The sequence below is a fragment of the Roseibaca calidilacus genome, assembly GCF_001517585.1.
GTDB lineage: Bacteria > Pseudomonadota > Alphaproteobacteria > Rhodobacterales > Rhodobacteraceae > Roseinatronobacter > Roseinatronobacter calidilacus.
This window is the reverse complement of record NZ_FBYC01000003.1, coordinates 1-53,594: the sequence shown is the minus strand read 5'-3', so window position 1 is coordinate 53,594 and position 53,594 is coordinate 1. Positions and strand designations below refer to the sequence as shown.

The window sequence follows — 53,594 nt, the reverse complement described above, 5'->3', positions numbered from 1 at the left end:
CCGGCACTGCACTGGTGGTTGATACCGATCATCTCAAACCGCCCCCCTGCCCCAGCCGTCAGGGAGTTGCAGGGCAATGCCGATACAGGCTACCTTGCGGGATCATTCAGGACACGGAAAGCATAACATGGCTGATTTTGATCTCGAGGCGCTGTCGCTCACGGAACTGCGCAAATTGCATAAGGACATCGCCAAGGCGATCACCACCTACGAGGACCGGCAAAAGACAGAAGTCCGCGCCAAGGTGGAAGCCTTCGCCAAAGACCTGGGCTATTCGCTGGCCGAACTCATGGGCGAGGAAGCAACACCCAAGCGCGCGCCCGCCCCGGCGAAATACCGCCACCCTGAGAACCCGGCGCTCACCTGGTCCGGCCGGGGGCGCAAACCGCTGTGGTTTGTGGAGGCGTTGTCATCGGGCAAAACCGCAGAGGACATGGCCATCGGTTGATGACCGAAGCTGTTGCGGTCAGTCCTTTGCGACAGATCGGATTGCCGGCCGCGCCCGCCTTGCAAGAGGGATGCAGACCCGACAGGGCTGAAAGCGGATCGTGATGGCGACCATGTGACAAATGGGTTGGCCTGGCTCAGGATGAGACAGACCAAGCCGTATTGGCACAGGAAGGCAGCAGGGTCAGAGTTCAGGGCGAAGCCTCAGCAGCCCGGCCCCGCTTGCGGGGCTTGCCAATGTCGAAACAAGCCCAACGTGGCCGATGCTACATCTCGGTCAAACGTTAGCTTTACGCATGGAACTCCGTTTGCAATGTTCGCCCAATAAGCTTACGACCGAAGCGGCTGGCAACTGTCAAACATCACCTGACACATGATAATTCACTACGATAAGTTTGAAACTTGGGAGAGGTCTTTCGGCGACCTTGTAGTTCGTCTATTGGGCGAGGAAGCCGTGAATAATCTCGCGTCATCGTATTTCGAATATATAGAAGATGCGGGCGATTTTGTGGTCAACCATTCGGACATCGAAACCGTTTCAACCGAAATTCAGGGCTGGCTTCGGGCACGTGAATTTTGCGTGTTCCATGGGACTAGATTGCTACACGAAGAAATTCTCTCTGTGCAACAGAAAGGGCTGCGCCCTTTGGTGGCCACTGACCGGGAACAACGCCTCAGAGAAATTCTCGCGCGCCATCCAATATGGTATTCTGTAAAGAATAGACTTCGTGAAGTGATTGATGACGTTGGTCCAAAGGAAAAGCAAGGCAGAAGGCAAGGACAGGTCCATTTTAGCCTTTCTAGATCAGGACTTGTGAATGGTTTCGACCATTATTTGACCCACGGGTCTGAGTTTGATCAGCACGTTGTGCAGCGGTTATTTGGTGACCAATCAGGCCTTGAACTGCTCAACTCGGAGACCGTTCCTGTTCTTGTTCATGTCTCCTTCAGCGGCGAACAGCTCATTCAAGGAGCTCATCCGCACTTCAGTTATTCCGACGTCATGGGCATGGGTGAAATCCCTGGGCTTGCGCGAACTTTCCTTAACGCTTGGGCATACAAGGCAGCGAACCCAAGCTTTGACATCGAAAAACTGCAGACTGACTGCTGTATGATGGAACGGGTCGCAACACCACCCGAACGAATCCTCAATATCGAAAAGCTTGGCGATTTGGCCGCACATTAAGTGTCGAGCGGAAAACCATATTGGTTGTCATTGGTTGTCTGCTCCCTGGGACCTTTAGCAGTCTTCGCTGGCGGGGCAACGACCGTCCCCTCCGTCCCGCACAGCCGCCAGTCACAAGCTCTGCTCTGTCGCGGCGGGATATCCCGAAACACATTGCTTGAATATGCGCTTTGGGATATACATATGACCATTGCGGGCGCGTCATCGGATATGCGCCGATCATCAGTGAGAGACAGATAATGCCGCTCTACATCCGGGATGACAAGGTCGATGATCTCGCGACGCGCTTCATGAAACTGAGCGGCGCGAAGACCAAGACGGAGGCTGTGCGCATTGCGCTGACGGCGCAGCTTGCCGTCGAACAGGCACGCATGCCGCTGCTCGACCGGCTGGCCCCGCTGCTGCATCGCGCCGATGAGCTGGGTCCTGCCGATCCTGATTTCGACATGAAGCGCTTCACCGATGAGATGTGGGACGCGCGCTGATGTTCATCGACGCCTCCGCGATCGTGGCGGTCCTGAACCGCGAAGCGGGGTATGAGGACCTGGTGCGCCGCATGGGCGATCATGAAGGCCAGCTTTTCACATCGCCGATGGCGCGGTTTGAGGCGAGTGTCAGCCTTGCGCGCTCACGCTCCGGCGCGCAGGCAAGGCCATCGCGCGCGTTGATGGAGGCCTGTGCCGGGCTGGTTAAGGATTTCGTGGAAGAATTATCCGCACGGGATATCCATATCACGGGCAGCATCGGGGATGGCGCGATTCAAGCCGCGGCGGAATATGGCAAGATCGTCGGACATCCTGCCGATCTGAATTTCGGCGATTGCTTTGCCTATGCCTGCGCCCGGGCCTATCGGCTCAAGCTGATCTACAAGGGCAATGATTTCTCGCAGACAGATCTTGCGTGAACGCTGGCGGTCGCAAACCAGTTTTCACTCGGCCTTGCTGAACTCCCGCGTGAGAACGGCCCGCGCATGTGCAATACCCTCAGGCGTCAGGCTCAGCGATTTCGCCTTGTTTTTGGGATCATGGATCAGGCCTTTCTCAAAAAGCCTGTTCGTGATGTCCCAATCGATCCCCTTCCAGACCCGATCACCGTCATGCAGCGTCAGGCTGAGGATCGCGAGGGCCGCATCATCGATCTTGTCGGAGTCGAGCGTCATCGTCCCCCCGATGTCCGGTCAGGCTTTGCACCATGTCGCCGCGCCCGCGTCACGCATATCCCCGCCGCTGTTTCACGCGCGCGAGTTTCATCAGCGCGGTCACGGCCTGCCCTTCATCGGCATGCGGCTCGCTCATCATCTGACCGCGATATCCGATGCGGCCCCATTCGCGCACAAGGCTGGCACCGCCGAACAGGTCGGGCTGGATGCTCATGCGGTAAAACCGGCGCATGTTGCGCGCAGGATCGACCCGGCGCATCTGCAGGTCGGTCGGGAAGATTTCCAGTTGGCTGACAGTATCAAACATGTCGCAATCCGGGAGCGGGGTTTGTGCCATGATATCAGGGGAAAGCGCGTGCTTCCACCGTGATGTCCCCCGCAGCGATGTCCCCCGTGAGGGGAAAGGGGGCTTACGCCCCCTTCTCAAACTTCATGACCGGGATGCCCAGCTTGCGGGCCTTGTCGGCGAGGTTCTCCTGGATGCCATTGCCCGGGAAGACCAGAACACCCACCGGCAGCACGTCCAGCATTGCGTCGTTGCGCTTGAAGGGCGCGGCCTTGGCGTGCTTGGTCCAGTCAGGCTTGAAGGCAACCTGCGTGACACCCCGGGACTCGGCCCATTTGGCGGCGATGAGTTCCGCGCCCTTCGGGCTTCCCCCATGCAAGAGCACCATATCGGGATGTTTGGTCCGGACCTGATCGAGCTTGCCCCAGATCAGGCGGTGATCGTTGAAATCGCTGCCACCGGTCAGGGCAACCTTGGGGCCTGCGGGCAGCATCACCTCGGTCTCGGCGCGGCGCTTGGCGGCCAGGAAGTCGCGGCTGTCGATCAGCGCGGCGGTCATGTGCTGGCGGTTCACCATCGATCCAGTGCGGGGGCGCCAGGCGGATCCCGTGTGATGGACAAACTCGGTGGCGGCGTGATCGCGCATCATGTCCATGCAGTTGCGCCGCTCAACAAGGGTCAGGCCTTCGGCCATCAGGCGCTCAAGCTCGGTGGATTTCACCTCGGAGCCGTCCTGCTCGCGCTGGAGGCGGCGCTGAGCCTGCTCGTTCTCATCGAGCGACCGCTCGATCCGTGCTGTCGCGCGGTGAAACAGATTGACCTGGCCCCAGAGCACCTCTTCGAGGTTGGGTTCCATGCGGGTGTCTTCCAGGGTCGCGACGAGGGCATCGAAGATATCGGCAGCGGCGCGGCGCAGGTGATCGGCATCCGGCATCGGGCGCGGATCGGGCTCGTCTTCAAAGGGGCGGTAGCCATAGAGCTGCAGCTCTTCGAGCGCATGGGCGGTTTGGGATGCGGTGTGGGCGGGTTCATACGCGTCGTCGTGGGTGTGGATCGTCATTTTGGTTTTGCCTCCGGGCTTGTCTCGTCCACGCGACATCCCGCGCGGCCTTCATGGGCAGCTCTGAGCCGTCATGGCGGACGTCCCTTCACCCCCACTTTGGGGCCGAAACGCAGTGGAGGAGGGCGGCAGGCAGGCTATTTGTTTCGCGATGCAAAGCGGGATTTATCCCGCGGCGGAAATAGCCTGCCTGCCGCCCTTGAGGGGGCGGACCCTTTGACGGCAGCACGCCCATCTCTTGAAGGCCGTGCGGGTGTCGGGTGGATGAGATTCACCCGGGACGCGGCAAAACCGGTGATCCACACCCATGACAGGGATGAAAGACACCCTGCCCCGCTGTCCCAGACCGCCCCCTGCGCGATGCGGCTCAGCCGAACAGGCGCTGGCGATCCTCGAGCCCGATTTGTGCCTCCAGATGCTGACGCAGCCCTGCGACGCCATAGGCCCGGAGATCATCGTTGAAGTCCCCGAGCCGCGGTTCCAGCACCCGAACGGCAACCCCGACATCGGTCGCTCTGGCGCTCAACCGCTCTGCCGCGCGTTGCCCGGCCGGATCGCGGTCGATGGCGATGTAGAGGCGCTGCAGCCCCTCCGGCAGCAGGACCGCCCCGAGGTGACCCGATGAGAGCGCCGCCCAGACAGGAAGGCCGGGTACCGCTTGCGTGAGCGACAACATGGTCTCAATGCCCTCGCCGACGACGAGGATGTCATCATGCGGGGTCAGCCTGACGGCGTTGCCCAGAAGGTGACCCATGGCCCGCCGCTGCGTCTTGACCGCCGCCTTCCCCTTGCCGTCAAGCGCGAGCCAGGTGCGATGCACACCCTGCAAGGCCCCTGCCCCATCGGTGACCGCCGCAATCAGTGCTGGTCGGGGGGTGCTTTTTGTCTGGCCCTCATCCCGATGCCAGCACTTGGGGTGGAAGCGAAGGGCGCTCATCCTGCCGCCTTGGGTGAGGCCCCGGGCGCGGAGGTAGCTGTCGGCAAGCGTACCTGCGACCGGCATCGAGGCTGCGAACAGACGCGCCGCCGCCGCTGGTGTGCCACCGGGGGCCTTGGACTTCCTTGGCACTGGCGCATTCGGGACGACCGGCTGCGGACGGCCGAGATGCGCGCGGGCCTCGTCCAGGAGTTCGGGAAACCGCGTGATCCCCGTGCGCGCACGGATGATGTCCAGCAGATCCCCATATTCCGACGTGGCTGAATCCTGCCATTTCCCGCGCGCGCCCGGCCCGGACGTTGGCCCGGTCAACCGCACAAAAAGCGACCGGCCCGGGCTGTTCTGCAGATCGCCCACCATCCAGTAAGACCCTTCCCGCCGTCCGGCGGGAAGGTAATGACGACACACGCTTTCCGCGTTTTGCGCAAGTTCGCGCAGAAGATCTTCTGTTTCAACCGACATGGACCGCATCATTTTCAACTATTGCGTGCATGTAGGCCAGCGACGGGCAGGCGCGCAAGCAACTGCTCCAGCACCGCAATCCCGCGCGGATCCGTCGGGCAGAAGAGCCGCAGCTTCCAGGCGATGATTTCCGAGAAGAAGCCATCTGCCTTGAGACGGTCCTTGGCCGCTTCCGTGAAACCCGACAGCTCGATCCGGTTCACCCCCATGACGCGCGAGCGATGCAGCTCCATCCCCTCGGCCAAGCGCACGACCGTCTTGCCCTCGAGAACGAGGGCATGGACCTGCGCCGCTGTCAGTTTTGGTGCGTCCTCTGCCAGCGTTGTCGCGACCCAGGCGGGCGAGACCCGGCGGCCAATGATGCGCTGGCCGTCATCGGTCTGCAGCCGGTAGACGCGGGTTTCATCCTGCGGCAGTTGCTTCCAGATCGGCAGCAGCAAACCTGCCACGACATGCAGGGTGGACTCGCTGAACTCTGGCACCTCGGCCAGTTCCGCCGTCCAGGCGGCAGTGAACGCCGCGCGGTCGGCTTCCAGCCAGTGGGTGTCCTCCATGATCTTGGCCGGGACCGTGCTGGCCTCGGTGGGGCGGATCAGCCTCAGCCGCGGCTCTATCGTGCCGTCATCCAACATCAGGCTGGTGGCGGGCACCTGCACTGCCGCACGCCCTGAACGGCTGTTGACGAGAAGGCGTGCTTTGGGATCATCGAGCCAGTCGAGCGCATCTGCGAGCGCGGTCGGCGTGTTGCGGCGCTTTTCTGTGATGGTCAGGAGCTGAGTCTCCGCGCCGGAGCCGGGATGGGTGTAGATCACCCGCGCGTCCGTGACGCGGAAGCTTTCGGCGCGCAGCGTCTCGAGCCCGAGGTCATAGACCCCGGCGGCAATGGCACCCTCGATGCGCGCGTCGAGCAAGTCCTCGAAGGCCGCAAACAGCACGCCCTGCATATCAATCGTCAGCGCCAGAAGGCGATTGAGGAAGGTGGTGATGGGGGGCAGATTGTCCTTGAGGCCATTGTCATCGGTCAGGCTCAGACCTGTGGCATCCTCGAACGCTTCCAGCGAGCATCCCGCCACATCACCGCGATGCAGTTTGCGGTAGAGCTGGCGGAGCGCGTCGCGGGCATAGGGCGACTCGAGATTGTCCTCGGGCCGGAACAGCCCCTGCCCGCCGGTCTGACGCTGGCCGCGCGTGATAGCCCCCAGCGTGTCGAGACGGCGCGCGATGGTCGACAGGAACCGCTTCTCCGCCTTCACATCGGTGGCGACGGGCCGGAACAGAGGCGGCTGCGCCTGATTGGTGCGATTGGTGCGGCCCAAACCTTGGATGGCCGCATCGGCTTTCCAGCCGGGCTCCAGCAGGTAGTGAACGCGCAGGCGTTGGTTCTTCGCTCCGAGATCGGCGTGATAGCTGCGCCCCGTGCCGCCCGCATCCGAGAAGATCAGGATGCGCTTCTGGTCATCCATGAAGGCAGCGGTTTCCGCGAGGTTGGCAGATCCTGCCCGGCTTTCCACGACCAGCCGCGCCGCAGGACCCTCGCCCTTGCGCACGATCCGGCGCGACCGGCCCGTCACTTCCGCCACCAGATCGGTGCCGAAACGCTGCACGATCTGATCCAGCGCGCCGGGCACAGGCGGAAGCGAGGCCAGATGCTCGATCAGCGCATCGCGCCGTCGCACCGCCTCGCGGCATTCCACCGGCTGGCCATCGCGCGTGACAGGGCGCGAGGAGAGGTTGCCCTCGCTATCGGTGAAAGGCTCAAACAGCTGCACCGGGAAGGAATGGGCGAGGTAGTCCAGGCAAGCCTCTCTTGGCGAGATATCAATGCGGACGTCATTCCATTCATCCGTGGGGATGTCTGACAGGCGGCGTTCCATCAGCGCCTCGCCGGTTGAAACGATCTGGATGACCGCCGCATGGCCTGCTGCCAGATCGGCCTCGATGGCGGCGATCAGGGTGGGGGTTTTCATGGAGGTCAGCAGATGGCCGAAAAACCGCTGCTTGGCAGATTCAAAGGCCGAGCGAGCCGCGGATTTGGCCTGGCGGTTCAGCGTGCCGCCGGATTCGCGAGTAATGTTCGCCGCTTCCAGCGCCGCGGACAGGTTCCGATGTATGACTCCGAAGGCGAGCGCATATGCATCATAGATGCCGCGCTGCTCCGGCGTCAGCGCATGTTCCAGCATCTCGTATTCGACGCCGTCATAGGACAGCGAGCGCGCCGTGTAGAGGCCAAGCGACCGCAGATCGCGGGCGAGGACCTCCATTGCCGCGACACCGCCCGCCTCAATGGCCTCGACGAATTCCGCGCGGGTCGCGAACGGGAAATCCTCGCCGCCCCAAAGACCGAGGCGCTGCGCATAGGCGAGGTTATGAACCGAAGTGGCCCCCGTGGCCGAGACATAGACCACGCGGGCATTGGGCAACCTGTGCTGCAGCCGCAGACCCGCCCTGCCCTGCTGCGACGCCGTGACATCGCCGCGCTCGCCCTTGCTTCCTACGGCGTTGGCCATGGCATGGCTTTCATCGAACAGGATCACTCCGTCGAAATCAGCCCCGAGCCAGTCGACGATCTGGTCGACGCGGGACTTTTTTGCCCCCCGCTCCTCGGAGCGCAGCGTGGCATAGGTGGTGAAGAGGATGCCTTCGGTCAGCGGGATATCTTTGCCTTGCGCAAAGCGCGACAGCGGCGACACCAGCAAGCGTTCCTGCCCGAGTGCGGACCAGTCGCGCTGCGCATCCTCCAGCAGCTTGTCGCTCTTCGAGATCCAGAGCGCCTTGCGCCGTCCTTGCCCCCAGTTGTCGAGCACGATCCCGGCCGACTGGCGGCCCTTGCCCGCGCCAGTGCCATCGCCAAGGAAGAAGCCACGGCGGAAGCTGACGGCGTCCGCGGCATCCTCGGGCGCGGCCGAGACCATGTCGCCGGTTTCATCGACAGTCCAAGACCCCGCGAGATACGCGCCGTGCGCCTCGCCCGCGTAGATCACGGTCTCCAGCTGCGCGTCGGACAGCAGACCGTCGTGCAGAACGGCGGCGGGCAGCTTGGGGCGATAGGTCGGTTTGGGCGGTGTGACCGAGGCCATGGCCGCCGATTGCACCAGCTTGGTCGGGTGCGGTGTGGCGCCGGGGATGTCGATCGCCTGCAGCCGGAAGGTCTCATAAATGGCATCCGACAGGCGCGTGCTGGCCCCGTCCTCGGTTGCATCGCGCAGGGTATAGGCGAGGTCTGCGGCCTCGATCTGTGGAGCGGTGTTGGTGGCGGGTGTTGGTGACGTGGTGCGCGATGTGCTGATCGCCGCGCGCGCGGTGCGGGCGGGATATCCCGGGAAGGGGGAAGTGTGGCCCTGCCCGGCTCGTGCAACCTCCGCCAGTTCGAGGCGCGGGGGGACGTGGGCAGTGATCAGCGACAGCAGGCTGGCGACATCAGGCGATATCGGGCGCGCCAGATCGGCTGTGATGCCGCCCGCCTCGCCACCGCGGCATTTGTCGAAGACCGAAATCCGCGTCTCGAAGCTGGTGCCGTGCTTGGCGAAGGCGGTACCGGAAACCGCACCCGTAAAGACCAGATGCGCGGTCTCGGTCAGGCGACCGAAGGTCTCAGCCCAGGCGCGCGCATCGGGCGCGAAACTGGCACCTGTGATGGCGACCAACCGTCCGCCGGGGGCCAGACGTGCAAGCGCCGAGCGCAGATGCCGGGCTGTCGCCTCGGTGGTGCGGGCGTCGACATTGGCCACCGCCGAGAATGGCGGGTTCATCAGGATGACGCTCGGGCGCAGCCCCGCGTCGAGATGATCGTCGATCTGGGCGGCGTCGAAGGTGGTGACCGGACGGCCCGGGAACAGGCGACGCAGAAGATCGGCGCGGGTTTCGGCGAGTTCGTTCAGCGCGAGGCTGCCGCCCGCGATCTCGGCGAGGATCGCCAGAAGGCCTGTTCCGGCCGATGGCTCCAGCACGAGATCTTGGGGCGTGATCTGCGCGGCCGCCAGTGCCGCAAGGCCCATAGGCAGCGGTGTGCTGAACTGCTGGAACCGCTCCATCTCGTCCGAGCGGCGGGTATGCGTGGGCAAGAGGCCAGCCACCTTGGCGAGGATCGTCAAGAGTGCTGCGGGCGAGCCAGCCCGAACGAGCAGCGCACGGCCGAATTTCCGCAGGAAGAGGACAAGCGCCACCTCGCCCGCCTCATAGGCGAGCTTCCAATCCCAGGCGCCGTCAGCATCGGAGCCGCCAAAGGCGCGCTCCATCTCAACGCGCAGGCGCAGCGCGTCGATTTGGAATCCTTGCGCCAGATCGGCCTGCAGTGCCTCGGCCACGCTCAAGATCGCGGCGGCCGTATCGGGGGACGGGATGGGGGCAACAGACGCAAGTGCGCGCTCGGTCGCAAAATGGGCGAGATGGGTCATCAGGAAACTCCGGAATGAGGAACAGGATCAGCCCCGGACACCCTCTTTCGGGCACCCTCAGGCCTGACCTTCACCGGCCCTCCTCTCCCTCTCAAACCCCATGATTTCCGCAGGCGGCTTGCTTTTGTTCCTGTTATGTTCTATATTGAATGTCGAGCTAAGAAGGGAGATCCCCGATGGAAAATACCACTTACGCCCTGCCCGCGACGCCAAAGCAGATCGCCTATGCGCACGCGCTGGCCCTGCGCAACCAGACGCTTCTGCCTTGGGAGGTTCAGCAGGACCGCCGGTCCCTGAGCGCCTGGATCGACGCGCAGGCCAAGCTGAAGTCGGGCGCGCAGGACAGCCGTCCGACATCAAAGCAGGTGGCCTTCGCCGAACGCCTCGCCCGGATCAAACGCCGTGCCGTGCCGGACGAGTGTTTCCGCGACAAGGGGCTGATGTCGAAATGGATCGACGGGAACAAGTGACTCTGGGCAGACCCAGCGGTGATCGAGACTACTTCAGCCGATCGACAACGGATGCCCCACCCGACCTGGCAAGCGCGATCAGGCTGGACTGGATCTTGGATGTGAAGACGGAACTGAACGAGCCGATGGGCGTGCGATCCTCCCAGACATAGGACCGCTCCATAATATCGGTGTTGATTTCGTCCAGCATGACCCATTTGCGGAAATGGGTTTCTAACCCCACGCGCTGCGACTCGATCTGGGGCACCTCGATGAACTTGCGCGAGGCCAAGGGAGGCTGTGTCGTGATCGGCAGGATGAACACCACGGTCTCGCTATCGGACTTGGCGACAGTGACGGCGATACAGACAGGCCGCGTCTTGCGGCCCTCAGTCTCGCCCGCCATCTGTTCGCGTTTCCAAAGGAACGGATAGCGGAAAACCTCTCCAGCGGCAGGCTTAGTCATCCGCCCGCGTCAAGTCTCGCTCGAGCCCTTCTATCATCAGCGTCTTGAGATCCTCGGGCATCTCGTCGATCATGTGAGCCTGTTGCGTGGCCCCCCGCGTGAGGCTCTGATACTGATCCATGCTCATCAGCACGAATTTCGGCTTGCGATGCTTGGTGATCGCGATCGGTGACCGAATGGCCGCGTCAAACAGGTCACTTGTGTGCCGCGTCAGGTCGGCCGCCTTGAACTCGGGAAGATCATGCATGATCGGGGTCTCCATTTGTGCAGAATGTACATACATTCTGGATATTCTGCAAGAGATGGGTTGAGCCCTCCCATGTGTCATCCGAACCGCCGCCCCCCTGCGGTGAAGGTGTAATCATTGGCGATGATGCCGTCCTCAACGGACTCGTCCGAGGTCAGGTGGTCGTATTCACTCTGAAGCTGGCGGTAGAGCCAGCGGGCAAGGTCGCGCAGCGCCTCGGTCACGATCTCCTCTGCGTCCTCGGTGGGCGGCTGCCAGGTCGGGCTATCGCGGGTGACGTCAACGGACATGGTATACTCGTGATAGTAGCGTCCCCGGTGGCTGACCTCGGCCGCGAGTTGGTAGAAGTTGCGCCGCTGGATGGCCTGCAGGCGGTCGGCGATGCCATGCAGCGTCGCGTCCTGGGGCGCATAGTCCCGGATGCGCGCGGCCGCGCCCTTGCTGTGGGACCAGTAGCTTTCGAAGCAAGCCCCGTCCCCCTGGCTCCAGAAGCCGGAGAACCAGATGCAGGGCTTGGCCCGCGTCCCTCCGCCCATCAGCCGCACAGGCGTGGTTTTGAGCCGGACGCCGAGGATCTCGCAGATCCGCTCGAAATCCTCGTAGACCGCGTCCCACCAATCGTCGTGGGGCCCAAGCTCGCGATACCAGCTGCGCGCCTTGTCCTTGGCCGCGTCCGAGAGTTCGGGGAACTGGTAGACGGTGGTGCAGATGACCTCAGGCATCGACGTCCTCCCCGTTCAGCGCGGCAGCCAGCCATTCTTGCGTGCTGGTCCAGCCGATGGATTTGCGAGCGCCGAGATCGATGACATGCGCGCCGCCGCCGAAGGCGTCGAGGCGCGGCCGGGAGCAGGTCAGGCCATACTGGAACCCCCAGAGGCCAGTGAGGTCGAGGTCTTCTGCCAGGCGCAGCACGAAGCGGATGACGGCTTCGACATCGCCGTGGTCGTCGTCATGGATCCAGAGGGCGCTGCCCTCGGGCGCGTCCTGACGCATGAGATCGAAGCCCGCGACCTCCGGGTCATCAGCGTCCTGATCCGCAGCGCGCAAGCTCTGGAACAGGCCGAGCGCGCCAGCGGCCTTGTCGGGGCTGCCGACGTCGATCAGGCATGAGAAATGGGTGAAGTAATCCGCCATGGGGACCTCCTGAATGGGGAAGACCCGGCCGAGAGGCCGGGCGCTGGATTGGGATGAAAGGGTAGTTGGGGGGCGATCAGCGTGTGGGACTGTCGCCCGCCGCCTGTCGCGCGGCATGCGCGCAGAGCATCTGTCGGTAGAAGCGCTTGCGCGCTGCCCGGAAGCCGCTCACGGCGCGCGTGTCAGGGTGAAGCGCCCTGACCGCAGCGCGCAGGACAGCAAATGGCGAAGCCGTCGCCGGCAGGCCGAGGCGCTGATAGGCTGGATCGGTCATCTCAACTGACCTCGACCACGGGCGAGGCGATATGTGGATCGACCAGAGCCTCGATCCGCGCGGTCCGACCCATCCAGGGTGCGGGCCGGATGGCCTTCACCCAGTCGGCGAAGCTCGGGATGAAGCCGAGGTCCTCCTTCACGTGCTGTTCGCCGACCCAGCGGGTCGGGATGATGCGCCCGGTCGAGAGCGTGAGGGTCTGGCCGAAGATCGTCTCGGCCATGAATATGCCCTCGGCATGGTGCCGCAGGGCCCGGTGCCGAAAATCGGCAGTGATCTCCTTGCTTTGGTCGAACCATTTATGCACCGCGATGAAATCATCGACCGTGCCGCCCCATTTCCTCACCGAGGAGAGCGCGTGGTGATAGGGATGTGCCATCGCCGCCCCCTCAGAAATCGTGCGTGTAAAGTTCGGACGAGGTGAAGCGCTCGTTGAACTCGAGATGGATGCAGCGTGCGGACGCATCGAAGCAGAACTCGCCCCACGCGCCGTCATTGTTTTCCCAACCGCCATGGGTGTCGGAGAGGAAGTCATAGGCCAGCTGCTCGACGACATCTTCCAGCGAGAGCTGCCGCATCTCGACCGCGGGGTCGTCCCAGGTCAGTGCCGCATAGGCGATCTTGGTCGCAGGGAACTCGACGGCGGTCTCGCCGGACCATGCGCCGACGCTTTCGATCTGGCCGCTGTCTCCAGCACCATCGAAGGTGACAGTGACATGGGTGATGCCGGCGGCCATGAGACCATCGAAGAGGCGATCCTTGTTGCCGGGGCGCAGGGCGAGGGTCCGGGCGGTGCGTTCGGCATGTGCGGCAAGGATCGCCCCGAAATCGACGGTGGATGGTCGCAGCGGGGCGGCCAGAGTGGGTTCAGTCTGGGTCATGGATATCTCCGTTCGGTGAGGACAGGTCAGACCCCCCGGGTGGCGCACTCTTCTGGCCCCCGAAGGCTCAAACCCTTCCCAGCCCTCCTCTGTCTCTCGGGCATCACGCCGCGATCTGCAGCGCCCGGGCGGCAAAAGCGCGCCACAGCGGATCGACCAGACGCGCATCCAGCAGATCAGCACGGTGACGAAGCCGCTGCGCCAATTCAGGCTCGTGCCAATCAATGGCACGGCCAGCCTGGGCGCGAAGTTGAACCGCCTCGGTCACGACGGCCCGCGCCTCAAGAGCATTGGCGACAGGGTGGCACCAAGCCACAGCGCCATGACTGGCGGCCCCGGCAAGAACCAGGCGCTGGTCGCAATCAAGGATGGCCAGAAGCTGCGGCGCTGCATCGGAGCCGTTGTCCTCGGCAAGCTCAAACGCCCCCTGCATGGCATCGGCCAGCGTCGCGAAACGCTCAACGACCACGGGGGCAGCGGTGCCTGACAACAGGGCCGCGGGCGTCCGGTGCGTCCGCGTCAGCGCAAAAGGCAGGCTCGAATCAGAAGCGACAGTCGCGCCACTTGGGACGGGCCGCATCGAGCGTGGGCTCGGCTGGATCGGCAGGGGAAGGTCAAACATGGCAATATCTCCGACGGCGCGGGGAGCCACTCTCCCCGCCTCATCCGTCAAAGACCAAACCGCCGCCCTCTTCCTCGAAGGGGCGACGGTGATGGATCGGGCCACAGCGTCAGAGCTTGCCGAGGGCCCGCAGGCTCAGCTCCGTCCCGGCTCCCACGATGATGTGGTCGTGCAGCGTGAGGCCGAGATACTTGCAGCCCTTCTGGATCTCCTTGGTCATGCTGAGATCGGCCTCGGACGGCGTCGGATCGCCCGACGGGTGGTTGTGGATCAGGATCAGGGCGCTGGCGTTCAGCATCAGGGCTCTCTTAATCACCTCGCGCGGATAGACAGGGACATGATCGACTGTGCCGGTCGACAATAGCTTATCGGCGATGATGCGGTTCTTGCGGTCGAGATAGAGGACATGGAATCGCTCGATGGGACCTCGGACGGTCAGCGCGTTATGCAGACTTCGGCATAACGCTCTTTATGCCGATGCTAGGATTATGCCGACATAGCCGTGTAAGCATCTGAATAAGAAGCAATCGACATCATTCCTGTTGGCATAATCCTCGGGCCTGAAGCTTGGTATCGTCTCCTTTTTCGCATCGAAACGAGGAGACCTCACGATGAACAAACTCAAGAAGAAACGGGTCAAGAACCCTGTCACGGCCCTTTCCGTGGGCCTCGAGGAGAATTTGCATAAGCTAGGCTACGCCGCTGACACGATCTGGAAGCAGCGCAGGCTGTTGAATGATTTGCTCTCTTGGCTAGCGGGCCAGCAGATGGAGCTGAGCAATTTATCGGAGGTTCAGGTTAATCGGTTCATGGGCGATCGTCGCGCCGCAGGGGTGCGCAAGCTAAAGACGCCCAAGGCACTGGGTCACATTCTCCACCATTTGCGCGGGCTGGGCTTGGTGCCCAACCCCGAAGCACTCAAGGAACTCGGCCCCGCTGGTCCAATCTTGGACCAGTACCGGCGATTCCTGAGATCAGAGCGTGGTCTTAGTGGGACGACAGTGGATCGTTATGTCGATTGTCTGCGGCCATTCCTTGACGCGCGTATTCAAGATAGCGGTCTCAATCTTGCGAGCCTGACCTCCGCCGATGTCACATCCTTCGTGGTGGCTTGGTGCCCTTCGCGGAACACAGGCGTGGCGAAGCTGACCCTCACGGCGCTGCGGTCTTTCCTCAGGTTCCTACACCTCGACGGCGTCACGGAGCGCCCGCTGGCCCCGGCTGTACCTTCAGTCTTACACCGCCGACTTGCAGGACTGCCGAAGGGACTCGAACGCGATCAGGTACGACGGCTTCTCGCTGCCTGCGACATCAGCTCGACCGACGGCGTGCGCGACTTGGCGATTTTAACCCTGCTTGTTCGATTAGGCCTGCGGCGCAGCGAGGTCGCCAAGCTTGGGCTTGATGATATCGACTGGCGCGCTGGCACGGTCTGCGTACATGGCAAGGGGAACCGTCATGAGCGGCTACCCCTTCCGGCAGATGTCGGTCAGTCCGTTGCCCAATACCTGCGCCACGCACGACCCACGAAGGCTGAGGGTCGTATGGTCTTCGTCCGGCATATCGCACCTCATCGCGCACTCAGCCCGAGCCGGGTCAGCACCATCGTGGCGGAAACCGCCCAGCGTGCTGGCCTTGGGCGCGTTCATGCGCACCTGCTTCGCCACACTGCAGCGACAGAGCTATTGCGCGCCGGCGCCTCTTTGTCTGAGATCGGACAGCTTTTGCGTCACCGCCGAGCCCAAACTACCGCGATCTACGCCAAGGTCGACCGCACCAATCTGCGCCTGATCGCGCGTTCTTGGCCGGAGGACGCGCAATGAGCCACCTCCGAAGTGCCCTTGCCGATTATCTGACGATGCGGCGTGCCTTGGGCTACAAAATGGATCAGGTCGAGCGACGTCTTCGCCAGTTTGTTGCGTTCGCAGAGGAACGTGGCGAGACCCATGTTCGGACCGTGACAGCGCTCGCCTGGGCAACGCTTCCTTCAGGCGCAGATCCTGTTTGGACCAATAGGCGACTGGCTGACGTGCGTATCTTCGCCCGGCACCTGCATACGCTCGACGGGGTCAGCGAAGTGCCGCCAGACGATCTCATTCCAGCACGAAGACGGCGCACAACGCCCTACCTCTTCACCCCACAGGAGGTGGCCGACTTGATGCGCGCCACGGAAATCTTGCCCGGATCACACGTACAGGCCACCTACCGGGTGCTGATCGGCCTGCTGGCGGTGACCGGCATGCGGATTGGCGAGGCGATCGGCCTCGATAGTGACGACCTCAATATCGGCGACGGCATAGTGACGATCCGAAAGGGAAAGTTTGACAAGGCACGGGCATTGCCCCTGCATCCGACGACAGTCGCTGTCTTGCAGAACTACCTTCTTCGATCCGATCGTCCGCGTCCTTCCAGCGCGCCGGTTCTCTTGATCAGTGCAACTGGAAAGCGGCTGCGCTACAACATCGTGCAGCCTACTTTCCAGAAGCTGCTGCATTATTGCGGCATCGTTCCGCGTTCGCCGACCTGCCGACCCCGGATTCACGATCTACGGCACAGCTTCGCCGTCAGCACCATCGCCGACGGATATCGAACGGGTGCACCCGGCTCCCGCTTGGCCACTCTGGCCACCTACCTTGGTCATGCCGACCCCAAGCACACGTACTGGTACTTGTCGGCAGCACCAGAGTTGCTGGGCTTGGCCGGCGATAGGCTTGAGCGTCACCTTACAGGTGAAGCATGACTGAGCTCGCAACGACCCTGCAGGCGTTCTTCACTGACCGCCTCGTCCGCCAGCGTCAGGCCAGTGCCAACACGATTCAAGCCTATCGTGACACCCTGCGGTTGCTTCTGGTCTTTGCTGCGGATCGACAAGGCAAGTCACCGGTCAGACTCGACATTGACGACCTCGATGCGCCGCTTATCGGTGCTTTCCTGGACCATCTAGAGCACGGACGACAGAATGGCGTGCGCACCCGCAACGCCCGGCTGGCCGCGATCCGCTCCCTGTTCCGCTATGCAGCCCTGCGCCATCCCGAACATGCCGCCACCATCGAACGCGTTCTCGCAATACCGCCGAAGCGCTTTGAGCGACGGCTGGTGACCTGGTTAGCCGAGGCCGAGATCGATGCACTGCTGGCCGCTCCGGATCGGGCGACTTGGACCGGGCGGCGCGACACGGCGCTGTTTAGTCTCGCAGCCCAGACAGGACTGCGGGCGTCTGAGCTGATCGGGCTGACCCGTGCCGATGTCCAACTCGGAGCAGGTGCGCATGTCAGTTGCACCGGCAAAGGGCGAAAGCAGCGCATCACGCCGCTCACATCCGGCACCATCGGGATCTTAAGGGCTTGGCTTGCCGAGCGGGCGGGACAGCCTGGGGACCCGCTGTTCCCGACACAGACCGGACGCGCCCTCAGCCGCGATGCGCTTGAGCGCAGGCTGGCCAAATACGTTGCGGAAACGCAGAGCAAATGTCCAACAATGGCAAAGAAGCGCGTCTCCATGCATGTGCTGCGCCATTCTGCCGCCATGCGCCTCTTGCGCGCCGGGATCGACACCTCGGTGATCGCACTCTGGCTCGGCCACGAACAGATCGAAACGACCCAGATCTACCTGCACGCGGATCTGCAGATCAAGGAAAGAGCCCTCGAAAGGACAGCCCCGATCACCATGAAGCCCGGCCGCTTCCGGCCAACTGACAATCTCCTCGCCTTCCTCGAGGCTCTCTGATTATGCCAACCCCTTCCCAGCGATCTCCGCCAGAAACAACGATCTAGAAACCAACATCGGCATAATCTCGGCCTCGGCATAAAAAGCGCAATAGTCCATCAGCGCCTGCCAGCTGCCGATAACCGGGTTCTGGCTGAGGTAGCGGCCGAGGATGTCACGGGCCTCGAGGATGACGGTTTCTTCCTGGGGGTTCATGGTGGTCTCGCTGAATTGTGCATACCACGGCGCCCTGCCCTCTCGGGGCGGGGCCAGTGGCATGCATTTGAAAGGGGAAAGCGCGACCGCCGCCGATGCAGGCGGTCGCGTTGTCGGGCCCGGCGTCAGCCGACCCGGTCGAGGAGCTTCTTGGCGCGCCCTTCCATGTCGAGCCGGGCATCCTGCTGGGTCTTGTCGCGCGCAAGCCGCGTGATGCCCTGCACGAAGTCGAAGATGCTCTCCGGCGGGCGGCCCTCTTCCATCAGCACCTTCTCGATGATCTTGCCGGATTCAGCTTTTGAGAATCCGCGCTTGCGCAGGAAATCCGCGCGATCCTCGTCGCTGCGCGCCACGATCTGCTGCCGCGCGGCCTTGATGCCGTTCACGAAACCCTGCGGTGAGGAATTGGCGAACCGCGTCAGTGCCGGGGCCGCCTCATGGGCAAAGCGCGAGGCGGCGTATTTCGAATGCCGGATCCGGATTTCCTGAAAATCCTCGACGCCCCAGAGGTTGCGGTTCTGGCACACCGCCCGCAGGTAGAAACTGGCCATGCCGAGCGTCTTGGCCCCAACCTCGGAGTTCCAGCAATAGAAGCCCCTAAAGTAGAGATCGGGGGAGCCGTCGGGCAGCTTGCCTGCCTCGATCGGGTTGCGATCATCGACCAGGAACAGGAAGACATCGCGGTCCGAGGCATAAAGCGTGGTCGTGTCACGGCTGATCTCGACATCGGGGTTGTAGACCCCGGTCGACCAATCCAGCACACCCGGCACCTTCCAGCGCGTGTCGCCCGTGCCATTGCCCGCGATGCGCTGCACCGCCTCGACCAGTTCGAAATCGTGGATGCGGCCATAGTCGGGGCCGGTCACGGCGCGCAGTTCCGTGCGGCCATCCTCGGTCTCGAAGGTTTTGACCTGCTCGGCGCGGTGGTTGGTCAGGCCGTATTGCAGGTTGATGCCCGCCAGCGGCGCGGGCAGCTGGCGCAGATATGACGCCGGAGCGCCGACGATGCTGGCAAGCTGGCCGAAGGCCCAGTGCGTGGGCGCGACCGGTTCATGTGCCTTCGGCAGCATCAGATGCAACCGCTCGGGGTTATCGCGCGCGGCCTCCACGCGGATGTCCGCCGTCTGCACGACCCGGCTGCGGCTGCGCTCCGACCGACCCTTCACTGATGCCCAGAGATCGTCGAGCGACAGATACCGCTCGTCATCGGGCCGGTTGAACCATTCGGACGACACCCGCCCGTTCCGCTCACCCCGGCTCACATCCACTTTCCAGCCACCAGCCCGCGTCGGCTGACCTGGATCCAGAACTTCTACAACGCCCATCGGCTATCTCCCGTGACAGGCGCTGGGAGCCACTCTCCCAGCCCTAAACCCGTCGTGAAAGCGACCAGCCCTTCTCTTACTCTCAAACGCGGATGTGAGGGGCGGCTATGCGGGACAATGTGAACTCTCGCTGCGGCTGCGCCAATGTCTGTTGTCAGTGCGCGACGTCCTTCGGGAACAACTGGTGGAACGCCGTAGCTCCGGGACTTGAGAAGGAAACCACGCGGGTTTTCTGGTCCCGCTTGGCCCATCCTAGTTCTTCGAACCGGGTCAAGAATGCGCGACCGAGACTTCCGGCAAGATGCGAGCGGCGCTCGCTCCAGTCCAGACATTCTCGGCAAAGCGGGGCGCGCGCCTTTCGAAGCTCACCCAGGTCGATCTCGAAGTCGGTTGCGAAGGCAGCTCCAGAATCTGTTAAAACCAAGTCTTCCCCCTGCAACACAAAATGCCCCTGCGCCATCAGGCTGTCGAACATCTGCGTGCCCATGTCACCGGCCAGATGATTGTAGCAGACCCGCGCCTCGCGCAGCTCTGCATCTTTCGGTCCGGTGCGTTTGCGCAAGTGACCGGCCCCTGCCGCAAGCCCCATCAGCCCTTCGAGAACATGGGCCACTTCGTCATTCGCGAGGGAGAAATATTTGTGCCGCCCTTGTTTGCGCGGTCGGAGCAGACCGCCAACATACAGCTTGGAAAGATGTGAGCTGGCTGTCTGGATCGTGACACCGGCCTCTTCCGCCAGTTCGCTCACAGTCAGTGCCTTCCCGCTCATCAGAGCGGTCAGCATGTTCGCGCGGGCAGGATCGCCGATCAACGTGGCGACATAGGCGATATCAGGTCCTTCTTTCATAGTTCGATCCTAGTCGAAGCATTCCGCGCTCGCAATTGTCTAGTTTGGCCGAGAAGCAACCGCGAAAGGGACACCCATGCTGACATGCGTCATCCGCTACCACATCGACCCCACCAAGAAGAACAAGTTCGAGGAATACGCTCGCAACTGGGGGCAGGCAATTCCGCGTTGCGGGGCCGATCTGATCGGCTACTACGCCCCGCACGAAGGGTCATCCACCCTCGCCTACGGTATCTACAATGTGGCCAGCCTTGCGGACTATGAGGCCTATCGCGCCAGACTGGCCGACGACCCGCTCGGGCGGGAAAACTATGAGTTTGCCCAGAAGGAGAAGTTTCTGCTGCGCGAGGACAGGACGTTCCTGAAGCTCGCATCCGCGCCGCACGGTAACGCGACATGATTGCCGTGATCTTCGAAGTCGAACCGGCGGACGAACGAAAGCAGGATTACCTCGATATCGCGGCCGAGATGCGTCCAATGCTGGACGACATCGAGGGCTTCATTTCCGTCGAACGGTTTCAGAGCCTGACCGATCCACGCAAGATGAACCGCCCCGGGTTTACCGGAGGGTGATTTGTTCATTTTTCAGGCGACCATATCGAGTGTGTTCAGGTTTTGATAGAACGCCTCCTCTGCTTCTGCTGGCGGGACGTAGCCGATTGGGCCGAGCAGCCGGCGGTTGTTATACCAGTCGACCCATTTCAGGGTCTCCCATTCGACTTCGCGCATTGATTTCCATGGGCCGATCTGGTTGATGACCTCGGTTTTGAAAAGCCCGATGACACATTCGGCCAAAGCATTGTCATAAGAGTCGCCGACCGTTCCGACGGACGGATCGATGCCGACTTCGATGAGCCGCTCAGTGTATTTGATCGACAGATATTGCGATCCACGATCCGAGTGGTGGATTAGCTCCTTGTTATCAGGCGTTTTTCTTTGCCAGATGGCTTGCTCCAGGGCGTCGAGAACAAACTGCGTGGCCATTGAGGTCGAGACGCGCCAGCCGACGATGCGGCGCGCGAAGACATCAATTACGAAGGCCACATAGACGGTTCCCGACCAGGTCTGCACATAGGTGAAGTCGGACACCCAAAGCTGGTTCGGCCGATCCGCTTTGAACACGCGGTTCACTTTGTCGTCGGGGCACGGCTGGGACGTGTCGGGGTTTGTGGTGATCACCTTTTTGCCCCGAAGGACGCCTTTCAGGCCCAAACGGCGCATCAACCGTTCCACCGTGCATCGAGCAACCTCCTCATTGTCTCTGAGCAAGACATGCCAGACCTTCCGCGCGCCGTAGAGCTTGCGGTTGTTCTTCCAGGCGGCATCGATCTTGACGCAGAGGTCAGCGTCAGACTTCGCCCGCACTGACGCGCGATCAGGATCACGCGCAATGGCGCGCCGATCATAATAGGTGGATGGGGCGATCTGTAACATCTTACACATCGGCTCGACCCCGAACTGGCCCCTGTGATCTTCAATGAAAGCAATCACTTGCGAAACGGGCGGTCGAGCTCCGCCATCGCAAAATACGCCGAGGCCTTCTTCAGTATCTCGTTCGCTTGCCGAAGCTCACGCACTTCACGCTCAAGCTCTTTGATCCGAGCCTTCTCAGCGCTGGTCGGTCCCGGCCGCTCGCCACCATCACGCTGGGCCTGCCGAACCCAATCGCGAAGACTGTCTGGCGAACAGCCCAATTTGCTGGCGATCGCAGCATGCGCTGCTGCGTCGCTTCGATATTCGTCGCGGTGCTCCGCAACAAGCCGCACCGCACGCTCGCGGAACTCGGGTGAATACGGCTTCGGGGTCTTCTTTCGATTCTGTTCCATAACGGGCAATTCTCCGAGAGTTTTGCCCTCCGGTAAACCCGGGGCGGTTCAAAGAGGTCCTCGATGGCTGCGACCTGACCGGCGTCCAGACCCAACTCGGCTTGCAGCTCGAGCAGATGCGCCGGGCCGGGCACGCCGTTCAGTTCGGCGGCAAGCGCCAGTCCCCACCCGCGCCCGAGGCGCAGATCTTCCAGATCAGCCTCGGACAAGCTCTTGATCTCGCGGCCTTCCAGCCCGGCATAGGGGGAATGGCCGTGGGTCTGGGCGAGAAGGTCCATGGGAAAGGCCATGGCGCAAAGGGCGAGAGCAAGGCGGAACATCAAGAGACTCCTGAGGTATTTCTTCTTCTCTCGCATCTGGCAGCCGCGCCTCATATGATCATGATCATGTCAGAGATATTCGAAGACCTTTTCGCCAATGCAGCGGCGCGGGATTTCGTCGCCGGGGAGACCCTGTTCCGCGCGGGTGACAAGGTGGTGTCGATGATGCTGCTCCGGGACGGGCGCGCCGATCTCGTCCGTCATACAGGCCACGGGCTTCGGCTGATCCTGCATCGCGCGGGAGCCGGTCAGATCCTTGCCGAAGCCTCTGCCTGGTCCGACGTCTATCACTGCGACGCGGTGGCATCGGCTGCCTCCGTTGGGGCGGTCTTGCCGCGTCAGATCTTCCGGGCGCGGTTGACGGAGGACCCCGACCTTGCGGAGCGCTGGATGCAGACGCTTGCGCGGTCGGTCCAAGCGGCCCGGGTGCGCTCGGAAATCCGGTCACTGCCCAAGGTGGCGGATCGGCTGGACGCCTGGCTCTGCGAAGGGCATGCACTGCCTGACAAAGGTCGGTGGCAGGATGTGGCCAGCGAACTAGGCGTGTCGCGCGAAGCGCTTTACCGCGAGCTTGCCCGTCGTCGGATCAAGACGCGCTGTTGAACCCGTCAGACCTGTGGCGGACGGGCCGGCGCCATTTCATGTGATGCAAACCAGGGTAACGCTCGGCCAGAGCGGCACGGCGCTGTGAGCCGTCTTGCAAAAGCCGCGGCTCAGCACAGCCGCGCGATGATGCACGAGACGACGGCGAGGGCATCGGCTGTCCCGTTCGCCTCTCCCTTTTCGAAGTCACCCTCGATGGTCCCCATCTGGTTGGTGACATGCGCGAGGCAGATCACGGCGCGCCCGCGCGACTGTGCGAAGGCATAGAGCCCGGCTGCCTCCATCTCTACGGCGAGGATACCGCGGGCCCGAGCGGCTGCGATGGCCAGATCCGTTTCGCGGAAGGGCGCGTCGGTGGTCCATGTCGCACCGCTCATCACGTTTGGGCCATCGTCGAAAGCACCGTCCAGCCGTGACAGCAGATGCCCCGGTGCGTCGCTCCAGTCAGAGGGCGCGAGGTAGTGATAGCTCGTACCCTCGTCACGCCACGCTCGGTCGATCAAAATGAAATACGGCGGCGCACCCTGCGGCGTGATCTGCCCCGACGAGGTGACGCTGACCAGAAGTTCGCAACCGGAGGCGAACATCTCCTCTGCGACAAGCACGGCGAAGGAAGCCCCGACAGCGCAGCCGACCACGCCGATCTCAAAGCCGTCCAATTCGAACACCCACATGTCGGTGTGGTAGCAGACCCATCCTTCGTGCCGCTGCGCCCGGCCATCGGCCCGAAGCTGGCGGACAATGTCGCCATCAGGGTCGAGCAGGCAGACCGTCGGCACCGCGACGGCCTCCGCGCCCTTCTGCCGGCGCGCCTCGCGCAGCAGGCTTTCGGGCGTAAAAGCGGACGGGGTGTCGTGATGCTTGTCCGACAAGATTGGCGGGACGGGCAGTGTGGCGTCGGACATGAGGCTTCCTGTGTGGCCGGCCGGACGGCGCACCGCCCGGCCATGGGTCTGTCGGATCAGGGCCTGTATGCCGCGTCCTGTTGCCAGCCGGTATATCCGCTCTGCATGACGAGCACGTTCGACCGCCCCGCCACGCGCAGCGCGAAGGCGGCCTGCGCCGAGAGGCTGCCGGTGTTGCAGAACAGGATGGTCATGCGATCCTCGGGGATCTCGTCGATCCGGTCGAGCACTTCGCGCCACTCGATATTGACGGAACCGGGTATCGTGCCTTCCTCGAACTGGCCCGCGTCGCGGGTGTCAACGAAGAGCGCGGTCTCGAAGACGGTCTGGTCGAGTTGCTGGGGCAGGATGATGCCGGATTCGTAGTCCGAGAACATCAGGTATTCCTGCATAGCCTCAACGGCGGCGTCCTGCGCCATCGCAGGCGCTGCGTGCAGCCCGAGCGCGACGGTCGTCGCCAAAAGTAGGTGTTTCAGGGTCATCCGGGGGTCTCCTCCATTCCGGTTTCTTGGTGTACAGGTGTTTCGTGCAAGCCAGCCGGTCGTGCCGCTTTCTAGCCAGACGGCGTCCGGCTGGCCGAGCCTGTTCAGGATGTCCGCCCCTTCGGCGGATCGCCCGCCGCCCTTGCCGCAGATGGCCACGGCTGTTCTGCCGGCCGGGATTTCTTCTGCCCGGTCTTCGAGTTCGGCCAGCGGGATATGCACGGCGCCTGCGACATGCGCCGCGGCGTAGTCCTCGGCATCGCGGACGTCGATCAGGTGGAACCGATCCGGATCGGCTGCGAGGGCGGCGAGCGTCAGCATCTGAGCCATCAGAACACCAGCACCTTGTCGGCGGCGAGCGTCGCTTGCGCCAGTTCGTCCATGGTGGACCGCGTCGGCCCTTCCATCATGTCGCCCTCGGCGAGGCCGCGCGCATCCATGCAGGTGCCGCACATCAGCACGCGCCCCTTCGACGACAGAACCCTGCGGATCATCCGCTCGAGATTGTAGAACCCGTCGGGCGTCTTCTGCCCCGCCTTGGCGCAGAGCACCGCGTCGGCCATCAGGAAGACGGTGATCTCCGCGTCCGGATCGTTCTTGGCCAGCGCGTGGGCCATGCGCAGGCCGTTGAAGCTGCGCTCGGTGCCATAGGGCGGGTCGTTCAGCAGGATCAGGTGTTTCATGGCTGTGCTCCTTCGGGGGCGGGGTTCAGTCGCGGGTGGGTTTCCTCGCCGAGCCAGAAGAGCAAGGCGCCGGAGACGAACATCGAGATCGCGACGAACCAGAAGGCGGCTTCGGCAGCACCAGTCAGGCTCGCCGCCAGCCCAAGACCGAGTGCGCCGATGGCATAGCCGAGATCGCGCCAGAAGCGGTAGATGCCGATGGCCGAGCCGCGCCAGGCGGGCGGCGTGATGTCGGCCACGGCCGCCGAGAGGTTCGGATAAAGCAGCGCCATACCGAAGCCTGCCACCCCCGCCGAGACCGACCACCAGAGCGCGCCTGTGCCCATGACCACCATCGCCACGCCCGCGCCGCAGATCCACATGCCCAGCACGTTGGGCCAGAACCGCCCCACATGGTCCGACAGCCGCCCGGTGAAGAGCTGCGATCCGCCCCAGACGAAGCCGTAGGTGCCGACGATCCAGCCGACCTGCGCCAGGGTCGCGCCCTGCGTCACGAGAAAGACCGGGAACAGCGCCCAGACCAGCGCATCGACGAACTTCTCGACCAGCCCCGCCTGGGAGATCGCGAAGAGGCGGCGGTCGCGCCAGCTCATCAGCGCGAAGACCTCGCCCGTCGTGGGATGCTCGGACACGCCCTGCGGATAGCGCGGCAGGGATTTCGGCGGTGCGGCCTTGTGCGCGGCGGTCTCCGCCTTCGCCCATGGCAGCGTGTCCTTCACCCAGACGACAGTGAGCAGCAGCGCCAGCAGGACCACGGCCATGCCGAAGACGAGCAAGCCGACCCGTGCCCCCAGCCATTCGGCGGCATAGGCGGTCAGGATGCCTGCGATAGCCACACCGACATAGCCCGAGAACTCGTTGAGCCCCATGGTGAGCCCGCGCTCCTCGGCCTTGGTGATGTCGAGCTTCGCGGTCTGCGTCATCGACCAGCAGAGGCCCTGGTTGACGCCCAGAAGCACGGTCGCCGCGACTATCCAGTTCCAGTCCGGCGCATACCAGATCATCACCGGGATCGGCAGCGCCACGATCCAGCCCCAGAACAGCACCCGCTTGCGCCCGATCCGCTCCGACCAGCGCCCGGCGACAAAGTTCATCACCGCCTTAACCGCGCCAAACGCCACCACGAAGGAGGCAAGCAGCAGGAACGACCCGCGCTCCAGCCCGAATTCGCTTTCGGCCAGCGCCGGGACCACCGTGCGGGTCATCCCGATGGCGAAGCCCACCAGCATGACCTGGATCAGTTGGTGCAAGACCTGCACCCGGTTCTCGCGGATGCCGCGCGTAAATTCGCTTGCGGTCATTCGGCGGGCTCCTTTGTCGTGTTCCGCGGATCGAGTGCGTGGCCGCTCGCAGGCCCGCGCAGAGGCTGGATCAGCATCCGGTCGAGCCACAGGTCGCGGCGTGTGCGGAACTGCTCGATGCCGATCTCCATCCCCTCGTGCCCTTTGGCGGGCTGAGCAATGTAGGTGCCGAGCAGCCGGTCCCACCACGGCAGGTTGAAGCCGTAGTTCGAGTTTGTCTCGCGCGGATCGACGGAATGGTGGACCCGGTGCATGTCTGGGGTGACGACGAACAGGCGCAACACGCGGTCCACCGGGCGCGGCAGGTCGATATTGGCGTGGTTGAACATCGCCGTGGCGTTCAGGAGCACCTCAAACAGCAGCACGGCAATGGCGGGTGGGCCGAGGGCGGCGACCACCGCCAGCTTGATCCCCATGGAGATCAGGATTTCCACCGGATGGAAGCGCAGCCCCGTGGTGGCATCGAAGTCCAAATCGGCGTGGTGCATCCGGTGCAACCGCCAGAGCCCGGGCACGGCGTGGAACATCACGTGCTGGAGGTAGATCGCAAGATCGAGCAGCAGCATCGAGACCACGACCGCGACCCAGAACGGGGCGTCGATATTGTTGAACAGGCCCCAGCCACGATCTTCAGCCATGACGGCCAGCCCGACGGCGATGATGGGAAAGGACAGCCGCAAAATGATCGTGTCAACCACGACGAGCGCAAGATTATTGGTCCAGCGGATCACGCGCGGGATTTCCCGCCGACGCCGGGGCGCGGCCACCTCCCACAGCGCCATGGCCACCAGCACGCCAAGGAAAATCGCAAGGCGGATCGTCGGTTCGGCGGCAAGGATGGTCTCTGACATGGATGCGGGCCTTTTGACTTGTGGGACGCGATGGATTCGTTATAATTCAAGTTATCGCTTGAATGATATAATCTCGGGAGACATCCGGTGTCAATCAGTCCCAAAACCGCCCTACTCGAGGAATACGCCCTCGTCGCGCGCGCCCTGTCCGCGCCGGCGCGATTGATGTTGCTCGAACAACTGGCACAGGGCGAGCGTGGGGTGGAGGCGCTTGCGGAAAAGACCGGCCTCACTATCGCCAACTGCTCGCAGCATCTGCAGCAGTTGCGTCGCGCGGCACTCGTTACCAGCCGCCGCGACGGCAAATCAGTGATCTACCGGCTGACCGATGCGAAGACGCTTCAGCTGATGGACCTGCTGCGCATCATCGCTGAGCGAAACCTAGCACAGGTCGAGCGTATCCTGCGGGGCCTCTCGGACGGGGAGGACGCACCTGAGCCGGTCAGCCGCGCCGATCTGGCCGCGCGGCTTGCGGACGGCTCGGTGACCGTGCTGGATGTCCGCCCTGCAGATGAATACGCGGCCGGGCACATTCCCGGCGCGCTGAATGCGACGCTGTCGGAAATCGACGGGGTCGTTTCAATGTTCGATTCAACCGCTGAAATCGTGGCGTATTGCAGGGGCCCTTACTGCGTCTACGCCCACCAAGCGGTAGCCGCTCTGCGAAGACACGGCTTAAATGCGCGACGCCTCGACGGTGGTCTGCCGGAATGGCGCGAGGACGGACGGAAAATCGCGAGCGTCAGCTGAAATCAAATCATTGCATCCGCGGTCTTTGCCACACCCTCCACCCACGCCATCAGCGCAGCCCGTTCAGGCGGCAGCTGGATTGCCAACCCTTCCGCAAAACTCTCGAAGGCCGACCGGTTGAGCGCATTTATGCCAACAAGAACGGGGATATCCATCGCGACCGCCTCGGCGATCACATCACGAAACCCGCGCCCTTCGGCCTCGTGTTTGCCAAACTTGTTGACGATCAAAAGGTCCGCGCCGGATGAGAGGCCAGTCGCGACCAGTCCGACCGCTGTTTCCAGAGCGGCTGGATCGAGGCGACACCCCCGCGCCTGCGGGCCCAGATCCTGACTGATGCGCAATATGGCACCATCGGGCAACACCCGTACGTCCATGTCGCAAGGGCCTGAGTCGATGCGCTCGCTGTTGATCTGAACGGTCCCGCAACATCTGAGGCCCCGGGCCGCGAGGTCTGTTGCAAGCCGTTCAAGCACCAAATCCGTATCGCCGCGCCCCGGCGCCATTGTGTAGGCAAGTTTCATCTCTGGTCTCCTCAAGATTGGCAGAAGGGTTGGAACTCGACCAGCGCACCGGCAGACAGGTTGTCGGCATCGGCGGGCAGAAACATCAGCCCGTCCGCCAGGGGCAGCAGCCCAACACGTGCTGAATGGGTGGCATCCTCGAAATGGGCGATCTCGCGGCCGTGCGGGTCGAAGCCTGCCAAGGTCGCGGGCCTGAGCTCGCAGCGCCCGGGCTTGCGGCGGATTTCAGTCGCGGTCACGACGTGCCGTCGGGTCGGGGTACCAGTCGCCTCGCCGGTCAGTGAACGGATCAGCGCTGTGCCAAAGACCTGAAACGTAACAAAAGCTGAAACCGGATTGCCAGGCAATCCAAGCCAGTGCGCCTTTCCGATGCGCCCGAGCGTCACTGGCTTGCCCGGTTTGATCGTCACGCCACTGAACAGGGTCTCGCCGCCGAGTGCCATGACGGCGGGTTTCACATGATCCTCTTCGCCCACCGAGATGCCGCCCGTGGTAATGACGAGGTCGGCTTGCGCCGCCATTACACCCAGTTGATGAACCAGGCCCGAAAGATTGTCGGCGCCTTGGGCGGAGGCGACGATTTCAATGCCTGCACGTGCAAGGCTTGCCGTGAGCATCGGTGTGTTCACGTCCCAGATCTGTGCGGCCTCGCGCGCGCCACCCGCACGCCGCACCTCGTCGCCGGTGACCAGCAGGGCCACGCGCAGTCTGCGCCGAACGCGCAGGATGCCTGCTCCAGCCGCGGCGCAGGCAGCGATCTCCCTCGGGCCGAGCTTGCGGCCCATATCCAGAACGGTCGCGCCCTTGGCCATATCGCTGCCCGCTACACGGATGTTCTGACCCGCCACGGGACGGCGGGAGAGGTGAATAACGTCCCCGTCCCGCACGACGTCTTCCTGCATCACCACAGAATCCGCGCCCTTGGGAATGGGCGCTCCCGTGAAGATGCGGGCTGCCGAAGTCCCCTCGAGCACTGTGGCGGAGTCCTGCCCGGCAGGCACGCGTGCCACGACCCGAAGCGCCCAAGGACCGAGCCCCGTCAGGGCTGAGGTCCCGATGGCATAGCCATCCATTGCCGCGTTGTCGAAGGACGGTGCCATCGAACGGCTCCGGACCGGCTGTGTGAGGATTCGGCCAAAAGCGCTGTCGAGCGACATGGCCTCGGTTCGACCGACAGGTGTTGCATCCGCCGCAATCAGGGTAAGGGCCTCGTCAATGCTGATTAACGGATGGAGCATATCCCAGCGGTCGCAGCCGCAGCCCGGTGACGCGATGGCCTGATGGATCGTCATTGTACTGCCTCCTGGCTATGATGGCCTGTCTGAAAGTGTCCGGGTCCAATGCTGCAATCGAGGTCGCGCAGGCACCCGTACTTGAGCCCGTAGATCAGGCCATGCACGCGCACGACGGCACCGCGCTCCCACGCCCGCTGCAAGATCGGCGTTTCACAGACGCGCCGGACACCTTCGACCACATTCCATTCGGCCAGCCGGTAGCGTCGCGCCTCAAGGTGGGGCTCACGCCCCAGATCGACCGCGTAGGCACGGGCGAGGCGCCGGACCGGTTCCAGCAAATGATCGGCCAGACCGTGGGGTAAATCCTCCGTCGCTGCCTTGACCCCGCCGCAGCCGTAGTGGCCGCAAACGATGATCTCGCGCACCTGCAACGCCTCGACGGCGAACTCCAGCGCCGACAGTAGGTTCATATCCGAGGAATGAACAATATTGGCGACATTGCGATGGACGAAGACCTCACCCGGATCGAGGCCCGCGACCACGTTGGCCGGAACGCCGCTGTCCGAACAGCCGATCCAGAAGAATTCGGGCGCCTGAAGTGTGGCAAGGCGAGTGAAGTAATCCGGTTCCTCGACGTGTCGTTGTTTCGACCACGCCTCGTTGCGCGCCAGGAGATCATTCAGCATGTATCGCCTCCAGAAGATCAGGCAGGCCGCGCCGTGACCGCATGTGTTTCGACAGGGTCCGCAGATCAACCTGAGTCAGCCTGACACGGGCAATCGGCAAAAGGATCGCGTTTTCGGCGATGACATGGCGGCGCACATGCCCCGCGAATTTGGTCAATACGGCTCGCTCCTCCACGGTCAGGTCGACCCCGTCATCAAGGCAACCGGCCAGCATCGCACGCACTTGAGGCAACAGACGCATCGCCTCGTCTTGATCGGCCCTGATGCGGGTAATCGCGCCCTCGATCGCATCTTCCTGCGTGCAGCGCCGGGACAGAAGCGGGAACAGATCTTCAGCCTCGTCGCGCAGGTGGACGTTCAGCTCTTCGTTCAGGAATCGCAGGACACTTGTTATCGCTTGAGGATCAAGGGAGGTTGCCGTTGCCAGCCGCTCGATCACGGCGCAAATCTGACGTTCGCGCAGGTGATCTTCGCTAATGAAATCCAGCGGATTTGCAAGCAGGCCCGGGCTTGTCGGTTTGTCACCACACCCACGCAGCACTGTCTCTGTCGGTTGCATGACACGTCCTTTCGCGGGTTTCAGATCGGTGCAAGGCTGGCGCCAGTGATCTTTGCGCCTTGGGCCAGAGTTTCGACGAAGTCCCGTGAGGCCCGCGCCCAGGCAGCCTTTTCCAACGCCTGTGCAATCTTGGGCCGGACAGTCTCAAAGGGCAGCACCTGCCCCGGCGCGATGGCGTTCAGGCGGATGATATGCCAGCCGTGACGCGACAAGACGGGTGCAGGGGTGATGTTGCCCTCATCAAGTTCGCGCAGCGCCGCTTCGAATTCTGGCACCGTATCGCCGGGGCCAAGCTGGCCAAGGTGACCGCCCGATGCTTTGGAATCGCAATCACTTTCACGGGCGACTGCGGCGAAGCCCTTGGCGTCACCGTCGAGTTTCGACAGCAGATGTGTTGCCCGCGCTTGCGTGGCTGCGCGCTCTTCTTCGTCGCGCAGATCGCAGGCGCAAAGGATGTGTGACACGTCCCACAGCGGGGGCGAGCGGTAACGGTCGGGGGCTTTAGCCCATTCGGCGCGCACCGCGTCCTCGGTCACCGGGGCGATGGTTAGTGCCGCGTCCAGAAGCGCGCGGATCAGCGCCTCTTCCTCGGTCTCGAAGCGCCCCGGTGCCAACTCAAGAGGATCAGACACCAGCCCGCGCGCGCGGGCCTCTTGCAGCAGCAAGGCGCGGATCGTCAGGGCTTGCGCCGCCTTGCGCCAGGCGATGCCGGGCTTGTCCTTGGGGGCCGTGTGGTTCTGGGCCTCGGCGGCAATGGCCGCCGAGGGGATGGTCTCATTATTCACGACAACATCTGGAAACAGAGCAATATTCATCATGGTCACTCCGCAGGTGTGGTGATTTTGGGGCCGGTTTTGCCCTGTCGCTTGTCAAAGGCGCGGCGGCGGTCTTCAAGCGAACGGGTCCGGCGCGAACGCACGATCTGGTAGCCCGGCCGCGTCAGCAGGTAGCGGAAAGGCGCTGCAAAACCGGACCAGATGTGCACAAGTCGAGTGAAGGGGAAGAGCGCCGTGATGATCAGGCCAAGGAAGATATGCAGCTTGTAAAGCCAATGCACGTCAACCACCGTCACCCAGGCATTGATGTTCCATGTCACAACGCTTTGCGACCAAGTCATGAAGCGGACCATTTCCGACCCATCCATGTGCTGAAGCGTCTGGGTAATTGTCAGCAGACCGATAGCCAGCTGGAGCCAGATCAGGACCATGATCAGGATGTCAGGCACCGTCGAGGTAACGCGGATACGTGGATCAACGAGGCGGCGGTGAAGAAGCATCGTCGAGCCGATCAGCGCAGCGATGCCCGCAGGCCCGCCGATCAAGACCGCCATCCACTGCTTCAACCCATAGGGAATGCCGATGGCATCCAGCACCCAGATGGGCGTGAACAGACCAACGAGGTGACCGAAGAATACCGTCAGGATACCGACATGAAAAAGGATCGAGCCCCAGATCAATTGTTTGCGACGCAGAAGCTGGCTCGAAGAGCTTTTCCAAGTGAATGGATCACGTTCATACCGCGCGATCGAGCCCACGAGAAAGATCGTCAGCGCGACATAGGGCATGACCCCAAAAAGCATGAAGTTGATATCGAAATTGGCGAACATGTCATGCGCTCCTGTTCAGGTTGGTAGGTGCGGAGGCCGCTTTGAGAGCCGGTTTGTCCATCAGGGCCAGCATGTCGCGGACCTGCGGGCAGCCGGCGTTGGGATCGGGGCCGAAGGTGACCTCGGTTTCCTCCCAGACCGCATCGAGGGCGGTCAGGTCGGTGGGATCGTCATCGGGCTGGGCCAGCATCTCAGCCACGGCTTCCGTATCGGCTTGCGCACCGGCAAGTTGGGAAAGAGCGGCGAACGCGGCGGCATATCCACTCTCGCGTCGGACAAGCCGGGCCGCCAAAGCGTCGAGGATATGGGCCGCGTCCGCCAAGGTTTCCTGCGCTTCGGCAAAGGGACGCGTCGACAGGAATTCCAGCAGCACCGGCAGGTGGTCGGGCAGTTCCGTGGTGGCGGGCTCAAACCCGCCCTCCCGGTAGGTTTCGATCAGGCTGACCATCGCGCCGCCCCGGTCCCGGCTTTCGCCGTGGACATGCTCGAAGAGGTTGAGCGACAGCGTGCGCGAGCGGTCGAAGAGCATGACATAGCTCTCTTGAACATCGAACAGGTCGCCCTGCCCGATTTCACCCGCCAGCTTTTGAAGGGCCTTTCGCGTGTCCGGCGCGATGCGGGGATCTGCGCCAAGCACCGCCCCGATCTCGAGCATGGCGTCTTGCAGGTCAACGCTCGGATAGCTGAGCGTCAGCGACAGCGCCTTGAGGGTACGATCCATCATCAGAATGACTCCAGCGGCAGAGCAAAGGACTTCTTCTTGCCGCCGAACAGACTTGTCTTGCCCGTCTCGCCGGTGGAACAGCCATTGCCATCAGTGAACCCACAGCCGCCGCGGATGTCGGCGCCCTCTTCGTTCTGTTCGCGGTGCGCCGTGGGGATCGCGAAACGGTCCTCGTAATCCGCGATGGCCATGATCTTGTACATATCCTCGATCATGCGGCCCGACATGCCGACGCGGGCGGCGATGCCTTCGTCGCGAACCCCATCGACCGTCAGCGCGCGCATATAAAGCCGCATGGCCGACATCCGTTCCAGCGCATGAACGATGGGCTCCTCGTCGCCCGCCGTCAGCATGTTGGCGAGATATTTGACGGGGATGCGCAAGGATCGCACATCGGGCATCTGGTCACTCATAGCGATCTGCCCGGCCTCGGCCGCGTTCTGGATCGGGGAGAGCGGCGGGATGTACCAGACCATCGGCAGCGTCCGGTATTCGGGGTGCAGCGGGAAGGCGACCTTCCAGTCCATCGCCATCTTCCAGATCGGGCTGACCTTAGCGGCCTCGATCCAGTCCTCCGGCACGCCGTCGCGGCGGGCGGCTGCAATCACTTCGGGGTCGTTGGGATCAAGGAACACATCCAGTTGCGCGCCATAAAGATCGGTTTCGCGTTCCGCGCTGGCGGCAGCTTCGATCTTGTCGGCGTCATAGAGAATGACACCTAGATAGCGGATTCGCCCCACGCAGGTTTCGGAACACACCGTAGGCTGGCCGCTCTCGATGCGCGGATAACAGAAGGTGCATTTCTCGGATTTTCCGCTTTCCCAGTTGTAGTAGATTTTCTTGTAGGGACAGCCCGAGACGCACATCCGCCAGCCGCGGCATTTTTCCTGATCGATCAGGACGATGCCGTCTTCCTCGCGCTTGTAGATCGCGCCTGAAGGGCAAGAGGCAGAACAGGTGGGATTGAGGCAATGCTCGCACAGACGCGGCAGATACATCATGAAGGTATTCTCATACTCTCCATAAATCTCTTTCTGCACATTCTCGAAATTGTAGTCCTGCGACCGCTTTGAAAATTCACCGCCGAGGATTTCCTCCCAGTTCGGGCCTTTCTCGATCTTTTCCATCCGTTCGCCGGTGATCTTCGACCGGGGCCGGGCGGTGGGAAATGCATTCATATCCGGCGCGGATTTCAGGTGGTCATAGTCGAAATCGAACGGCTCATAGTAGTCATCGATTTCCGGCATCGACGGGTTGGCAAAGATATTGGCCAGAATCCGCCACTTGGCTCCCTGTTTGGGGTGCAGTTTGCCGCTCGCCGAGCGCACCCAGCCCCCGTTCCAGCGTTTCTGGTTTTCCCAATCGGTAGGATAGCCGGTGCCGGGCTTGGTTTCGACGTTGTTGAACCACGCGTATTCAACGCCTTCGCGCGTCGTCCACACGTTCTTGCAGGTCACTGAGCAAGTGTGACACCCGATGCATTTGTCGAGGTTCAGTACCTTGCCGATTTGCGCACGAACTTTCATTCCGCTGCCTCCACTTTGTGGGTTGCGGACCGGCTTGCAGGAGTGTCGAGCCAGTCGATTTTCTTCATTTTCCGCACGATGACGAATTCATCGCGGTTGCTGCCAACGGTGCCGTAGTAGTTGAAGCCGTAGGACAGCTGCGCGTAGCCGCCGATCATGTGGGTGGGCTTGAGCGTAGCGCGGGTAACGGAATTGTGGATGCCGCCGCGATTGCCGGTCTTCTCTGATCCAGGCGTGTTCACGATCTTTTCCTGAGCGTGATACATGAACAGGGTTCCCTGCTTGATCCGCTGCGACACCACGACCCGCGCGGTCAGTGCACCGTTGATGTTGTAGGCCTCGACCCAATCATTATCGACGAGACCCGCTTTCTGGGCGTCGATCTCGGACATCCAGACCACTGGCCCGCCCCGGTTCAGCGTCAGCATCAACAGGTTGTCAGTATAGGTGGAATGGATGCCCCATTTCTGGTGGGGCGTGATGAAGTTCAGCACCACATGCGGACTGCCCTCGGCCGCGTCGTTGTTGACGGCGGCTGTGATGGTCTTGAGATCCACCGGTGGGCGGTAGCTGACGAAACCTTCGCCAAACGCTCGCATCCAAAGGTGATCCTGATAAAGTTGCTGACGACCCGTCAGCGTCCGCCAAGGGATCAGTTCGTGCACGTTGGTGTAACCCGCGTTGTAGCAGACCTCTTCGCTCTCGATGCCCGACCATGTGGGGCTGGAGATGATCTTGCGCGGTTGCGCCGCGATATCGCGGAAGCGGATCTTGGTGTGATGCGCGCCTTCCGCCAGATGGGAATGGTGGCGGCCGGTGGGCTTCTCCAGTTCCTCCCAGGCTTTGACAGCTACTTCGCCGTTGGTCTCGGGGGCGAGCATCAGGATCATCTCGGCCGCGTCGATGGCGGTTTCCAGCTTCGCGTGACCCTTCGAGACACCCTCGTCGTGCACCACGCCATTCAGGTCGCGCAGATGTCCGACTTCGACCTTGGTATCCCAGTTGATGCCCTTGCCACCGTTGCCCAGCTTTTCAAGAAGCGGACCGACCGAGGTGAACTTCTTGTAGAGGTTGGGATAATCCCGCTCGACCGCGATATAGTTGGGCGCGGTCTTGCCGGGGATCAGGTCGCATTCGCCCTTCTTCCAGTCCTTCACATGGGCCTGCGCCAATTCGCCGGGAGTGTCGTGCAGCAGCGGAAGTTGGACGATGTCCGTTTCCACGCCAAGCACTTCGGGCGCGACTTCCGAGAATTTCCGGGCGATCGACTTGAAGATCTCCCAGTCCGACTTGCTCTCGTAGGCCGGGTCCACCGCCGCCTGAAGCGGGTGGATGAACGGATGCATGTCGGAGGTGTTCAGGTCGTCCTTTTCGTACCAGCTGGCCGTGGGCAGGACGATGTCGGAATAAACGCAGGTGGTGGACATGCGGAAGTCGATGGTCACCAGCAGATCGAGTTTGCCCTTGGGCGCCTCGTCATGCCAAACGGCCTCCTTCGGCATGACGCCGCCTTCCTCGCCCAGGTCCTTGCCCATGACGCCGTGATCGGTGCCGAGCAGGTGCTTGAGGAAGTATTCATGCCCCTTGCCCGAAGAGCCGAGCAGGTTCGAGCGCCAGACGAAGAGGTTGCGCGGCCAGTTCTCCGGGGCGTCCGGGTCTTCGCACGACATCTGCAGGACGCCGGATTTCAGTTGTTCGGCGACATAGGCGGGAATGTCCTTGCCGGCTTTCTTGGCCGCCTTTGATACCTCCAGCGGGTTGGTTTTCAGCTGTGGGGCGGACGGCAGCCAGCCCATGCGTTCGGCGCGGATGTTGTAGTCGATCAGGCTGATATCCCAATCGCCCTCCGGCGCGGTGGGCGACAGGATCTCGCCCGCGCTCAGCGTCTCGTAGCGCCATTGGTCCGTGTGGGCATACCAGGCAGAGGTCGAATTCATGTGGCGTGGCGGACGGCTCCAGTCCAGGCCGAAGGCCAGTGGCTGCCAGCCGGTTTGCGGGCGGAGCTTCTCCTGCCCCACGTAATGCGACCAGCCACCGCCCTCTTGGCCGATGCAGCCGCACATCACCAGCATGTTGATGATGCCGCGATAGTTCATGTCCATGTGGTACCAGTGGTTCAGACCGGCCCCGAGGATGACCATGGACTTGCCATGGGTCTTTTCAGCGTTGCCCGCGAATTCCCGCGCGACCGCGATGATCTTCTCGCGCTCGACGCCGGTGATCTTTTCGGCCCAGGCAGGGGTGTAGGGGCTGTCGTCGTTGAAATCCTTCGACACCCATTCACCGCCAAGGCCTCGATCAAGCCCGTAGTTGGCGCAGAACAGGTCGAACACCGTCGCGACCAGCGCCTCGGACCCATCGGCGAGTTTCACGCGCTTCGCCGGAATGTTCCGGGTCAGCACTTCGGGGTGGTCGCATTTGACGAAATCGCCCGTTGCAACACCGCCGAAATAGGGGAAATCGACTCCCACAACCTCGTCACGGTCGCCATCCGTGATCTGGCTCAGGCGCAGTTGGGCATCCGTTCCCTTGGCGCGTTGCTCAAGGTTCCACTTGCCTTCCTCGCCCCAGCGGAACCCGATGGACCCGTTGGGGGCAACGATCTGGCCCGAGGCCTCATCATAGGCCACAGTCTTCCAGTCGGGGTTGTTGGTCTCGCCTAGCTTGTCGTCGAAATCTTCCGCGCGCAGCATCCGGCCCGGGACAAGGTGACCATCCTGTTCGTCCAGACGCACCAGCATCGGCATGTCGGTGTATTTGCGGGCGTAGTCCTCGAAATACTCGGCCTGACGGTCCAGATGGTATTCGCGCAGGATCACATGGCCCATGGCCATCGCCAGCGCGGCATCGGTGCCCGCCTGCGGGTTCAGCCAGATGTCACCGAACTTGGCGGCCTCGGAATAGTCGGGGCTGACTACGGCGGATTTTGTGCCGCGATAGCGGACCTCGGTATAAAAGTGCGCATCAGGCGTGCGCGTCTGAGGCACGTTTGAACCCCAGAGCATCAGGAAGCCCGCATTGTACCAATCGGCCGATTCCGGCACGTCGGTCTGTTCGCCCCAAGTCTGCGGCGACGCGGGCGGCAGGTCGCAATACCAGTCGTAGAAGGACATGCAAGTGCCGCCGAGAAGCGACAGGTAGCGCGAGCCCGCGGCATAGCTGACCATCGACATGGCCGGGATCGGGGAGAAGCCGAACACCCGGTCGGGGCCGTAAGTCTTGGCGGTATAGGCGTTGGCGGCCGCGACGATTTCGGTCGCTTCGTCCCAGCTTGCCCGGACAAACCCGCCCTTGCCGCGCGTCTTGGTATAAGAGCTCCGCAGGATCGGATCGTTCTGGATCGCGGCCCAAGCGGCGACCGGGGTCATCGTCTCACGCATCTTGCGCCAGGCGCGCATCAGGGCGCCGCGGATCAGCGGGTTCTTCACCCGGTTCGCGGAATAGAGATACCAGCTGTAGGACGCGCCCCGCGCGCAGCCGCGCGGTTCATGGTTGGGCAGGCCCGCGCGGGTGCGGGGATAGTCGGTCTGCTGGGTTTCCCATGTCACGATCCCGGATTTGACGTAGATCTTCCATGAACATGACCCGGTGCAGTTCACCCCATGGGTCGAGCGCACGATCTTGTCGTGCCGCCAGCGGTTTCTGTAGGTGTCCTCCCAGTCGCGGTTCTCGCGGGTGGTCTGACCCCAACCGTCGGAGAATTGTTCCAGTTCCTTGCTCTGGAAGAAGTTCAGTTTGTCGAGTAGATGGCTCATGGCTTTCTCCGAGTTTTGATGGCGTTACCGGGTGCAACAGGTTGCACCCGTATGATTTCAGCAGGGCGTCGCAGCGCCTTTGCGGGTATAGAAGGCCCACGTCAGCGCCACGCAGATCGCGTAAAAAATCGCAAAGGCGTACAGCGCACCCGCGGGGCCACCCGTAAGTGCAATCGAAGTTCCGTAAGATTTCGGTATGAAGAAGGCGCCGTATGCTGCCATCGCCGAAGTGAAGGCAATGATCGCGCCACTTTCACGCTCGGCCGTGCGCAGACTAGCGGTCTGGTCCAGGTCGGGCATGAGGCGGGGAATTTCCTGCCGCATGATGCTGGGGATCATTTGAAAGGTCGAGGCGTTACCAATTCCAGTAAGCATGAAAAGCGCCATGAAACAGGCAAAGAAGCCCACGAAGTTGCCTTCTGATCCGCCGAGCGGCAGGAACAACACGACACCCAGAACCGCGATAATCATCCCGACAAAGACCCAAAGCGTCACGCGTCCGCCACCGAACTTGTCGGAAATCCAACCCGTGGCCGAGCGTGACAGCGCCCCAACAAGCGGACCCAGAAACGCCAGGTGCAATGTTTCCATCGCGGGAAACTGGGTTTTCATCAGAAGCGGGAAGCCGGCCGAGTAGCCAATGAAGCTGCCAAAGGTGCCGATGTACAAGATCGACATGATCCAATTGTGCTTGCGCTTGAGTATGCTCAACTGTTCAGAAAGCGAGGCTTTGGCGTCAGCAAGATCATTCATGCCAAACCATGCAGCCAGCGTGCAGATTACAAGGAAGGGTACCCACACGAAACCCGCATTCTGCAGCCAAAGTTGACCACCGTCGCTGATCTTCTGACCCTGACCGCCCATAGCCCCGAAAACACCCATGGTGATCACGACCGGCACGACGAATTGCACCACCGAGACGCCGAGGTTTCCAAGGCCCGCATTCAACGCCAGAGCGTTGCCCTTCTGTGTCTTAGGGAAGAAATAGTTGATGTTTGCCATCGACGAGGCAAAGTTGCCGCCACCAAGGCCGCAGAGCAGCGCAAGCAGCACGAACATGCTGTAGGGCGTGTCTGGGTTCTGCACGGCAAAGCCGATGCCAAGGGCCGGAGCCAAGAGCGACGCGGTCGAAATTGCTGTCCAGCGACGCCCCCCAAAGATCGGGATTACAAAGCTGTAGAAAATGCGCAGGGTCGCACCAGATAATCCGGGTAAAGCGGCCAGCCAGAACAGTTGGCCGGTGTCGAAGTCAAAGCCGATGGCCGGCAGGCGCGCCACCACGACTGACCAAACCATCCAGACAGCAAACGCCAGCAGCAAAGCAGGAATGGAAATCCACAAGTTGCGGCGTGCGATACGCTTGCCCGTACTTTCCCAGAATGCAGTGTCTTCGGGACGCCAGTCTTTCAGAACCGGCCCTTTCGTTTGTGCGGATGTCATAGACATGGAGAACGCTCCTTCTGTGCGATTTTGAGCAGGCTTGCCAGGGCGGGCTTGCATAAGTGTCATTCGGCGGTGCGGGGTTTGGCGGCCAGACGGCCAAGCGCGGCACGCAATGCTTCGAGGTCACTGAACCGCGCCGTGATGATCACGCCGTCCGCTTTTTCAGCCAGTGCGACGTTTTCGGAACCCTCGAAAATATTCGCCAGTTCGAGCTCAGCGTCCTTCTTGTGCTGCACCTCGGCGGCAATCGCATGGTCGACCGACGAGAGGACGTATTCCTCGCCAAACCCGCCGGCAGGCTCTTTCAACCAGAAAAAGCAGACCACCCAGGAAACCAAGGCCCCAGCCGCGATGATCATAAAGAACGTCGAAGCATCAACGAACATGAAGATGAAAAGGTAAAACACTGCCCCAACATTGCCGTAGGCCCCCGCCATGCCCGCGATCTGCCCGGTCACGCGACGCTTGATCGACGGGATGATGCCGAAGGTTGCACCCTCTGCACCTTGCACGAAGAACGAACACCCGATGGTGATGGCGATGGCGATGATCAGCGGCCACGAACTGTTGAGAAGCCCCATTAGGAAGAACCCGATGGCAATGCCCAGCATGTAAGACAGCATCACGAAGCGGCGGTTACCCATCCGGTCCGAGACAAGGCCGCCCATGGGGCGCGCGACAAGGTTGATGAAGGCAAAGGAAGCGGCAATAAGGCCGGCGGTCACCGGGTTCAAACCCCATGTCTCCTGAAAGAACATCGGCAGCATCGAGACCACCGCGAGTTCCGCGCCGAAATTCGCGAAGTATGTCGTGTTCAGCGCAGCAACAGATGAGAACGGATAGCGGTCATCTGCGGGGATGCCCTTGCGCAGCAACGGCAAATTGACACGCAGCACTTGCCAAACCTGATAGACCACCACCACAGCAATAGCCGCATAACAGATCGCAGCAACAAATGTGTCGATATAGCCCATCCGCTGAACGCGATAGACAAGGATAGACAAGATACCCACCAGCGGCACCGTAAAGATCACCAGAAGCGCAAGATCGCGGTAAGTGGAAACTTCCAACGCGCCAGATTTGCGGGCCTTCTTATGGGTGTCTGCTGTCGGACCGTCAGTGATGGCAAACCAGTAAAAAACACCATAGGCCGCCATGATGATCCCTGACATCGCAATGGCATAGCGCCATCCGTCATCGCCGCCGAACACCGACAGCGCAATGGTCGGGATGGTCATAGCCGCTGCGGCAGAACCGAAATTGCCCCAACCGGCATAGAAGCCCTCGGCAAAACCTATATCGCGCGGCTTGAACCAAAGGGCGGTCATGTGAATGCCGACGACAAAGCCCGCGCCGACCGATGACAGAACCAGACGGGAGACAAAGAGTTGCATCTTGCTGTCGCCAAAAGCGAAGAACAGCGTTGGTACTGCCATGACGACCATAAGGACTGAGAACACACGCCGCGGTCCCCACTTGTCGAGCGCCATGCCGACGATGATGCGGGCTGGAATGGTCAACGCAACGTTCGCGATAGCAAATAGCCGGATATCGTCGCGGGTCAGCCAGTCAGCGGAAGCCAGCATCGAGGATGCCAGCGGCGCCATGTTGAACCAGACGTAGAAAGTGATGAAAAAGGCGATCCACGTCAGGTGAAGAGCGCGGATTTCACGGTTACGGAAGCGGAAGATATCCGAGACTTGCATTTGGGCGTTCCTCTGTCTGGCTTATTGGGCCGCCTGCATCTCGGATGCAGAAACATGGGTTGGGATGATGAGGATCGGGCATTTCGCACGGCGCGCGAGGAATGCCGAAACCGAACCGAAAGTCATGTGATCGAACTCCTCGACCAGCGCGTCGATGCGGCGGGCAATAAAGCCAAGCGGGCCGTCATCCGGCTGGTGGCTGTGACGCGCCATCACCAGAAGGTCAGGCTTGCGTTCCTCGGTTGCGCGCAGGATCATCTTGCGTGCATCACCCTGGGCCAGAACCACGCGGGCTTCGAAACCCTCTGCCATCAATTCAGCAGCCGCAGCCTCGACGCCGGCCTTCTGGGTTGCATATTGTTCGTTGAAAAGATCGTCCGCACCGGATGTGGCGCTGCCGACATCTTCCACCACAGAGACCAGAGTGATCGTAGGCTTGATTTGCCCAAACATGTCTCGGAGCGCGTCCAGCGCAATCCGCGCGTTGCGCGAATGGTCATAGGCCAACATTATCTCCATCTGTCTCTCCAATCTGACACCGCATGCGGGCACTAGGCGTGTTTGAGACAAGGAAGACGGATGTTGTCGGTTTTAAGTTTGATCTGGATCATGAAAAGGTAAAAAGTATAACGAAATAAATGGCTTACATAAATATGTCATTGGGCGCGCCGTGAAAGATCAAGGATTGTTCGGCGCAGAGCAACTCAATGCTTGACAATTATCAATTGATTTGATGAAATTTGTTAACCGTGAAAAAAGAAAGGGAGATGACATGCCCGATTCAGAATACCGGGATATTCGAAAGCTCGATCTCTTTTCGCAAATGGCGGATGCGCATTTCACGGCCCTTATGCGGGGTGCTTACGTGCAGAATTTCCCCGCTCAGATCGAATTGATCACTGAAGGTGAGCCGAGCGATTTTCTTCACATCGTCCTTTCGGGCTCGGTCGATCTATTCTCCGCCTGGAACGGCCGGGATACCAGCATGGCGACTGTTCGCCCGATCTCGACCTTCATTCTTGCCGCGACAATCAAGGACGCGCCCTATCTGATGTCGGCCCGCACGCTGGAAAAAAGCCGGATCGCGCTGATCCCCAGTCAGGATGTGCGCGCGATCTTCGACGCCGACAGCGACTTTGCCCGTGCGATCGTCACGGAACTGGCGCAGTGCTATCGCTCTGTCATCAAGGCGCAGAAGGATCTGAAACTCAGAACCTCGCTCGAGCGGCTCGCGAACTACCTGCTCAGGCAACAAAGGCACTCTGGCGGCGGGGCCGCGTTCGAGCTGGATTTCGAAAAGCGGCGCCTGGCCTCGGTGCTGGGCATGACCCCTGAAAACCTCAGCCGCGCCTTCAAGGGCCTGCAGCCCTACGGCGTGACAGTGACAGGCACCCGTATCACCATCGGGGACCAAGCAGATCTCGAGCGTTTCGCAAAACCCAACCCACTGATTGATGACTTTACAACGTGAAGGACAGACAGATGACCAAATCCATGCCTGGCGCTGCCGGAGACCTCGCCGAAGAGTATCCTGATATCTGGAAGGCCTATGCCGCCTTGGGCAAGGCAAGCGCAGATTGTGGCCCGCTGACGCCCCGGGAAAGGCGTCTCGTGAAGCTCGCGCTTGCCATTGGCGCTGGATCCGAAGGCGCGGTGCACTCTCACACACGGCGCGCCAAATCAGAGGGGATCGAACCTGCAGCGATGACACAGGTCGCAATGCTGGCCATCGGTCCCCTCGGGTTGCCCCGCGCGGTAGCGGCCAAAACTTGGATCGAAGACATCAAAGAGTGACCGTCACGGAAGTGGGCTGACGCCGAATAGGACGGGATGCGCCCAGAGAAGCGTCGCATAGAGAAAAACAGCGGCTACGAGTCGCGCAAGAATATCTCCCGACAAGCGCCAGGACAGGAGCGGTGCCTCTTCAACCAACAGGTGCAGGCGCTGCCAATCCGCCCCCATCTCACGACGTTTTCTGCGGTCTATCAGACGACCGCCAAGAATGGCGAAGGCGGCAAAGGTGCCGAACAGGATCACATGCGCGAGATCCCCGTTCGGCAGGATATGGGCCGCCGCCCAAAGCGCCAGCGCAGCAAGCAGCGGGTGACGCGACCACCGGACGATGCCGGGCCGCGCAGGATCGAACCGGTCGTTGCGCGCGCCACCGAAGGAGAACGGGTTTGGACGCCCTATGGAGAGCGCAAGGATCAGGCAGACCGGTCCCATGACCGTCAGGGGCACATGGACCTGCCATGGCGCCCAATCCCAAAGGGTCACATGCGGCGCGCGGCCTGCCGCCACTATCAGCCATGCCAGCGCCGCAAGTGACAGGGCGGAGTAGGCCAGCGTGAAGCCAGAAACGCCAAGCCGCGCTTGAAGCCAGGGCCTGAGCGGCGGCCGCACGGGCAAGGAATGCGACAGGAAAAAGACGACATAGGCGAGGGAGAACTCAAAGCATCCCATGGATAAGCGCCTCAGATACGTTTGGCGGCGGGCAGGCGCAGCAAAAGCGCACCATAAAGGACGGCGAAACCGCCGAAAGCAAGGATCCAGAACAGCCCCGCCACAGTGTTCAACAGGCCGGAGAATTCAGGCCATACGCCGCCTGCGACCCGCGCAAATACGGACAGGATCAGGGCCAGATAGATCGTGACGGTCCCTGCCCCCGCTCTCAGTTCCTGCCCGGTATGGCCAAGCGTGGCGCGTGTCATCACGGCCAATGTCATCAACCCGACCGCACCGGCCATCCAGAAATGCTGCGCACCTGCCATCCCGAAGGACCCCGGAGCCAATATTTCCGCGGCCAGCGCCAAGGCCCCCAGCGGCACAAAAGCATAGCCCGCATGCAGCACCGTCACCAGCGGTTCGGCAAAGGTCCGATGCCCCGCCCAACGGGCCAGTCGCAGCGCGTGCAAGACGCCTGCCAGCGCAAGGGCCGCCCCGGTCAAAGCCCCAAACGGCAGGGCGAACCAGAGCAACAGCGCCAGTGCCAGCACCACCAGCACCACCTTGTCGAAGGACTGCATCGGCGCCACGGGCAGGACTTTGCCGCGCCGTTTCACAAGCCAGTTGCGGGTGAAGGACGGCACTACACGGCCACCGATCACGGCGATCATCATGATGCCCGCGCCAAGGCCCAGACGCAGGCCGTAGCCTTGCGCCGCGTAACCGCCCTTTGCCGCTTCCCAATGGAAAAAGGCGTTGCCAAGAATGAAGACCCCCAGCATCGCCAGCACGACCAGATTGCGCCAGTTCTTGCCCGCCACGATCTCGCGCGCGATGAGAGCCGCAAAGACAACCGGAAACGCCAGATCGGCCACGGCCACCAACACATCTGGCAAACCGGCTGAGACCGCAACCGCCACACGCCCCACCAGCCAAAGGCCGGCAAGCATCCCCAACCGCCAGCCGACGATCGGCAAGCGCCCGGTCCAGTTCGGCACAGCGGTCAAGAGGAACCCCGCGACGACGGCGCCCAGATAGCCGAACAGGAATTCATGCGCGTGCCAGGAAACGGGGTCAAACGTGGTGGGAAGCATCAGGTATCCCGACAGCATCGGCACCCAGAGCGCCATCGCCAGCACGGCCCAGACTGCTGCGCCGAAAAAGAACGGGCGGAACCCGAAGGTCAGGATCGCAGGGCCGGTCCAGGCGCGCATCTGCTCGGTCGTGGTCGTCATCTGTCTGTCCTTGCTTCTGCACTCGTTGCCGCGACGCCGTCCTCGGTCAGGATCAGGTCGAGCGGGATGTCATGGGGTTGCGGAAAGATCGTCGGCAGACGCGCGGCGAAAAGGGCGATGCCGATGGTCAGAGGGCGCGGCACCAGCGCGGCCAGCGTCCGGTCGAAATAGCCGCCGCCCCAACCAAGCCGGAAACATGCCTTGTCCCAACCGAGACAAGGAGCGAGCGCGGTCTCGGGCGTCAGTTCGTCGGCCTCAGGTGGGGGAGCCGGGATGTTCCAGTCGCCGCGCACCAGTTTCGTTTCGGGCGTCCATCGGCGAAACACCAGCGGGGCCGCGCGGGTCTCGACGACTGGCAGGGCGATGGTCACCCCCGCGTGGTGCAGATTGGCCAGGGCAGGGCGCAGGTCGGGTTCCCCCTTGATCGGCCAGTAGCCGGACAGGACGCATCCGCGCCCCACCCCGCGGTCGCTCAGCACCCTCCCCAGATGCCCCGCGATCCTGTCCGAGCCCTGCGCCCGCCCAGCTTGTCCGAGGCCCTCCCGCAGCCCGGCAAGCCGTGCCCGTTCGGCCCGGCGCCAGCGTGCAACATCGCGCCCCTGCTCGGGATCAGCGCCAAGCGGGTCGAAATACGAAGGGCAAACCTCTGCCGCCATGCAGGGCGGCGAGGCATATGTCCCGTCCTTGGTCATCTTGCAGACTCGAACCGGGGAAAGAGGACGTCGTTCTCCAGCGCGATGTGATCGGCCAGTTCATTGAGCAGCGTCGCCGTGCCGCCATAAAGCGACCGCCAGGACCCGCAGGCGTGTTCGGGCGGTGTAAGATCGCCTGTCAGCTTGCGGATCAGCGAGATGGATCCGGCGTGATCGTCATGGTCGGCGCGCATGACCGCAATGGGGTGTTCGATGCCCGCCCCGCCACCCGCGCGCATCGCCGGAAACAGGATCATTTCTTCCTTGGTCATGTGATCTTCCATCTCGCGCTCCAGCATGGTCAGGGCATGGGCAAGCCCCTTGGGGGCGTCAGGATCATCGGCGTGAACCTGTTCGACACGGCTCGCAAGAGGGATCAGCGATGCGAGGTCGGCCCTGTGCATGGCGTGATAGTTGGTCAGAATGTGATCGATGAGGGCGCCGGTTTCCTGCGGCACTGCGGCGGTGGCATCGTCGTCCATGGCACGTCCATTCTGTGGTGAGTCGTCTGAGTTAAGCGAATTGGTATTTGATTTACCGATTAGACCACAGTAATACGCATTGTAAATACCAAATCAGGATCGCGACCATGCGCCTCACTTCCTTCACAGATTACGGGCTGCGCGTGCTGATGCGCATGGCGGGCACACCTGACCGCGCCTTCACGGCTGCCGACCTTGCCGCCGAGTTCCGTATCTCGCGCAACCATCTGGCCAAGGTGATCTCGGCGCTTGCCGCAGCAGGTCTTCTGGAAACCCGGCGCGGCGGCGGGGGCGGAGCGATGCTGGCCCGCGCGCCTGCGGACATCCGCTTGGGCGATGTGGTAGCGATCCTCGAGGCCGATCAGGCGCTGGTGGAGTGCTTTGCCGCCGGGGCCCACGCCTGCACACTGACCCCGCACTGCCGGTTGAAGGCGCGGCTGGCCCATGCCGAGGCGGCCTTCATCGATGACCTGAACCGCAGCACTCTGGCCGATTGCGTCTATCGACCGGAAAGCGCCTGACGGGTCAGCAGTTGTCGGGCCATCAGCGCGATCGCGCCCCAGACCGCGCTGCGCAGGGCCATGGCGTAAACGGTGCGCATCTCAAAGGCCCCACCCTGTGCGACATGCAGACCGAAGGCCGCAAAGACCAGCAGAGTTGCGGCGAAGATCGCGAGAGACAGAGGATAGGCCCATCGCCGCCCCTGCCACAGGCCCAGGCCCGCCACGACATAGGCCAGTCCAGCCAGTGTGTTGAACCACAGGACGAACAGGACGATCGCCCCTATTTCGAGCCCGCCAAGAAGCGTGGCCCCGCCCGACACAACCGTCAGAAGACCGAAGACGACCGCAATACCCGCTGAGATGTGGATCAGTTTACTTTGTTTCTTCATCGAAAACGCCCTCCTGAGCTGTCAGTAGCGTCATCTGCACGTCGAACAGTCGCAGCCCCTCACGGACCAGGGAAAAACCCCGCGCGCCGAGCGTCCAGCGGATGGCGACACCTTGCACCAGCGACGTCAGCAGGATGGCGACATCCTCCGGGCTGACGTCACGGCGCAGGTCGCCCTCAGCCTGAAGATGACGGATCACGGCAACAAGGCGGCTCTGAAACCCCGCCAGTAGCCCCCGGAACACGTCGCGCAGGGCTTCATTGTCCACCTGCAACTCGCGCGAGAACAGGATCGACGGCAGCGCAGGCGTTCTGGATATGGCCGTCAGTTGCGCTCCGATCAGCGCCTTCAGGCGTGCGTGCGGCCCACTGGCCCCGGCCTCGGCTGCGGCCCAATCACACTGCAACCGGTCCGCGATATCCTCGGCCACCGCCAACCAGAGCGCGCCCTTCGTTGGGAAATGTCTGAAAATCGCAGGCTGGCTGATGCCTATGGCGCGCGCAACATCCGTAGTGCTCAGACGGTCAGGCCCGATCTCATCGGCCAGTCGCAGTACCTCGACCACGATCTGCGCCTTACGGTCTTGCGCGCTTTGACGATCAGACATGCAGCACCTCTTGTTAGTTATAACTCACTAACATATACTGTTGATAACCGCAACCTCCATCCCGAGTCGCGCACCTAGACCGAAAGGACCCCCGCCATGCACGTCACAACCGCCCCCACCGGCTATTCCCGCCTGCAGATCGCGCTGCATTGGCTCGTCTTCGCGCTGATCGCGCAGCAATACATCTTCAAGGACGCGATGTCGGCCGCATGGGACCGCATCACCGATGGGCTGGAGGCCGGGTTCGACCCGCTCGTGCTGGCCCATGTGGCGGGCGGCGCGCTGGTGATGATCTTCGCGCTGTGGCGGCTGACCCTGCGCGCCCGGCGTGGGGTGCCCCCGGCCATCGAAGCCAGCAAGGTACAAAGCATTCTCGCAAAGCTCACCCATGTCGGGCTTTACGCGCTGATGATCCTGATGCCACTCAGCGGGTCCGTCGCGTGGTTCGGCGGGGTCGAGGCCGCAGCACAGGGCCACAATGTGTTGAAGATTGTGCTGCTGGCATTGGTCGCCCTGCATGTGGTCGGCGCGCTCTACCACCAATTCGTGTTGCGTGACGGGACGCTGGCGCGGATGCGCCGGGCACAGGGTTGACTCTGATGCGCCTCGCCCCCCTCCTTGCCGTGCCGCCTATAGCTCTTGGGATCGCCGCAGCGGTCTGGATGATCGCCTCGGCCCCCGGCCCCGCGCAGATTGACGGGCGCGCGCCCGCCCTGCCCGTCCGGGTAATGACCGTCGCGGTTGAGGATATCCGCCCGACCGCCACGGCCTGGGGCAACCTGCGCGCCGCCGACAGTTGGGTCGCGGTGGCCGAGGTACAAGGTGAGGTGATCTGGCGCCATCCCGATCTAGAACCAGGTCGCCTGATCCCCGAGGGGACCGAGGTGTTGCGGATCGACCCCGCCGATTACCAACTGGCGCTCGCGCAGTCTCAGGCCGATCTGGCGGCGCTTGCCGCCGAAAGCGCACAACTGACCGCCGAGGCGGCCAACACGGCCCGCATCCTGGATCTGGAACGCGCGCGCCTCGCGCTGGCCGAGGCCGATCTGACGCGCACCCGGACATTGGCCGAACAGGGCACCGTCCCGCAATCGCGCGTCGACGAGGCCGAGCGTGCCACGCTTCTAGCCCGCCGGACGGTCGCGGAACTGGAAAACGCGATGGCACTGATCCCGCCCCGCGAGGCGCGGATCGTGGCACAGGTCGCGCGGACACAAGCAGCCATCGACCGTGCGCGCCGGTCGCTGGACCGCACTGTGCTGACGTCCCCCTTCGATCTGCGCGTGACCGAGGTGAACGCAGAGCGTTTCCAGACCGTCGCCCCCGGTCAGGTCGTGATCCGCGGCGACGGGATCGCGGCGGCCGAGGTCGTGGCGCATCTGCCGATCGACAGCTTTCGCCGCCTGATCGGAGATGCAATAGAGGACATGACCCTCGCCGACATGATGCGCGATGGCCCGTCTGCATTGATCGAGGTGACGCTCAGCCCGCTTTCCGACCCGACGCAGATCTGGACCGCTCGTGTGGCCCGGATCGAGGGCGCGCTGGATGCCCGCGCACGCACCGTGCCAGTCGTGGTCAGTGTTGATGATCCCTATGAGGGCGCGGACCCGCCTCGACGTTTGCCACTGGTGCCCAACACACAGGTGCAGATCGGCTTTTCGGGCGCTCCCATGTCAGGCCTCATTGCGATCCCCGAGGCAGCATTGCATGGCGGCATGGTGCGTATCCTTGGACCCGACGACCGGCTGGATTTGCGCCCAGTCACCGCCGCCTTCGCGCAAGAGGGCCGCGTTGTCATTACAGACGGCCTGTCCCCCGGCGACCGCATGGTGATCGACGACATCGCCCCGGCCCTGCCCGGCATGGCCCTGACCCCGGTCGAGGCCGCACAATGATCCGCTGGTTCACCGGCCACCCGACGGCGGGCAACCTCCTGCTCTTGCTGATCCTTGCCGCGGGCGCTTTCGCGGCCCCCGGCCTCCTGCGCGAGACCTTCCCCGATTTCCGCGCCGTCGAGGCCGAGATCACCGTGCCCTATCGCGGTGCTGCCGCCGAGGATGTGGAGGCCGCGATCTGCGCACCGCTCTGGGACGGGGTGCAGGGTGTCGAGGGGCTCGAGACACTCACCTGCACCGCGCAGACCGGCCGCGCCCGCGCCGTGGCGACCATGGCGCCGGGCAATGACGCACTGCGCTTCGTCAATTCGCTGCGGACAGAGGTTTCGGCCATCGACAGCTTTCCCGACCGCGCCGATCCTGCCGTGGTGCGCGAGCTGCACCGCTCCGATCCCGTCACATCAGTCGCCATCTCGGGCGAGTTGCCGCTGGGCGAGTTGGATCTTTACGCCGACGCCCTGTCGGACCGCCTGACCGCCCTGCCGGGTGTCGCCCGCGTGACGCGCGGGGGTCTGGGTGCCCGGACACTGTCCATCACGCCGGACCGCGCCGTGCTGGACAGCCACGGCCTGACGCCTGCCGCATTGGCCGCCGCCATCGCCGCGCAGAACATCGATCTGCCCGCCGGAACGCTGGAGGGTCCGGGCGCTGACCTGACCCTGCGCTTCACCGCCGAGCGCGATACGGCAATCACCCTTGCGACCATCCCCGTGCTGGTTTTGCCGAATGGCGCCACCCTGACACTGGGTGACGTGGCAGTGATCGAGGAACGCTTCGAGCCGCCGCAGGACCGCGCCTTTGTCGATGGCACCCCGGCCATCGTGATCGACGTGGCGAAGTCACTTGATGCCGACGCACTGCGCGTGCTCGACGGGGTCGCGGCGCTGGTGGCCGACGAGGCCGCACGCCTGCCCGACACGATCATGGTCGAGGTGCTGCAGGACGTTACATCCATCATCCGCGACCGGCTGGTGATGTTGGTGCAGAACGGGGTAATCGGCCTTGTGCTGGTCGTCGCTGTCATGAGCCTGTTCTTCCGCCCCGGTTTCGCAATCTGGGCTGCGATGGGCCTGCCCGTGGCCTTTGCTGGGGCCTTCGTCTGGATGGCGCTGACAGGGCTCAGCCTGAACATGATGACGCTGGTGGCGCTTTTGATGGCGATCGGGATCGTTATGGACGACTCCATCGTGATCGCGGATTCCATTGCGGTGCATGCCGCCAAGGGTGCCACTATGGACACCGTGGCGGCAGGCGTTGCCGCCGTGACGCCCGGCGTCGTCTCATCTTTCCTGACCACGTTGGCGGTCTTCCTGCCCTTGGCCTTTCTGGCAGGCGAGTTGGGTGCCGTGCTCGAGGTTCTGCCGGTCGTGTTGCTGGCTGCGCTCGCCGCGTCGCTGATCGAGGCCTTTTTCATCCTGCCCCATCACCTGAAAGGCGGGATGAAGGACACCGCCCCGTCCCGCTTCCGCACGCGCTTCGATGCAGGCTTCGACAGCTTGCGCGAGCGGGGCGTGGGCCGTCTTGCCGATGCCGCGATCCGCTGGCGCTGGCTGGTTGCGGGGCTGGCCATCGGGGCCTTGATCCTGACCGTAGGTGCCCTGGGCGGCGGCGTGGTCAAGCGCGAGGCGATGCCCGAGATCGACGGCGACGTGCTAGAGGCGCGGCTGATGCTGCCTGCTGGCACACCGCTTTCGCGCACGACCGAGGCCGTCGCACAGGTCGAGGCCGCGCTTGACCGCGTGAACGCCCGCCTGACCCCCGAACAGCCCGAGGCACAACCGCTTGTCATCCGCCGCATCACGCGCATGGGCCGCAACCTCTCGTCAGGCGAGAGCGGTGCCCATGTAGCCACCGTCGCGGTGGACCTTCTGGGGGCCGAGACACGCAGCAGCACGCTGGACGATATCGTCACCCTCTGGCGCGAAGAAATAGGCCCCCTGCCCGGTGTTTCCTCGCTGATCCTGACCGAGCCGGGGATCGGCCCGCAAGGCATTGCGGTCGAGCTGCGCCTGACCCATCCCGATCTCGCCACGCTTGAGGCGGCAGGTCGCGCCACACTGGCCGAGCTGGAAACCTATGCCGGTGTGCGCAACGCGATCCTCGACCTGCGTCCGGGTGCGCCCGAGTTGCGACTGAGCCTGTCGCCGGGGGCCGAGGCCCTTGGGCTGACCGCCACGGATGTGGCAGGCCAGCTCCGTGCTGCCTTCCTTGGAACGCAGCTTACCGAAATCCGGCGGGGCGATCTCGCTTGGGATCTTGAGGTGCGGCTGGCTGATGGTGATCGCGCCACCCGCGCTGACCTGAGCGTCTTCGAGATCGCCCTGCCCGGCGGCGGCACGGTGCCGCTCTCCAGCATCGCGGAAGTCATTGAAGCACGCGGCTGGGGAACGATCACGCGCCGCAATGGCTTGCGCACGCTGACCGTTGCGGCCGATGTGGACGGTCGCATCGGCAATGCCGACGCCATTACCGCACGGCTGGCCGCAGGTTTCTTGCCTGACCTTGTCGCCGCCACCCCCGGCCTGACCTTTGACATCGGCGGCCAAGCCGCCAATTCGGCGGAAACCGTCGCCTCGATCCTGCGCGGGTTCCTGATCGGGCTTGTGGGCATCTACCTTGTGCTCAGCTTCCAGTTCCGAAGCTATATCGAGCCACTGATCGTGATGATCACCATTCCGCTGGCGTTTCTGGGTGTGATCTGGGGCCATGTCCTGATGGGCTACAACATCTCCATGCCGTCGCTGGTGGGCGCAGCGTCGCTTGCGGGCATCGTGGTGAACAACGCCATCCTGCTGGTCGGCGTCATCAACGCCCGCCGCGTCGAGGGACTGTCCGCTGCACTGGCTGCCGGAGAGGCCGTACGGTCGCGGTTTCGCCCGATCTTCGTCTCGGTCTCGACCACGATCATGGGCATGGCGCCCTTGCTGCTGGAAACATCGACCCAGGCCCAGACGCTCAAGCCGCTGGTGATCTCGGTTGTCTTCGGGTTGCTGGCGGCAACGGTCCTGATCCTGTTGGTGTTGCCCGCATTCTACGCAGCGCTTGAGGATGTTCGGCCAAGAAAACAGAACAATTCAGCGGGCAACGAAGGTCACTGATCGCACGAGTGCTCCAACGAAACAGACAGAGTCCTAGCTTGCACCGGGGGTGTGGATGTCAATGCGCGACGACACATCAAGCGGCGCGTCAGTGCCTCCGCGCGAGCATGGCGAGGTAACCGTGGGCTTAAGCCCACGGGTCAATCTCAACCAGCACCTGAACCTCGTCCCCGTCGATTTCATCGGCGGGGACGGCGCCGAAGGTCCCATCCCCTGCCTGGAAGACGACGATCGAGACCATGAGCGTGGCGGCGAGGGAGGCTGCGAAGGCGTGAGCATCTTTGCGGGACATCTGTTTGGCTCCTGTCTTGGAGGCGGGGGACCATCCCCCGCGCGACAGGACCTCGAAGGCCCGAATACTGGCTGACATCACCGGGTGCGTTCGGACTTGCTCCGAATCCGGCCGGCGGCACGGGCTTGCCCGTAGTCCGACCCCTCGTGGGTTGATCTCGAAGACAGAATTCGGGGCAAGGAAGGGAATGGCGAGCGGGGGATGGTCCCCCAACGTCAGGAGCCGGTTGTCCCGCTGATGCTTGGAACGCCGACAGCCTCCCGGCCAAGATCTTGGTTGAAGACGTCCTTCCTTGGGGATGGTTCCTTTGGTGCCCCGCGAACTCAAAGGACAAGGTTGTGATGGTTGAGAGGCCCGCGCTGAGGCGGGCC

General features: G+C 62.8%; 57 protein-coding genes, 2 pseudogenes and 1 other annotated feature. Of the genes and pseudogenes, 18 read left to right on the top strand and 41 right to left on the bottom strand.

The features are described 5' to 3' along the window. The first annotated feature begins 127 nt into the window (after positions 1–127). The 4 genes from AWT76_RS03200 (at position 128) to AWT76_RS03180 (ending at position 2,537) form a co-directional block, all read left to right on the top strand. Positions 128–448, top strand: coding sequence for an H-NS histone family protein (locus AWT76_RS03200; RefSeq protein WP_072244877.1), 321 nt, complete (start codon positions 128–130; stop codon positions 446–448). Between the two features lie 372 nt (positions 449–820). After that, a complete protein-coding gene (locus AWT76_RS16600) occupies positions 821–1,633 on the top strand; it encodes a hypothetical protein (protein ID WP_141655855.1) in 813 nt (270 codons plus the stop codon). A gap of 239 nt (positions 1,634–1,872) precedes the next feature. Then, on the top strand, positions 1,873–2,118 hold the full coding sequence (locus tag AWT76_RS03185) for a type II toxin-antitoxin system VapB family antitoxin (protein ID WP_072244874.1): 246 nt from the start codon (positions 1,873–1,875) through the stop codon (positions 2,116–2,118). Next, entirely contained in the window at positions 2,118–2,537 is a 420-nt protein-coding gene (locus tag AWT76_RS03180) for a type II toxin-antitoxin system VapC family toxin (protein ID WP_072244948.1), read from the top strand. The genes AWT76_RS03185 and AWT76_RS03180 overlap by 1 nt, the downstream gene beginning before the upstream one ends. 24 nt (positions 2,538–2,561) lie before the next feature. On the opposite strand, the gene AWT76_RS03175 is transcribed toward AWT76_RS03180, so the two are convergent. The 5 genes from AWT76_RS03175 to AWT76_RS03155 form a co-directional block, all read right to left on the bottom strand. Next, complete coding sequence (locus AWT76_RS03175) at positions 2,562–2,792, bottom strand: DUF6429 family protein (RefSeq protein ID WP_072244873.1); 231 nt, start codon at positions 2,790–2,792, stop codon at positions 2,562–2,564. 49 nt (positions 2,793–2,841) lie between these two features. Continuing rightward, positions 2,842–3,099 (bottom strand): WGR domain-containing protein, encoded by a 258-nt coding sequence (locus tag AWT76_RS03170; protein ID WP_072244946.1) that lies wholly within the window; start codon positions 3,097–3,099, stop codon positions 2,842–2,844. A gap of 103 nt (positions 3,100–3,202) precedes the next feature. Continuing rightward, positions 3,203–4,138, bottom strand: a complete 936-nt coding sequence (locus tag AWT76_RS03165; protein WP_072244872.1) for a DUF2493 domain-containing protein — start codon at positions 4,136–4,138, stop codon at positions 3,203–3,205. Between the two features lie 367 nt (positions 4,139–4,505). Beyond that, a complete protein-coding gene (locus AWT76_RS03160) occupies positions 4,506–5,537 on the bottom strand; it encodes a DUF7146 domain-containing protein (RefSeq protein ID WP_072244944.1) in 1,032 nt (343 codons plus the stop codon). Between the two features lie 14 nt (positions 5,538–5,551). Next, entirely contained in the window at positions 5,552–9,931 is a 4,380-nt protein-coding gene (locus AWT76_RS03155) for a strawberry notch family protein (RefSeq protein WP_072244871.1), read from the bottom strand. Positions 9,932–10,107: 176 nt separating this feature from the next. Between AWT76_RS03155 and AWT76_RS03150 the strand changes: the two genes are divergently transcribed. Beyond that, positions 10,108–10,401: a hypothetical protein gene (locus AWT76_RS03150; protein WP_072244870.1), complete on the top strand. Its 294-nt coding sequence runs from the start codon at positions 10,108–10,110 to the stop codon at positions 10,399–10,401. Positions 10,402–10,429: 28 nt separating this feature from the next. Here AWT76_RS03150 and AWT76_RS03145 read toward each other — a convergent pair whose 3' ends face one another. The 8 genes and pseudogenes from AWT76_RS03145 to AWT76_RS03105 form a co-directional block, all read right to left on the bottom strand. Next, positions 10,430–10,846 (bottom strand): hypothetical protein, encoded by a 417-nt coding sequence (locus tag AWT76_RS03145; protein ID WP_245638759.1) that lies wholly within the window; start codon positions 10,844–10,846, stop codon positions 10,430–10,432. Next, the gene (locus AWT76_RS03140; protein WP_245638758.1) at positions 10,839–11,093 is read right to left on the bottom strand and encodes a type II toxin-antitoxin system Phd/YefM family antitoxin; all 255 of its coding nucleotides are present in this window, start codon (positions 11,091–11,093) and stop codon (positions 10,839–10,841) included. The genes AWT76_RS03145 and AWT76_RS03140 overlap by 8 nt, the downstream gene beginning before the upstream one ends. A gap of 77 nt (positions 11,094–11,170) precedes the next feature. Further along, a complete protein-coding gene (locus tag AWT76_RS03135) occupies positions 11,171–11,815 on the bottom strand; it encodes an antitoxin of toxin-antitoxin stability system (protein ID WP_072244867.1) in 645 nt (214 codons plus the stop codon). After that, positions 11,808–12,227 (bottom strand): hypothetical protein, encoded by a 420-nt coding sequence (locus AWT76_RS03130; protein WP_072244866.1) that lies wholly within the window; start codon positions 12,225–12,227, stop codon positions 11,808–11,810. Before AWT76_RS03130 ends, AWT76_RS03135 begins: the two co-directional genes overlap by 8 nt. Positions 12,228–12,502: 275 nt before the next feature. Continuing rightward, positions 12,503–12,880: a DUF6915 family protein gene (locus tag AWT76_RS03120; RefSeq protein WP_072244864.1), complete on the bottom strand. Its 378-nt coding sequence runs from the start codon at positions 12,878–12,880 to the stop codon at positions 12,503–12,505. A 10-nt stretch (positions 12,881–12,890) separates the two neighbouring features. After that, entirely contained in the window at positions 12,891–13,382 is a 492-nt protein-coding gene (locus tag AWT76_RS03115; protein WP_072244863.1) for a DUF6878 family protein, read from the bottom strand. Between the two features lie 103 nt (positions 13,383–13,485). After that, a complete protein-coding gene (locus AWT76_RS03110; RefSeq protein WP_072244862.1) occupies positions 13,486–14,004 on the bottom strand; it encodes a DNA repair protein RadC in 519 nt (172 codons plus the stop codon). A 109-nt stretch (positions 14,005–14,113) separates the two neighbouring features. Then, positions 14,114–14,446 (bottom strand): annotated as a pseudogene (locus AWT76_RS03105) (JAB domain-containing protein); the annotation flags it as partial. Between the two features lie 169 nt (positions 14,447–14,615). On the opposite strand from AWT76_RS03105, the gene AWT76_RS03100 reads away from it, so the two are divergent. Genes AWT76_RS03100 through AWT76_RS03090 form a run of 3 tightly spaced genes read left to right on the top strand, consistent with a single transcriptional unit; the run spans position 14,616 to position 17,730 of the window. Then, the gene (locus AWT76_RS03100) at positions 14,616–15,827 is read left to right on the top strand and encodes a site-specific integrase (protein ID WP_072244791.1); all 1,212 of its coding nucleotides are present in this window, start codon (positions 14,616–14,618) and stop codon (positions 15,825–15,827) included. After that, positions 15,824–16,744, top strand: coding sequence for a tyrosine-type recombinase/integrase (locus AWT76_RS03095; protein WP_072244790.1), 921 nt, complete (start codon positions 15,824–15,826; stop codon positions 16,742–16,744). Before AWT76_RS03100 ends, AWT76_RS03095 begins: the two co-directional genes overlap by 4 nt. Next, entirely contained in the window at positions 16,741–17,730 is a 990-nt protein-coding gene (locus AWT76_RS03090; protein ID WP_072244789.1) for a tyrosine-type recombinase/integrase, read from the top strand. Before AWT76_RS03095 ends, AWT76_RS03090 begins: the two co-directional genes overlap by 4 nt. Here the strand turns inward: AWT76_RS03090 and AWT76_RS17250 are convergent, their stop codons facing one another. From AWT76_RS17250 to AWT76_RS03075, 3 genes are all read right to left on the bottom strand, one after another. Then, positions 17,731–17,925: a hypothetical protein gene (locus AWT76_RS17250; RefSeq protein ID WP_072244861.1), complete on the bottom strand. Its 195-nt coding sequence runs from the start codon at positions 17,923–17,925 to the stop codon at positions 17,731–17,733. It lies immediately after the preceding gene. A 125-nt stretch (positions 17,926–18,050) separates the two neighbouring features. Then, positions 18,051–19,250: a DUF932 domain-containing protein gene (locus tag AWT76_RS03080; RefSeq protein WP_072244860.1), complete on the bottom strand. Its 1,200-nt coding sequence runs from the start codon at positions 19,248–19,250 to the stop codon at positions 18,051–18,053. A gap of 154 nt (positions 19,251–19,404) precedes the next feature. Continuing rightward, positions 19,405–20,097, bottom strand: a complete 693-nt coding sequence (locus AWT76_RS03075; RefSeq protein WP_072244859.1) for an ArsR/SmtB family transcription factor — start codon at positions 20,095–20,097, stop codon at positions 19,405–19,407. A 76-nt stretch (positions 20,098–20,173) separates the two neighbouring features. On the opposite strand from AWT76_RS03075, the gene AWT76_RS03070 reads away from it, so the two are divergent. Together AWT76_RS03070 and AWT76_RS03065 are read left to right on the top strand one after the other, a co-directional pair. Continuing rightward, a complete protein-coding gene (locus tag AWT76_RS03070; protein WP_072244858.1) occupies positions 20,174–20,497 on the top strand; it encodes an NIPSNAP family protein in 324 nt (107 codons plus the stop codon). After that, positions 20,494–20,643 (top strand): annotated as a pseudogene (locus tag AWT76_RS03065) (antibiotic biosynthesis monooxygenase family protein); the annotation flags it as partial. The gene AWT76_RS03070 and the pseudogene AWT76_RS03065, both read left to right, overlap by 4 nt. 39 nt (positions 20,644–20,682) lie before the next feature. On the opposite strand, the gene AWT76_RS03060 reads toward AWT76_RS03065, so the two are convergent. Continuing rightward, a protein-coding gene (locus AWT76_RS03060) for an IS3 family transposase (RefSeq protein ID WP_407071404.1) occupies positions 20,683–21,923 on the bottom strand; the annotation gives its coding sequence in 2 pieces (ribosomal slippage) (positions 20,683–21,623 and positions 21,623–21,923; 1,242 coding nt in all). Then, positions 21,514–21,630, bottom strand: a sequence feature (AL1L pseudoknot). (Overlaps the previous gene by 117 nt.) Before the next feature lie 101 nt (positions 21,924–22,024). Here AWT76_RS03060 and AWT76_RS03040 point away from each other — a divergent pair. After that, positions 22,025–22,846: a Crp/Fnr family transcriptional regulator gene (locus AWT76_RS03040; protein WP_176699320.1), complete on the top strand. Its 822-nt coding sequence runs from the start codon at positions 22,025–22,027 to the stop codon at positions 22,844–22,846. 110 nt (positions 22,847–22,956) lie between these two features. Here AWT76_RS03040 and AWT76_RS03035 read toward each other — a convergent pair whose 3' ends face one another. Genes AWT76_RS03035 through AWT76_RS03010 form a run of 5 tightly spaced genes read right to left on the bottom strand, consistent with a single transcriptional unit; the run spans position 22,957 to position 27,068 of the window. Further along, positions 22,957–23,751: a nucleoside phosphorylase gene (locus tag AWT76_RS03035; protein ID WP_072244855.1), complete on the bottom strand. Its 795-nt coding sequence runs from the start codon at positions 23,749–23,751 to the stop codon at positions 22,957–22,959. A gap of 56 nt (positions 23,752–23,807) precedes the next feature. After that, complete coding sequence (locus AWT76_RS17055) at positions 23,808–24,563, bottom strand: rhodanese-like domain-containing protein (RefSeq protein ID WP_082700074.1); 756 nt, start codon at positions 24,561–24,563, stop codon at positions 23,808–23,810. Continuing rightward, on the bottom strand, positions 24,563–24,916 hold the full coding sequence (locus tag AWT76_RS03020) for a DsrE/DsrF/TusD sulfur relay family protein (protein WP_072244854.1): 354 nt from the start codon (positions 24,914–24,916) through the stop codon (positions 24,563–24,565). The genes AWT76_RS17055 and AWT76_RS03020 overlap by 1 nt, the downstream gene beginning before the upstream one ends. Next, positions 24,913–26,217 carry an MFS transporter gene (locus tag AWT76_RS03015; RefSeq protein WP_072244853.1) on the bottom strand — a complete coding sequence of 435 codons (1,305 nt, stop codon included), beginning with the start codon at positions 26,215–26,217 and terminating at the stop codon, positions 24,913–24,915. The genes AWT76_RS03020 and AWT76_RS03015 overlap by 4 nt, the downstream gene beginning before the upstream one ends. After that, on the bottom strand, positions 26,214–27,068 hold the full coding sequence (locus AWT76_RS03010; protein ID WP_072244852.1) for a sterol desaturase family protein: 855 nt from the start codon (positions 27,066–27,068) through the stop codon (positions 26,214–26,216). Before AWT76_RS03010 ends, AWT76_RS03015 begins: the two co-directional genes overlap by 4 nt. Positions 27,069–27,155: 87 nt before the next feature. On the opposite strand from AWT76_RS03010, the gene AWT76_RS03005 reads away from it, so the two are divergent. Beyond that, the gene (locus AWT76_RS03005; RefSeq protein ID WP_072244851.1) at positions 27,156–27,818 is read left to right on the top strand and encodes an ArsR/SmtB family transcription factor; all 663 of its coding nucleotides are present in this window, start codon (positions 27,156–27,158) and stop codon (positions 27,816–27,818) included. A 2-nt stretch (positions 27,819–27,820) separates the two neighbouring features. Here the strand turns inward: AWT76_RS03005 and AWT76_RS03000 are convergent, their stop codons facing one another. Genes AWT76_RS03000 through AWT76_RS02945 form a run of 12 tightly spaced genes read right to left on the bottom strand, consistent with a single transcriptional unit; the run spans position 27,821 to position 42,101 of the window. Continuing rightward, entirely contained in the window at positions 27,821–28,342 is a 522-nt protein-coding gene (locus tag AWT76_RS03000; protein ID WP_072244850.1) for a DUF2478 domain-containing protein, read from the bottom strand. Between the two features lie 11 nt (positions 28,343–28,353). Further along, complete coding sequence (locus AWT76_RS02995; protein ID WP_072244849.1) at positions 28,354–29,634, bottom strand: molybdopterin molybdotransferase MoeA; 1,281 nt, start codon at positions 29,632–29,634, stop codon at positions 28,354–28,356. Next, positions 29,631–30,263 carry a carbonic anhydrase gene (locus tag AWT76_RS02990; RefSeq protein WP_072244848.1) on the bottom strand — a complete coding sequence of 211 codons (633 nt, stop codon included), beginning with the start codon at positions 30,261–30,263 and terminating at the stop codon, positions 29,631–29,633. The genes AWT76_RS02995 and AWT76_RS02990 overlap by 4 nt, the downstream gene beginning before the upstream one ends. Next, positions 30,253–30,822, bottom strand: a complete 570-nt coding sequence (locus AWT76_RS02985) for a hemerythrin domain-containing protein (RefSeq protein WP_072244847.1) — start codon at positions 30,820–30,822, stop codon at positions 30,253–30,255. The genes AWT76_RS02990 and AWT76_RS02985 overlap by 11 nt, the downstream gene beginning before the upstream one ends. A gap of 20 nt (positions 30,823–30,842) precedes the next feature. Beyond that, positions 30,843–31,640, bottom strand: a complete 798-nt coding sequence (locus AWT76_RS02980) for a peptidylprolyl isomerase (RefSeq protein ID WP_342667152.1) — start codon at positions 31,638–31,640, stop codon at positions 30,843–30,845. 2 nt (positions 31,641–31,642) lie between these two features. Then, a complete protein-coding gene (gene narI / locus AWT76_RS02975) occupies positions 31,643–32,428 on the bottom strand; it encodes a respiratory nitrate reductase subunit gamma (protein WP_072244846.1) in 786 nt (261 codons plus the stop codon). Position 32,429: 1 nt separating this feature from the next. After that, positions 32,430–33,149 carry a nitrate reductase molybdenum cofactor assembly chaperone gene (narJ, locus tag AWT76_RS02970; RefSeq protein WP_072244939.1) on the bottom strand — a complete coding sequence of 240 codons (720 nt, stop codon included), beginning with the start codon at positions 33,147–33,149 and terminating at the stop codon, positions 32,430–32,432. A 2-nt stretch (positions 33,150–33,151) separates the two neighbouring features. Next, a complete protein-coding gene (gene narH / locus AWT76_RS02965; protein WP_072244845.1) occupies positions 33,152–34,678 on the bottom strand; it encodes a nitrate reductase subunit beta in 1,527 nt (508 codons plus the stop codon). Continuing rightward, positions 34,675–38,433: a nitrate reductase subunit alpha gene (locus tag AWT76_RS02960; protein ID WP_072244844.1), complete on the bottom strand. Its 3,759-nt coding sequence runs from the start codon at positions 38,431–38,433 to the stop codon at positions 34,675–34,677. The genes narH and AWT76_RS02960 overlap by 4 nt, the downstream gene beginning before the upstream one ends. Before the next feature lie 57 nt (positions 38,434–38,490). Continuing rightward, on the bottom strand, positions 38,491–39,879 hold the full coding sequence (locus AWT76_RS02955) for a NarK family nitrate/nitrite MFS transporter (RefSeq protein WP_176699319.1): 1,389 nt from the start codon (positions 39,877–39,879) through the stop codon (positions 38,491–38,493). Between the two features lie 59 nt (positions 39,880–39,938). Beyond that, positions 39,939–41,582 carry an MFS transporter gene (locus AWT76_RS02950; protein ID WP_072244843.1) on the bottom strand — a complete coding sequence of 548 codons (1,644 nt, stop codon included), beginning with the start codon at positions 41,580–41,582 and terminating at the stop codon, positions 39,939–39,941. A 21-nt stretch (positions 41,583–41,603) separates the two neighbouring features. Next, positions 41,604–42,101, bottom strand: a complete 498-nt coding sequence (locus tag AWT76_RS02945) for a universal stress protein (RefSeq protein ID WP_072244842.1) — start codon at positions 42,099–42,101, stop codon at positions 41,604–41,606. 253 nt (positions 42,102–42,354) lie between these two features. On the opposite strand from AWT76_RS02945, the gene AWT76_RS02940 reads away from it, so the two are divergent. Both AWT76_RS02940 and AWT76_RS02935 read left to right on the top strand, forming a co-directional pair. Further along, entirely contained in the window at positions 42,355–43,053 is a 699-nt protein-coding gene (locus AWT76_RS02940; protein WP_072244841.1) for a helix-turn-helix domain-containing protein, read from the top strand. Positions 43,054–43,064: 11 nt separating this feature from the next. Further along, complete coding sequence (locus AWT76_RS02935) at positions 43,065–43,376, top strand: carboxymuconolactone decarboxylase family protein (RefSeq protein ID WP_072244840.1); 312 nt, start codon at positions 43,065–43,067, stop codon at positions 43,374–43,376. A gap of 3 nt (positions 43,377–43,379) precedes the next feature. Here the strand turns inward: AWT76_RS02935 and AWT76_RS02930 are convergent, their stop codons facing one another. From AWT76_RS02930 to AWT76_RS02915, 4 genes are read right to left on the bottom strand one after another with little or no spacing between them, the layout of a single operon-like run. After that, entirely contained in the window at positions 43,380–44,045 is a 666-nt protein-coding gene (locus AWT76_RS02930) for an NnrU family protein (RefSeq protein ID WP_072244839.1), read from the bottom strand. 11 nt (positions 44,046–44,056) lie between these two features. Further along, on the bottom strand, positions 44,057–45,262 hold the full coding sequence (locus AWT76_RS02925; protein ID WP_072244838.1) for an NnrS family protein: 1,206 nt from the start codon (positions 45,260–45,262) through the stop codon (positions 44,057–44,059). Then, on the bottom strand, positions 45,259–45,954 hold the full coding sequence (locus AWT76_RS02920) for a 5-formyltetrahydrofolate cyclo-ligase (RefSeq protein ID WP_072244837.1): 696 nt from the start codon (positions 45,952–45,954) through the stop codon (positions 45,259–45,261). The genes AWT76_RS02925 and AWT76_RS02920 overlap by 4 nt, the downstream gene beginning before the upstream one ends. Beyond that, entirely contained in the window at positions 45,951–46,436 is a 486-nt protein-coding gene (locus AWT76_RS02915; protein ID WP_072244836.1) for a hemerythrin domain-containing protein, read from the bottom strand. Before AWT76_RS02915 ends, AWT76_RS02920 begins: the two co-directional genes overlap by 4 nt. 107 nt (positions 46,437–46,543) lie before the next feature. On the opposite strand from AWT76_RS02915, the gene AWT76_RS02910 reads away from it, so the two are divergent. Then, positions 46,544–46,957: an RrF2 family transcriptional regulator gene (locus AWT76_RS02910; protein WP_072244835.1), complete on the top strand. Its 414-nt coding sequence runs from the start codon at positions 46,544–46,546 to the stop codon at positions 46,955–46,957. Here the strand turns inward: AWT76_RS02910 and AWT76_RS02905 are convergent. Further along, positions 46,936–47,328, bottom strand: a complete 393-nt coding sequence (locus AWT76_RS02905) for a hypothetical protein (protein ID WP_072244834.1) — start codon at positions 47,326–47,328, stop codon at positions 46,936–46,938. The two genes, AWT76_RS02910 and AWT76_RS02905, sit on opposite strands and share 22 nt — an antisense overlap. Continuing rightward, positions 47,312–47,935: a TetR/AcrR family transcriptional regulator gene (locus AWT76_RS02900; RefSeq protein WP_072244833.1), complete on the bottom strand. Its 624-nt coding sequence runs from the start codon at positions 47,933–47,935 to the stop codon at positions 47,312–47,314. The genes AWT76_RS02905 and AWT76_RS02900 overlap by 17 nt, the downstream gene beginning before the upstream one ends. A gap of 96 nt (positions 47,936–48,031) precedes the next feature. On the opposite strand from AWT76_RS02900, the gene AWT76_RS02895 reads away from it, so the two are divergent. Genes AWT76_RS02895 through AWT76_RS02885 form a run of 3 tightly spaced genes read left to right on the top strand, consistent with a single transcriptional unit; the run spans position 48,032 to position 52,931 of the window. Next, on the top strand, positions 48,032–48,529 hold the full coding sequence (locus AWT76_RS02895; protein ID WP_072244832.1) for a cytochrome b: 498 nt from the start codon (positions 48,032–48,034) through the stop codon (positions 48,527–48,529). A gap of 5 nt (positions 48,530–48,534) precedes the next feature. Further along, positions 48,535–49,833 carry an efflux RND transporter periplasmic adaptor subunit gene (locus AWT76_RS02890; RefSeq protein WP_141655853.1) on the top strand — a complete coding sequence of 433 codons (1,299 nt, stop codon included), beginning with the start codon at positions 48,535–48,537 and terminating at the stop codon, positions 49,831–49,833. Further along, a complete protein-coding gene (locus AWT76_RS02885; RefSeq protein WP_072244830.1) occupies positions 49,830–52,931 on the top strand; it encodes an efflux RND transporter permease subunit in 3,102 nt (1,033 codons plus the stop codon). The genes AWT76_RS02890 and AWT76_RS02885 overlap by 4 nt, the downstream gene beginning before the upstream one ends. Positions 52,932–53,058: 127 nt before the next feature. On the opposite strand, the gene AWT76_RS16830 is transcribed toward AWT76_RS02885, so the two are convergent. Continuing rightward, complete coding sequence (locus AWT76_RS16830; protein WP_165375273.1) at positions 53,059–53,223, bottom strand: hypothetical protein; 165 nt, start codon at positions 53,221–53,223, stop codon at positions 53,059–53,061. Positions 53,224–53,594: the final 371 nt, after the last annotated feature.

Excerpts from the sequence above, each read along its gene's own strand:
- AWT76_RS03200 (WP_072244877.1), top strand. The coding sequence starts at position 128 with ATGGCTGATTTTGATCTCGAGGCGCTGTCGCTCACGGAACTGCGCAAA.
- AWT76_RS16600 (WP_141655855.1), top strand. The coding sequence starts at position 821 with ATGATAATTCACTACGATAAGTTTGAAACTTGGGAGAGGTCTTTCGGC.
- AWT76_RS03185 (WP_072244874.1), top strand. The coding sequence starts at position 1,873 with ATGCCGCTCTACATCCGGGATGACAAGGTCGATGATCTCGCGACGCGC.
- AWT76_RS03180 (WP_072244948.1), top strand. The coding sequence starts at position 2,118 with ATGTTCATCGACGCCTCCGCGATCGTGGCGGTCCTGAACCGCGAAGCG.
- AWT76_RS03175 (WP_072244873.1), bottom strand. The coding sequence starts at position 2,792 with ATGACGCTCGACTCCGACAAGATCGATGATGCGGCCCTCGCGATCCTC.
- AWT76_RS03170 (WP_072244946.1), bottom strand. The coding sequence starts at position 3,099 with ATGTTTGATACTGTCAGCCAACTGGAAATCTTCCCGACCGACCTGCAG.
- AWT76_RS03165 (WP_072244872.1), bottom strand. The coding sequence starts at position 4,138 with ATGACGATCCACACCCACGACGACGCGTATGAACCCGCCCACACCGCA.
- AWT76_RS03160 (WP_072244944.1), bottom strand. The coding sequence starts at position 5,537 with ATGTCGGTTGAAACAGAAGATCTTCTGCGCGAACTTGCGCAAAACGCG.
- AWT76_RS03155 (WP_072244871.1), bottom strand. The coding sequence starts at position 9,931 with ATGACCCATCTCGCCCATTTTGCGACCGAGCGCGCACTTGCGTCTGTT.
- AWT76_RS03150 (WP_072244870.1), top strand. The coding sequence starts at position 10,108 with ATGGAAAATACCACTTACGCCCTGCCCGCGACGCCAAAGCAGATCGCC.
- AWT76_RS03145 (WP_245638759.1), bottom strand. The coding sequence starts at position 10,846 with ATGACTAAGCCTGCCGCTGGAGAGGTTTTCCGCTATCCGTTCCTTTGG.
- AWT76_RS03140 (WP_245638758.1), bottom strand. The coding sequence starts at position 11,093 with ATGCATGATCTTCCCGAGTTCAAGGCGGCCGACCTGACGCGGCACACA.
- AWT76_RS03135 (WP_072244867.1), bottom strand. The coding sequence starts at position 11,815 with ATGCCTGAGGTCATCTGCACCACCGTCTACCAGTTCCCCGAACTCTCG.
- AWT76_RS03130 (WP_072244866.1), bottom strand. The coding sequence starts at position 12,227 with ATGGCGGATTACTTCACCCATTTCTCATGCCTGATCGACGTCGGCAGC.
- AWT76_RS03120 (WP_072244864.1), bottom strand. The coding sequence starts at position 12,880 with ATGGCACATCCCTATCACCACGCGCTCTCCTCGGTGAGGAAATGGGGC.
- AWT76_RS03115 (WP_072244863.1), bottom strand. The coding sequence starts at position 13,382 with ATGACCCAGACTGAACCCACTCTGGCCGCCCCGCTGCGACCATCCACC.
- AWT76_RS03110 (WP_072244862.1), bottom strand. The coding sequence starts at position 14,004 with ATGTTTGACCTTCCCCTGCCGATCCAGCCGAGCCCACGCTCGATGCGG.
- AWT76_RS03100 (WP_072244791.1), top strand. The coding sequence starts at position 14,616 with ATGAACAAACTCAAGAAGAAACGGGTCAAGAACCCTGTCACGGCCCTT.
- AWT76_RS03095 (WP_072244790.1), top strand. The coding sequence starts at position 15,824 with ATGAGCCACCTCCGAAGTGCCCTTGCCGATTATCTGACGATGCGGCGT.
- AWT76_RS03090 (WP_072244789.1), top strand. The coding sequence starts at position 16,741 with ATGACTGAGCTCGCAACGACCCTGCAGGCGTTCTTCACTGACCGCCTC.
- AWT76_RS17250 (WP_072244861.1), bottom strand. The coding sequence starts at position 17,925 with ATGAACCCCCAGGAAGAAACCGTCATCCTCGAGGCCCGTGACATCCTC.
- AWT76_RS03080 (WP_072244860.1), bottom strand. The coding sequence starts at position 19,250 with ATGGGCGTTGTAGAAGTTCTGGATCCAGGTCAGCCGACGCGGGCTGGT.
- AWT76_RS03075 (WP_072244859.1), bottom strand. The coding sequence starts at position 20,097 with ATGAAAGAAGGACCTGATATCGCCTATGTCGCCACGTTGATCGGCGAT.
- AWT76_RS03070 (WP_072244858.1), top strand. The coding sequence starts at position 20,174 with ATGCTGACATGCGTCATCCGCTACCACATCGACCCCACCAAGAAGAAC.
- AWT76_RS03035 (WP_072244855.1), bottom strand. The coding sequence starts at position 23,751 with ATGTCCGACGCCACACTGCCCGTCCCGCCAATCTTGTCGGACAAGCAT.
- AWT76_RS17055 (WP_082700074.1), bottom strand. The coding sequence starts at position 24,563 with ATGGCTCAGATGCTGACGCTCGCCGCCCTCGCAGCCGATCCGGATCGG.
- AWT76_RS03020 (WP_072244854.1), bottom strand. The coding sequence starts at position 24,916 with ATGAAACACCTGATCCTGCTGAACGACCCGCCCTATGGCACCGAGCGC.
- AWT76_RS03015 (WP_072244853.1), bottom strand. The coding sequence starts at position 26,217 with ATGACCGCAAGCGAATTTACGCGCGGCATCCGCGAGAACCGGGTGCAG.
- AWT76_RS03010 (WP_072244852.1), bottom strand. The coding sequence starts at position 27,068 with ATGTCAGAGACCATCCTTGCCGCCGAACCGACGATCCGCCTTGCGATT.
- AWT76_RS03000 (WP_072244850.1), bottom strand. The coding sequence starts at position 28,342 with ATGAAACTTGCCTACACAATGGCGCCGGGGCGCGGCGATACGGATTTG.
- AWT76_RS02995 (WP_072244849.1), bottom strand. The coding sequence starts at position 29,634 with ATGACGATCCATCAGGCCATCGCGTCACCGGGCTGCGGCTGCGACCGC.
- AWT76_RS02990 (WP_072244848.1), bottom strand. The coding sequence starts at position 30,263 with ATGCTGAATGATCTCCTGGCGCGCAACGAGGCGTGGTCGAAACAACGA.
- AWT76_RS02985 (WP_072244847.1), bottom strand. The coding sequence starts at position 30,822 with ATGCAACCGACAGAGACAGTGCTGCGTGGGTGTGGTGACAAACCGACA.
- AWT76_RS02980 (WP_342667152.1), bottom strand. The coding sequence starts at position 31,640 with ATGATGAATATTGCTCTGTTTCCAGATGTTGTCGTGAATAATGAGACC.
- narI (WP_072244846.1), bottom strand. The coding sequence starts at position 32,428 with ATGTTCGCCAATTTCGATATCAACTTCATGCTTTTTGGGGTCATGCCC.
- narJ (WP_072244939.1), bottom strand. The coding sequence starts at position 33,149 with ATGGATCGTACCCTCAAGGCGCTGTCGCTGACGCTCAGCTATCCGAGC.
- narH (WP_072244845.1), bottom strand. The coding sequence starts at position 34,678 with ATGAAAGTTCGTGCGCAAATCGGCAAGGTACTGAACCTCGACAAATGC.
- AWT76_RS02960 (WP_072244844.1), bottom strand. The coding sequence starts at position 38,433 with ATGAGCCATCTACTCGACAAACTGAACTTCTTCCAGAGCAAGGAACTG.
- AWT76_RS02955 (WP_176699319.1), bottom strand. The coding sequence starts at position 39,879 with ATGTCTATGACATCCGCACAAACGAAAGGGCCGGTTCTGAAAGACTGG.
- AWT76_RS02950 (WP_072244843.1), bottom strand. The coding sequence starts at position 41,582 with ATGCAAGTCTCGGATATCTTCCGCTTCCGTAACCGTGAAATCCGCGCT.
- AWT76_RS02945 (WP_072244842.1), bottom strand. The coding sequence starts at position 42,101 with ATGGAGATAATGTTGGCCTATGACCATTCGCGCAACGCGCGGATTGCG.
- AWT76_RS02940 (WP_072244841.1), top strand. The coding sequence starts at position 42,355 with ATGCCCGATTCAGAATACCGGGATATTCGAAAGCTCGATCTCTTTTCG.
- AWT76_RS02935 (WP_072244840.1), top strand. The coding sequence starts at position 43,065 with ATGACCAAATCCATGCCTGGCGCTGCCGGAGACCTCGCCGAAGAGTAT.
- AWT76_RS02930 (WP_072244839.1), bottom strand. The coding sequence starts at position 44,045 with ATGGGATGCTTTGAGTTCTCCCTCGCCTATGTCGTCTTTTTCCTGTCG.
- AWT76_RS02925 (WP_072244838.1), bottom strand. The coding sequence starts at position 45,262 with ATGACGACCACGACCGAGCAGATGCGCGCCTGGACCGGCCCTGCGATC.
- AWT76_RS02920 (WP_072244837.1), bottom strand. The coding sequence starts at position 45,954 with ATGACCAAGGACGGGACATATGCCTCGCCGCCCTGCATGGCGGCAGAG.
- AWT76_RS02915 (WP_072244836.1), bottom strand. The coding sequence starts at position 46,436 with ATGGACGACGATGCCACCGCCGCAGTGCCGCAGGAAACCGGCGCCCTC.
- AWT76_RS02910 (WP_072244835.1), top strand. The coding sequence starts at position 46,544 with ATGCGCCTCACTTCCTTCACAGATTACGGGCTGCGCGTGCTGATGCGC.
- AWT76_RS02905 (WP_072244834.1), bottom strand. The coding sequence starts at position 47,328 with ATGAAGAAACAAAGTAAACTGATCCACATCTCAGCGGGTATTGCGGTC.
- AWT76_RS02900 (WP_072244833.1), bottom strand. The coding sequence starts at position 47,935 with ATGTCTGATCGTCAAAGCGCGCAAGACCGTAAGGCGCAGATCGTGGTC.
- AWT76_RS02895 (WP_072244832.1), top strand. The coding sequence starts at position 48,032 with ATGCACGTCACAACCGCCCCCACCGGCTATTCCCGCCTGCAGATCGCG.
- AWT76_RS02890 (WP_141655853.1), top strand. The coding sequence starts at position 48,535 with ATGCGCCTCGCCCCCCTCCTTGCCGTGCCGCCTATAGCTCTTGGGATC.
- AWT76_RS02885 (WP_072244830.1), top strand. The coding sequence starts at position 49,830 with ATGATCCGCTGGTTCACCGGCCACCCGACGGCGGGCAACCTCCTGCTC.
- AWT76_RS16830 (WP_165375273.1), bottom strand. The coding sequence starts at position 53,223 with ATGTCCCGCAAAGATGCTCACGCCTTCGCAGCCTCCCTCGCCGCCACG.